Below are 57,265 nucleotides of genomic sequence, written 5' to 3'. Positions count from 1 at the left end.
TCGTTTTCCAGCTCTGGTCATAGCTACATACATTAAGCGTCGCTCTTCTTCCAAGTCTGAGAGTTTTTGCTTAGAACGATAATGTGGAAACACATCATCTTCCAATCCAATCACGAATGTTTCAGGCCATTCTAAACCTTTAGCAGAGTGAACAGATGTTAAAGTAACAAAGTCTTCCTCATCTTCATCTGAATCTCCATCTAAAGTAATTTCAGAAACAAATTGAGCCAAGCTATTTATTTCTTTTTCTTGTGCATCCCAATGACGAGCATAATCACGTAAATGAGTTACGTTTTCGATTCTAGTCTCATCTTCTTCTTTTTCCTTATCAAACTGACCCATAAAATCAGTCTTCTTAATAAGTGTTTGCATAAATTTAGTAGCAGAGAATTCACCAACTAATGCTAATTGACTAAGCTCTTGCATTAACGTCGCAAATTCCTTAATCTTTGCAACTGTCGATTTATTAATCTTTGATAGCGCTGCTACCTCATCAATGTTCTGTAAAGCAACAAAGAATGGGATTCTTCTTTCATGAGCAAATGCATAGATTTTCTCAATCGTTGTTTTACCAATCTTACGACTAGGTACATTGATGACTCTTTCAAGAGCATAATCATCTGTTAAGTTATGACTTGCACGAATATACGAAACAAGATCTTTAATTTCTTTTCTATCATAGAAAGAAGTTGTTCCTACAATCTTGTATGGAATGTTCTCATCACGTAAAGCGAGTTCTAAATGCTTCGATTGGAAGTTCATTCGATAAAGAACAGCAAAGTCTTTCCAATCACATTGAGTCGCCTTTTTCATATTTACAATCATCCGGGCAACAAAATCTGCTTCCCTCGATGCATCATTGAATCGGAACACATGAATGTCATCCCCTACTCCACTTACAGAAAATGCTTCTCTTTCTAATCTCATTTTGTTGTTACCAACAAGAGAGTTAGAAGCGTTAACTATGTTTTGAGTAGAACGGTAATTTTCTTGCAGTAAGATTAATTGAGTTTCCGGATGTATTTTCTGATAGCTTAAGATGTTTTCAATCTTTGCTGAACGGAACGAGTAAATAGATTGATCCGCGTCACCAACTAAGAAAATGTTTCCGTGCTTTTGAGATAGCATTTCAATTAAATCAAACTGAATTTTATTCGTATCCTGAAACTCATCTACAAGTACGTAACGGAATAAATTCTGATACCTACCCAATAATTCAGGATTGTTTTGAAATAGATGAACTGTCTTAAGCAGTAAATCATCATAATCAAAGTAATTATGAATAGCCTTTAAATCTTCATACTTTTGATAGATATGAGAAACCGCAAGCTTTTCTTTATCTCCTGTGCTATTAGACTGAGCTTGACCAGGACTAATCGCTTCATTCTTCCACAATGAAATTTGAGAAAGAAGGTTGTAGACAATATTCTTATCTGCTTCTAATCCTAGTTGGACAGCAGCGGTCTTAACTAATGCTTTTTGATCTGTATCGTCCATCAGTGTAAACATATCCATACCAAGATGATGAATGTTAGTAGATAGGATACGGTTACAGATACTATGGAATGTACCAATCCAGCTCTTAGAAGCCCGACTATCCATACCAGTTACTCGTTCCTTCATTTCTTTAGCAGACTTATTCGTAAATGTAATGGCAAGAATACGCCAAGGATCTACACCCTGCTGCAGTAAATAAGCAATACGAGTAGTTAGTACTTTTGTTTTTCCAGAACCAGCTCCGGCCAACACAAGGACTCGTCCCTCTGTTGTTAAAACTGCTCTTTGTTGGCTACTATTTAATGTACCCATCAAAGGATTCTCTACTGTAGCTAACAAATTACCTCCCCCTTTCGATTAACTATAGGTGTTGAGTTGTTTCGTTCCCTGAACTTCTTATGGAAACGTAAGCAGTTAAATCGGATTCGTCAATAAGTCAGCAAAAAAAATAAGACGAGCTTTTAAACTCGTCTTACAAGGTGGCACTATTACTTGGGTTCTTTCGTCTTAGGTGCTACTTTATTATCTTTTACCAATGTCATTACTGACGCGACAAAAGTAAGAACAGCAGCAATCTCCGTTTCACCTACAACAGGTAACGGTTGTTGACCTTTGGCAACCAAGTATTGGTTCAACCAAGCTAACGCAAAGACAATAATACGAATTAATGCCCCTTTGTTATCCATAATAAATTCTTTGGACATATGCAACACCTCGAAAAAGAAAATATGGTACTTAGCTACCATAACGATTTACGGAAGTAAGAACCATATCATGCTTTTTCTATTCCTAACTTAGACCACATGAAACAAGTATTATTGAGCCTGTGGCATATTGAATAAGGTATTTGATTGTGTTTGCTGCGCTACTTGAGCTTGTTGGACCATACGATTATCATGAATTGCTTTAACCGCTGCCCCAAGTTCATTAATTTTCACATCCGCAATTTCCTTTGTAAGGTTTGAAGTGATTTTAAATTGCCCATAAATATCCTTCAACTTAGCCACCACATTTTCTTGAGTAGCTCCTGCACCTAAAGTTAAGGTTGCGATTTGCATTGCTAAATCACGCATTTGGTGTTTCTGTGGCTCTGTAGCCGCATAAGGATTTTGTTGCTGTGGTGGATTCTGATATTGCTGTTGTTGTTGTTGTTGTTGATAATTCTGTTGCTGATAATTTTGAGGAGCCTGATTAGGCCCCTTATCATCAGAATCAACTGGTAAGTCTTCACCAGCGTATACATATAGTCCAAGTCCATGACCTGCAATAGCTTTCACCTTTGCACGTTGGATGCTGTTATTGATGTCAAATGTTGTAGGTTTAGCGATTGGCTTATTACGGAAGTCTAATACTGGGAAAGGTTCAGAGACAGAAACACCATTTACGATAACTTCTACTTCTACAAAGTATCCAAGAGCGGTTCTTATATATGGTACTAAAAGACCACCTGTTTCAGGCTCAGGGAAACGTTTTACATTAATCTTTGCATCAGGATGTTTTCGTTTAAGTTGTTCAACTGCATGAGCCCAACTCATATAAGAGAATCCATTTTTCTTTTCTAGGTATTTCGTTACATCCATACCTGCCATTTCCGCAAAATAGTTCTTTTCTAATTTAACGGGTTCTTCTACAACGTCTTGCTCTACTGGCGGAGCTTCTGTAGTTACTGCTGTCATTTGTTTTCCTCCTTGATTACTCTGGAACATATAAGTCCCTCCTCACATTAATTGTTGAGGGTATTCACTTTTTAAGAAAGGAAGCCCCTTTTTCAAGGAGCCTTTGCTCTAGTTGGGTAAGTCTTAACAATCATTCATGATGTTCGAAAACTGCTCCGGAGTTGTATGCTTGGAAATAGAACGAATAAGACAAGCTAAACTAGGTTGCTTCTTTGAAGAAGTTTCTACTTGTTTAAGTACTTCTACATATCCTTTTCCTTTACACATACTACAAAAGCCACTCTTCACAATACCGGTGCCATCACACCATGAACATGAACGATTCCTTAACATATTTAACCCTTCCTTTCAAAAGTATATATACTGAACGGATGATCATTATCCTCACTTTCTGCATGTTTTGCATCTAATTTAGACGACCATTCCGAACTGTCTAACATAGGAAAGTATGAATCTGCTTCTGGGAACGAATGATGAATGCGCGTAAGATAGACACGAGAAGCCATCGGTAAGAACAATTCATAAGTTTGCTGACCACCAATAACAACAATCTCTTTATCTTTCGATTGTTCAATCATGAATTGAATGTACTCTAAACTTTCAAAAACAAGATTCTCACCTACTAAATGCAGATGATCCAGTGTTAAAGCCATTGGGCTTCTAGTAAGTACAATATTAAATCGATCCTTTAATGGTTTATGACCAAGTGAAGCAAAGGTTTTATAGCCCATAATAATTGGTTTGCCTTTTGTCTTTTTTATGAAATGTTTCATATCGTCCTTCAATCGGCAAAGTAATTTATTCTCAAATCCAATTGCATTGTTTTCATCTGCAGCTACAATAAGGCTAATCATACTGCAACCTCAATTTTCATTTGTGGGTGTTTATCATAGTTTTCTAAGCGGAAATCATCTGCTGTAAAACTATAAAAATCTGTTTTTTCGGGATTAATCCATAAAGTAGGAGCGGCATAAGGCTCTCTTTTAACAAGCTCTTCTGCCAATTCAAGGTGTTTGTTGTAAATATGACAATCTCCGATAATATGTAACAATTCCCCTACTTCTTGCCCAATATGACGAGCAACCATATGTAGAAGTATTGCGTATTCACATACATTAAAAGCATTTGCTGTAACAAAATCCTGAGATCTTTGTTTTAAAATCAGATTCGTTTTCTTTCCATCTGACCAAAATTGTAAGTGGTGAGCACATGGAGGTAAATTCATTCTTCCTGTATCATCTACGTTCCACATTTCAATTACTGCTCTACGAGTAAATGGATCTCGTTTTAGTTCTCCCAAGACATAATCCATTTGGTTGTCGTAACCGAATATAGGTTTAGCTACTTGATATCCGTATGCCTCACCAATTGAACCCTTTTTCTCTAATCGAACAAAAGGAAATGTTTTTGAGAATCTAAGTCTTGTTTTTTTAAATGCCCATTGGTTCCAAATTTTCGCTCTCATATCATTTACGTTGTTAGAACGTTTACGATAAATCCAATCTACTTCATCAAAGATAGTTTTTAATGGTAGCGGACGAGTTGTTGGTGCTGGGAATTCTTTTGATAAATCATAACGATTAACAACACCGAAAATTCGTTTTGTTGCAATTGGTGATCCATCTTCCCATACTGCACGATTATCTGGAATCCATTCTTGAGCCAAGATAAGTTTTAAAGTATCCTTCTGATAATCATCTATTAAAGCCAATTTCCATCCTCCCTTTTCTTTTCTTGCTATAACGTAAGGATTTAGAAATAGGAAAGTCAACCCGCGAATTAGAGTAATTTCACTCGCTGAACATTCTCTTTTTCTACGTAGGAATCCAATAGAGAAAGTAAATAATCTTGAGAAGATTTATTGATTTTTACTTCGTCATAGAATTTAACTTCTCCACCAACAAAGCTTTTTGATTGAGGAGCACGTAGGTAAAGTTCGCCTGAATTTTCTTTAGAGTTGAACACGACAATACGGGTTTCTCCAATCCCTGCATCAACTAACATCGTTGTAACAATACCTATTCCTTGTTGTTTGGTAGAAGGTTTGAATAGCTTCACTTTGCGAATACCTAGTTCTGCATTTAAATACCCCGACTTGTTTTCTATGGTGAAACGTACTTCTGAATCTTTTGTGATAGTAGCAGTTGTTGACAATGTAATTCCCTCCAAATAAAAAGGCCCTCCACTAGGGAGAGCCATGTTTTGTTTTATTTATAAATTAGCTAGCAAATTTGTAGTTAACACCAGCTTCAGCTGCATGTGTAATGATGACAGACTCCACTTTGATTCCTTTTAATGGCTCATCATCTTCATCTTGGAATTTTGCTTTTACAAATTCTCCATCAACAAGCATTTTATGTGTTTCTTCAACGATATTTGCTGGGTTAAAACTCATAGAGAAGTAATCCCCACCATGCATATAACCACTAAGTTGAATCGTTTCACTGAACAGATTGATACTCTTACTTCTTAATTCGATAGATTTACCGTTATCAAGAATCACTTTAACGTCATATCGTTGTGAATCTGTTGTTAAGATATTTAAATCACCAATAGCAGAACGGAATGTATAACCCTCATTTAATTCAAACGCAATCGCACGTAAGCTGTCGTAATTTAACTTTACACGATTTGCAAATGCTACAACATGCTTGATTTCACCATGATACTGTTCAGCAATTTTGTCTTTTAGGTAGATTTCAATTTCAGTAGCAGTTGGATAATCAAATCGGATATGGTAATGGAATCGACCAGGACGGCTTAACATAAACTCATTTACCTTATTAAGATCGTTTACCGTAATCGCATAGATACGTTTCTTCTGAGAAGTACCATCAAATAACCCCAGTAAGTTTTCCTGTTTTTCTGCTTCTTCATTACGAGGATTGAACATCTTTTCAAACTCATCCAAGATAATTAATGCTTCTTGGTCAATTTGTTCAATGAAATCAGCAATCCCTGGGAATGCCTTTGTAACCATAATAACCGGGATTTCCTTTTTAACAACTGCTTCTGCAATAAGTTGAACAAACATAGATTTACCCATTCCTTTGTTACCACTCAAGATAAGACCTAAGCTACGTTCAAATTTTTCATATGATTTTAATACTTTATTAATTTTTTCTGGGTGACTTCCATAAATCTTTGCTTCCGTTGATTCAAAGTTATCAATCTTCTCTAAAGAGAAACCTGATCTTGGATTGAATTCTACTTTGTATGTAGCAGCTGGTAGTTTGTCATAAGTTTTTAAGTCATCACCGTAAATTTTATAAGTACTTCCGAAGTTAATAATTTTCATTTTATATTGCTCCTTTTTCTCTCGTTGTTTTTTTTGTTTTTTGTCGTTGTTGAAAAAAAGAGTCTCAGGTAACCGAAATCACCCGAGACTTATTTAAAGTTGTTGAGATTATCAATCCCAACGATCAAGCTTGTAAACTGCTGTTCCTGTTTTTGTTGTTACACGAACCATTGCGTTCCAAGTTCCACCATATTGCAATCGAACGCCACAAGCAGAAGCTTCGTCATACTCTTCAATAGCTGCACCCTTAGAATAAGATTCAAGAGTTGAGCGGATTTCACGTAACTCTGATTTAAGGATTTCTGGGAACAATGCATTACCAGCACTATTGAATCGATTATCTTTTGCTCCATCTAAAATAAGGAATACTGCTTTTCCTTGATGAGCATTTTCGTCATACCACATAGACGGCTGGAATGTAATTGCCGTTACTTTTTGATAACCTGTAGATACATTCCACTTGCTAGCATTTGAACCTCCACTGTATACATACCAAGAGAAAGGATTACGTTGCTCTTCTTTATCCCATTGTAAAATAGGTGGCGCATCTTCATATGAAGCTGTAAGAATAGCTGAGAAGTTATCAACACTCTTAACTTGGTATTCAATTTCTTCTGCTAATGGAAGAACTGTTTCCATGAACTTTCTCCATGTCATAGTGACAGGTGGTACATTCATTTTAGGTAATTCCTTCTTATCTTTTGATTGAATATGTGAGAAGATACCTCCACTATTTTTAATAGTTTCTTTTTTACCTTTAGGAGTCCATTCTGTTTTTAGTTCATCTACTCGTGCAAATCGACGAATTAAAGATTTTTGAATTCCTAATTTCTCAACAATCTTTTCCGCTTGAGCAATGTTACCTGCTGATGGAGCTGCTTGTGGACGTTGGTATTGTAATGGGTGCATCTTCTCAGCAAATCGACGACTAACTGAATCAAATGACATACCAGAAGCGATATCATCAAGAAGCGTTCCAATCATTGAGCTTCTAACATGACAGAAACCTGTCGGTGCCGTAGCAACAGCTAACCAAACAATGTTTTCTTTATGGCGAGAGTTTTTAACATTGTCGCGTTTTTCATGTACTTCTCTAAACCATTCAGCAGTACCTAAGCACTTCTCTGAGCGATATAAAGATTCTGTTTTTAAAAGTCCTACCGCTTGATCCACTACATCAACTGAATACTCCATTAATGCTCTGATAAGCATTTTAAAGTCTTCTAATTTTTCAGCCATAACTTGATGTGCAGTACGAATTACAGAACGATTTACTAATGTTTGAGGTAATGCGACAGATAAATGAGTCCATTCACCAGTACGAGGAATACCTAATACTCTTGCATCTGGAATAAATACACCATTTACTCTTGAATTTAACACCGCTTTTTTCATTGCAGAAACGGCTGGTGCGAAGAAACGTGGTGTAATATCTTCATTCCACATTGCAGAATTCATAGTTCCATTTTCATCGATAGTAACAAGACCACCGAAGCGGTTAATGAAAGTACGGCAAGCGTTACAAGTATAATGCTGACGAGCTTCTGCAGGTAGATTATTTAAATAGATTTCATATAATTCATCAACATTTGTAGTGAATAGTTTCTTACCTGAATTAATAGCCATATCAAAGAAATTCTTTACGCTTTGTTCAAATTGAGGGTACTGATCCTGATTGCTGTCCTCTTTGTTATAACCATACCCATTTAAGCTCAATTCTTTATTCATTTTCAACACTCTCCTGTTTTTGTTAGTTTTTTGTTTTATATAATAGTGAATGATTCTATATCACCCAACTGAAATTCCTTCAATAACTTTATGTACTTCACTTGTAACATCATGTCTTGAGTCACATAGGAAGGAACCATCCTGATAAGTGGTGACCACGCAAACCAGTTTCCCATCTACCATAAAATGATTTACTTCTGTAGTAATATTGCTCATAACTTTTCCTCCCATATTAAAAAAGGTAAGGGCGTTAGCCCTCACCTATTAAGCTGCTTGTTGGTCAATTAATTCTTTTACATCCATTAATACGCCGAATAATCCATCTGCAGATGTTGATTTGCATGGAACGAAAAATTCATTACAAATTTTCGCAACGTACTTACTTGCATCATGACTATTTTCTTGAGTACTAATAATTACGTAGTCAGACTTAAGAATCTGAGCGCGAATTTTTTGTTTATGCTCATCTCCTGTAAGATGAGTAAGTTGAATTTCTTCTACTCCATCTAACGAATCTTTAAAGTTATTCATGCGACCTTCTAGCCCTACTAAAAGGATTTTTTTGTTCAGAAAAGGTTTTTTATCAAGTCGATCTATCATGGAGAAGCCCAATTCTGATTCAGTAGCATTATTTTGACGATGTACTAATCGTTTCGATTCGATAGAAGCTGTTTGTTCTATTTCTTCTGTATCATATTTGTATGTCGCACGGAAACTGTTTGTAATGTTATTTGTGTAGAAACGCCCATCAATAACATCACCTTTCGAAATTTTAAAACGGTTTGCATCTTTTTCATTAATATATAAACAAGCTGGTGATTCATTTACAAAAATAGCTCCAGAGTTTGTACTTGTAACAACTAATCGGCTACCTATTTCCTCAACGATACCCATTTTGATTTCTGATAAATAAGGGTTCGGAACATTTTTCCGATCCACGATACTGAATTCATAAATTGGTGAACCATCTTGAAATTGACCTTTGATACCCGTTACTTCAATTTTATTTTCATTTTCCATAGAAAGCTTACGAACTAGCTCTTCTGGAATTGGATATTTTAATTCTTCAATTACACCGCCAAATGCTTTCTTAAGGAAAGTAAATACGTGTCCAACTGGATATGTGTCTACCATTTCTACTGGTTCAACAACAATTGCTTCTGGTGCTAATACTTCTGTTGGTTCTAATACAACATCTAGTCCTACACCGCCGCCTTCATAACTCATTTTGCTTAATTCTACAAGCTGTTCAATTATTCTGTGATGAGGTTTAGCCCATTCTTCATATCTGTTAAAGTTTGATAATGTAACCTGTTGTAATTCATGAACCATCTTTGCTTTTAATTCTTCAAACATTTTATCTATATACATTTTAATTATTCCTCCAATTTGTCTAGCAACTTATGATGCTATTATACTTTCAATTAAAATCGAATTGTCTTGAATGACATAGATGTCATCTAAGATTCATTTAGTTCATTTTTCATGTAATTGTTTTATATTTTCAGACAAAAAGAAGAACCGCCCACTTCCTAGTGAACGGCCTTACCTTTTTGACTATAGAGCAACGGGCTCTGTTTGTTCATACATATTATATGTTGTTACTTCGCTGGACATAGCTTCGCAATAATCATCGAATGCTTTCTTACCCTCTTTATCGCTGCTAAATTTATCAGTGGGTAATGAAACTCCACGATCAATTTTCACACCGCGACGGATAATAAAATCATCTCGCATATCAGCATCTTGAACGATACCAGATCCTGCGAAGTGTCCACCAAAGCTTGAACGTAACATTGTCATATTCGATACCTCTCAAGATGTTACAGAATGTAGCCTAATCGAGTAGGAAATATCATGTAGGGACTAATTCTGTTTTATTTTTTATGCTGCAGCTTGTAATTCAGGTTTCGGTGCTACTTCCATGTCACCATAACCATCTTCATCTACACGTTCACCATCTGGAAGTTCAACTTCTACTCCGCGGATTTTCGCTTCAAGTTCAGCAGCTAGGTCTTTATGTTCATGTAAGAATGCAACAAGTTTTGCTTGTCCATTAAACTTAAGTTCAATGCCTTTATGTTGACGGATTTCACCTGTCTCTTCATCAATGATTCGGCACCATCCACCGTTTTTCTGAACAAATCCCGCAAGAATAGCTACCTGAGCTACTTCATCAATACGGTCTACACCATGTCCATAAATAAGTGGGAACGCTGCTTCTTTAAACGGAATTGCAATTTTGTTTTTCACAACTTTAATTTTTACCCAGTGACCAATAATGTCATTACCGTCTTTAATGTATTCGCCCATTTTTACTTGGATACGTTGAGAAGCATAGAATGGTAATGCACGACCACCAGAAGTTGTTGTTGGTGTACCAGCAGGGCTGAATCCACCGATTTTTTCACGAATCTGGTTAATGAAACCTACTGTACAGTCATGTTCATAAGCAATACCAGTTAGCTTCTGCATTGTTGTACTCATGAAACGAGCTAGTAGACCCATAGTTTGTTGTTCAGCAGATGATTCTACGATTTTAGTAGGAACCATAGCGGATACAGAGTCAACTGCAATTAAACGGACTTCACCTGAGCGAATAAGACTATCAGCAATGTCTACAGCATTTTCTGCAGTTTTTGGATTTACGTAGATTAATTTATCTAAGTCTACGCCATACTGCTGTGCTAACTCTTTATTCATAGCATGTTCCATATCAATGAAAGCAACATAGCCTTCATTTTTACGTTGAACTTCAGCTATATGAAGAAACATCAATGTTGTTTTTCCAGCCATTGAGTTACCAAAGTACTCAATAATACGACCATTTGCTACTCCTCCACCCAAAGCTAAGTCCATTGTTAATGAACCACTTGAGAAAAGTTTAATAGTTGGACCTGTATTTACTGAATACCCGATTGTATCTTCCCCAAGTTGTTTGTTGATTGTAGACATTAATTTTTCAATGCTCATTTATTGTCCTCCGTCGTGTTGTATTTTGTGAGAATCTCCTGTGCACGCACTAGGACTTCCACATCTTCATACAACCCGAACTGCTTTGCAGAGTCCCTTTCACTCCTAGCACGCTTTTCTACCTTATTAATAAGGCTTCCAAGATCAAGAGAATCTTCTTGTTTCATAGCTTGTTTAGTAAAGTATTCAAACTCCTCGGCTAAACAAAGAGAGATTTGTTCTACCGCTTCTTCATGCGGTAGTGTTTGTAAATAAGAGTTATAAAGGCTCATCATGAATTGATGAAGCCCTTGTTTTAACTCTGATCGTAATCGTCGTTGAGTACTCATATAATCACCTCAAGAAACGAATACCCTACCTTAGAATGGTAAAGCATCGTCACTAATGTTCACGCTACCAGGGAACATTTCAGGGTTGTATTGCCCTTGTTGTCCTTGCTGTTGGTATGGAGGTTGTTGAAATTGTTGCTGCCCTTGTTGAGCGTAAGGGTTTTGACCTTGGAACTGTTGTTGTTGACCTTGTTGCTGATATTGAGGTTGTTGGAACTGCTGCTGTCCTTGTTGCTGGAACTGTTGTTGCTGACCATTACCTTGTCCACCATCATTGTTAGAAGAAAGGAATTTGATATTATCTGCACGAAGTTCCCAATAAGTGATATTCTCTTTTTTAGAAGACTTCATCTTACCTTCTACTAAAACAACCGAACCTTTTTTAGTGTACTGTTGTACGTTCGCACCTAATTTACCCCACGCAGATACATTGAAGAAATCAGTAGTTTTTTTGTCACCATAACCATCATCTACAGCTACAGCAAAACGACAAACCGTGTTTTCACCATAAGGAGTGCTTTCTGGATCACGAGTTAAACGACCTACGATTAATTGTTTTTGATACATAATAAATTACCTCCGGTTTTTTAATTTGATATATATGTTTCATTCGCTACATAGTCATGAAGCGGTTTTAACAACGAAAATACAGCGTCTTTGTTAGACATCTTCTTCTCTTTAAAATCTTGGACAAATTCTATTTCCATTAAAGAGACTCCTTCATTGCATGCAGTTGCTGCGCTTAACTCATTTTCAAGTTTTTCTTGAGCGAATTTAATTTGCTCAACTGAAGGATAAGGCATTGCTGAAGTACATCTGCTATAGATATAGTTCCTACATCCAACAGCACAAACACTGTCTTGATCGTAATGATTTGTTTCATATTTAACACCTAACTTTTCAAGCGTAGGTATTAGTGATTTTGGTACATTCGCCCCAGTCGTTCTTTCACGCCGGTTATGAATGTATAAAGCTTTGAACTCAACAACGTACTTATCACGACCATAACGATGATTCGAATAGTCATAACGTGGTTCATGATAAGTAAACAAGATGCTTCCAACGCTCAATTTCTTATGCATTGCCATCGCTATATCACCCCTATTGTTTCTGAGTAGATTTAGATTCTCTTCTTATTTTGTTGTAGCAGCGGCGACAAACACTTGAGTATGACTCATTGCCACCTACCTGTACGACTTCTCCCTCAAAGACAGGAATGTTGTTTATTAGGCGCACATTTCGATTTGCTTTATTCTCACAATGAATGCATTGGTTCTTGATTTCACGAATACTATCTGCTGATTCGACTAATCGCTTACTTCCTTCGAATAGCTGACCTTGGAAATCTGTCATTAGCCCATAAGCAATAACGTTAATCCCAAAATCATCTGCTAAATGTGAAAGTGTATCGATCATATCCTTGTCCATGAATTGAACTTCATCTACAAATAACCAGTCAGGTTTTTTCAGCATTGCTATCTGAATTAATTCCGTGAAATGAGTAATTGGTGTGCAATCCATCTCAATACTTAGGGCACGAGATTTAATCTTTGTATCCCTTGTATCCTGAGAACTCTTGACGATCTCGAAGTTCTTTCCTTGTTGTTCGAAATTAAATGCGGTCATAATCAACTGTGCTGACTTTGAGCTGTTCATGCTTCCATAATAAAAAACTACCTTGGCCATTTAGACCCTCTCCCTCTTACTAAAATCAATGTTGTTTTGTTGATCCAATCTTATTTAGGCGTTGCTCTTCAGCAATCAGAATGTGTGTCCAATTCTTTTCATACGTTTTTAAGAAGTCAAAATACGCTTCCTGTTCATCAGAGGTTGGAGTAAGTTCAAAGATATGAACTAAACCATTAATCACATCAAGAGACTCTTCTTTATTGTCATCATTGAAGACAAATAAAAAGTGCGTTTCTCCCTGCTCTATCTTCATCTGCAATGCTGTTAAAAGCAGACTAGCGACAGTTTTTTCACTAGCATTCGGGAAGAGACGCCTACATGTTTCGATTGAAATATGATTATCGTTAGTAAAGTCATCGTCTTTGAAAATAGAAGTATCTTTTAAGTCTGTTACCGCTAAAATAAAATGATTTCGATGAAATGCTGTTAAGTTGCTTTCATGAATTGTGGATAAATTGATCAATTGAATAACTCCTCTCAGAACGTAAGCACTTAAAAATTAAAAATCAAGACAAAAAGAGCCTTCCCAAGTAGTTTTTTCTACAAGAAAAGGCTCCTTATATAAAACAAAAAAACCGCTACATTTAGCGGTTCTCCGTATCCCTTTTTAAGTGTAGAGATAAACACGTTTCGTAACAAATTTAAATGTGATTTGAGGGAGAGAATTATTATTATTATTATATGGCAGAGAGGACGAGATTCGAACTCGCGCACGTTTTACCGCCTACTCCCTTAGCAGGGGAGCCCCTTAAGCCACTTGGGTACCTCTCTGTATTTTGGGAAGGTGGTGGGGAATTGACCCCACGGCCTCTTCTCTTTACCAGTCAGTCTCCAATTTCCAGTTCACCTTCATATGTAATTTTGGCAGGGGCAGTAGGAATCGAACCCACAACGGAGGTTTTGGAGACCTCTGTTTTACCTTTAAACTATACCCCTATATGGTGGGCCGGGATGGATTCGAACCATCGAACCTTTCGGGGTGGATTTACAGTCCACTGCGTTTAACCACTTTGCTACCGACCCATAAAAGGTGAGGGCGTTAGCCCTCGTTGGTGTCATACATGTGTGTGAAAAATAAATTTAAGTAGGGTGTCGGAACACTTCTACTCTGTTCGCTAAGGAACGGAAACAACCTAACAGCTTTCGCCACATCTCGTAAGATGCTACGGTTTTTGGCATGTCGCCGTACAAGGCTACTGGTTTGTTGTTCTCTACTATCAGCCTTTTGTTCGACATGTGTGTCCTGTTAACTGTACGCCTCCGAAGGGACACTTCTTTTAAGGGGAGACGCACAGCAGATGCCGACAGAGGGACTCGAACCCCCAACCTACTGATTACAAGTCAGTTGCGCTACCAATTGTGCTATGCCGGCATATAAAATGGCGGAGCTGACGGGACTCGAACCCGCGACCTTCTGCGTGACAGGCAGACGAACACTCCAACTGTTCTACAGCTCCATTATAGAGGGGCATAAGCCCCTGTTTGATATTAATGATAATATGATTTGTGTACAGACAAGATATTAATCTTATTTTCTTCTGTGATAAGACCTTTTGCAAATGCATCTTCTACGTGTTGATCTGTAGCATGCCAGTAGAATCGTGCGCTAGCTAAGTAACGTACAAGACTAAACTGAGTTCCAGTTACACCATATAAAGCTGCTTGCGTTTTATCCTTATCATAGTCTTGGCTACGAGTGCCAGTTCCACCAACTAAGTAGTGTCCATCTAGCATCTCTTGAGTGATCAAGTCACCTACTTGAATTGCAGATAAATCTCCTTGGTAAGTACCGCGTTGCAATTTATTCCCTGAAAGATTTGTATAGCTTGCACCTAATCGTACATGAGGTACGAATTGATTAGCATACTCATCATAGGCTGTTTCAGGGTAAGAAGGCATTTGCCAGTCTTGTCGGCCTTGATTGAAATCATAATCATAAATCCAAGGAATCTCAATTCGTTTTGTGATTACTTTCGTTTCTCGATCGTACTCTAGCACTAAATCATAAAGGTTTGTCAATAATATCAAACTCCTTCTAGTTGTATTAGAAACTTATAAAAGTTCTAACGCCCCTACCAGGATTCGAACCTGGACTCTAAGCTTAGAAGGTTCATGTGCTATCCTGTTACACCATAGGGGCAAAGTGAAATACCTAAACATAAACAAAAGTCCGGATGACACGATTCGAACATGCGACCCCTTGCTCCCAAAGCAAGTGCTCTACCAAGCTGAGCTACATCCGGATAATAAAAGCGCGCCCGAGAGGACTCGAACCCCTAATCTTTTGATCCGTAGTCAAACGCTCTATCCAATTGAGCTACGGGCGCATATGGTGCTAAGGACGGGTTTTACTAGGATTCGAACCTAGGAATTCTGTGGCCATTCAGTGCACCAACCTCTTCTTGCTTTAAAACCCATAATATAATTGGCTGGGAATGATAGATTCGAACTACCGCATCAGAGAGTCAAAGTCTCTTGCCTTACCGCTTGGCTAATTCCCAATATAATTAATGGCTCTTGATTGAATCGAACAATCGACCTCTCCCTTATGAGGGGAACGCTCTAACCAACTGAGCTAAAGAGCCAGGTACCGAAGGCAGGAGTCGAACCTACACGCCACCGATTGTTACATCGTTGAGTCTGCCTGTTGAACTTACTTCGGTATGGTGCTAGAAGGGAAAATCAGATTTCTCTGAACCAAGATTCGGCTTGGACCCTCCCAAATCCTAGCATGATAAAAGTGGTAGCGTATGCCGGATTCGAACCGGCGAATATCGGATAGAAAGTCCGATGACTTAGGCCTCTTGTCGAATACGCCACGATATAATTACAATCCGACACCCATATCAGAAACAGTACCGAACGGGCATTCAGTAACATAAAATAAAGGAGTGAGTGAAATGATATGAATCATGGATGCCGGATTCTAATTACGGTTGCTAACGCTCTGGAATCGAACCAGATTTTCAAGGGTTATGAGCCCAAGTGAGATTGCCAACCTCCCGCCAGCTATAATATAAAGGTGGACATGAGAGGAATTGAACCCCTGCACTTTGTCGACTAAGATCTGCTCTACCACTGAGCTACATGTCCATTATAAGCGCCTTACGAGAATCGAACTCGTACCGTCTGATTGGAAGTCAGAAATCATAGCCATTAGACCAAAAGCGCATGTAAAGCAGAAGACAGGATTTGAACCTGCGAGATAATTGGGTTGCAGCCAATCGCGTTAAGCCACTTCGCCACATCTGCATAATAATATGGCGTGCATGGTTGGAATCGAACCACCCTTCTGGACTATGACCTCCTGCTCTGATACAGTGGTTTACCATAGTCAATCTCCTCACCAATCTAACCGTAATAACTTATCACTCATCTATGTTTCAGAATACATAGGGCCCAATAAGCTTTCGAGAAAGATTCGTTTCTACCTGAGCTACACATAATAATGGCGGAGGGTGAGGGACTCGAACCCCCATCGGTTTTACCCTACGTCAGTTTTCAAGACTGATCTCTTACCAATTAGAGTAACCCTCCACATTAGATACGGACGGAGAGACTCGAACTCTCACGCCGAAGCACTAGATCCTAAGTCTAGCGTGTCTGCCAATTCCACCACGTCCGCATAATTTGGCTCTGACGGTAGGATTCGAACCTACGACCTTTCGGTTAACAGCCGAGCGCACTACCACTGTGCTACGCCAGAATAATAATATTTAACAACATAAGTACTTATACTGTAATTTTGTTTTCATAACATAAGCACTTCTTTTTAATTTGTCAACATTAACTTTTTATATTTAAATAATGTTTGATGTAGTTACTAGATTACTAATACAACCCTATAGTCAAAGAAAGTCAATACCTATTTTAAATTTTTAAAAATAAAAAAGCAGACACAAAAATGTGCCTACCTTTTCGGGAATTAGTATCTTGTTAGATTAGCATAAGTTAGAGAAACCCAACCATCATGCACTCTCGCCCATCCACCACTAATATCGTAGATGTTCCATGTGTCTCCACTAGAGATAGTTCGAATAATATCTCCGTCTGTCGAAGGTTTAGTGCGGACGTTTAAGTTTGCAGTAGTTGTGATTTTTCCGATTGGATTACGTTTTCCTGCTAAGTCTTCAGGTGTTCCATTAGAAGAACTTCCTGCAGGTGTAAACTTAACATAAGCAGGACCTGCTGATACCCATTGGTTTCCTCCAACATTGTACAGACCGTTAGATAATCCCCAAGTCTGGTATGTTTCGCCTTTCTTCACAGTTTTAACAACTCTTGAATCAAAGCTAGCAGATTCACGAACGTTTAATTCAGCAACAAGAATCTCAACAACACCAATACCATCTGTAGAAGGTGGTGGAGTTACTGGCGGCGCTACAGTTGAACCATTAAGTTCAGCTTGTACTGCTGCTAAGAAACTATTCCAACGTCCTGCATCTAGGATACGGTGCGGACAATTCTTAACTGCTCTAGAATTACCGTTTTTAACACCAATCTCTGTCCAACTCTTATGAGTACGAACACGATCAATTCCCCATCCGCGCTCTCTTAGTAATTGAGCAACGAATTTAATAGATAAAGCTTCAGCTTTTTCATATCTTGGACCACCAGATAATGAGTAACAGATTTCAACACCGATAGATTTTCGGTTTCCGTTACCACCACCATCACCACAATGCCAAGCATTACGATCAACCGGAATACCTTGAATAACTTCGATATCATCTACTGCGAAGTGGAATGAAACCTCGTTAGTATTTCCGATCATGTAATTTACCTCGTTCTTAGCAGGCGCATCATTATAAGTGTTATGCACTGTAATGTACTCTGCTTTCATAGAATAAGGACACTTGATTGGGTATTTGCTTGTAGCCACAAGATTTTGTTTAACTGAAATGGCCATAGTCGTACACCTCCGTATAGATTGGAATGCACGACTAAATTAACCACTTCCTAAATTTGGCTCAAGGTTAAACTTAAGCTATTTTATTGAACTCTCCTAAACGAAGAGAGATAACATATCCATGTTGCTCTTGTGTTGCTCCTTCAATGCCTAATAGAGTTGCTGAATGTTGGTTGCCGTCCAACAATAGAGCTTCAGTCATAGGCACTTGCCCTTGTGCTACAACTGCTCCGTTTTTACCTACCATTGTTACTAGTTTATTTGTTACAGGGCCGTTTCCTAATTGTAACTCACTCTTTAGGTCAATTCGTTTGCCGACGGATTGTGCCCAAGATTGCGGTGAGTAGCCCGTCGCAAATCGAATAACTGTTTCAGTCTGAGTTAAATTGCCTGCACCGTCTTGTAAATTGCCCATTACTTGAACAGTTTGTTTTTGCTCAGTTTGTGTATGGATTCCTGTTTCTTTCAGTGTTTGATTAATAACACCTGTAACTAATCCATTTGCCGCTTCTGTCAACTCTTGACGAGAAGTTGGTAATACTTGCGTTTGATTACGAATTTCTTGAACCGCTCCACTCATATCTTTCGCTTGAGATTGAACTAGTTCTTGATATCCTTGTGTATAGTTAGTACCTGCAGTAGGATTGATTAATTGTTTCGCTTCTACAGGATTGTATTCTTTATTCATTAACGCTTCCGCAGATACCGTTTCTTTTGGAGCGTTTACTACTGGTGCATTTTCAACTACTGGAGTTGTTTGAGTTTCTACAGGAGTAGCTTCTGTCTTAACAACTGCATGTGCATTGGCTAACTCTTGTTGTCTTTCAGTATATACTTCTTCATTGATTGGTAAGAAACTTGTTACTTCACGAGCTTCCCCTTCTTTTTCATAAGGGAATACTGTTACTTCTTCTAATCGATCAAAGACTAAGAATAGTGATGTGCGTTGTTTTACCTCATCTTTTATTAAGCTAACATCTGTAATACGAGCTAACCATTTAGAATTGCGAATTGTTTCTTTTGTTAATGTATTAGATGCTGTTGCCATTTCAAATACATCGTACATTAATGAAACACGTTTCAGCTGTTCTTCTGGACGAGTGAATAATCCTAAGTGAACAACTTGTCCAACCATTGCTTTAGCAGCTTCTAAGCTAAACATAGATTCTGCCATCGGATGTAATGGTAATGCAATTTCATTAGTTAAAGGGAAATCAGATGGGACTTCTCCTTTAGCTACTACTTCTACTGGTGCTTGTTCAGTTTGTGTTTCTACTGCAGGTGTTTGAGCAACTGGCGCCGGCTGCACAGTCGGTTCAATAACACTAGCATCTAATTTAAATTGAGCAAATGTTTTTCCATCTTGCTCTTTCATTGTGTAATCAAGGATGGTAGCCATATAGTTGTTTGGTTTAAGAGCTGTTTTCTCATCAACACCAACTACAACTGTACCGTTAGCATTCTGCGTAAATAATCTAGCGATTCCATCTGCAGAACTAATTCCATATTTTTGAGCCATAACAGCTTCTTTTTGATTTGCAAACGTTCCTACAAAGCTTGGGTGAAGCATAAAGCTAGCTACGATAAATGGTTTTTCTTCCACTTCTTCTTGTGTTTCTGGAGCTACTACTTGAACAGGTTTTTCTTCAGCTACAACTTCTTTAGCTTCTTCTTTAACGTGTTCTGGAACTTCTCCTTTTTCTAAAAGGTTTGTAACGTTCTTTACAACCCAATGATCCTTCTCTAATAATTGAAGGTTTTTATATGTAACATTTGTGTAACGAGCACGAGAACGCTTAGTTACTTCTCCAAATGAAACTACATCACAAGTAATGAATCCATCGCTCTTAAGATGTTTCTGTACATGCTCTGGGAATTGCTCTAACTTAATTGTCTTAGCAATAGCAACTACTTCATCATCTAAGCAAAGCATTAACATGAATGAACGCTTCTCACGGAAAATAACACCACCACGCTCAATGATTTGACTCATGTGCTCTTCTTCTTTAGCTGTAGAAATAAGACCAAACTCTTCTACATACTCAATTGAATCTACTGGTGTTTCTACTACTTCTTCCGTTACTGGTTCTACTTTTACTATTGGTTCTTCAATTGGTGTGTCGATTGGTAGTTCTACTTGCTCAGCTTCTTCTAATCTTGCTTTAGCTTCGTCTTCCATATCTTCAACAGTTTGAACTTCTTTAGTATTCATAACAGCTGCTTCATATTTTGCATCTGCCTCTTCTTGTTCTTTAGCTTGAAGAAGTTCTTCTGCTAATTTAGCATCTTCTTCTTTGGATCTTTGTTCCATTTGTTGATTGTACAGAATAGCTGCGTTATTTTGATTCATTTCTACTTCTTCGCTTGACCCTAATACTGTTTCCTCTGTTACAGGAAGAACAACATCCTCTGTAACTGTTTCAACTGGTGCTACTGTTTTTTCTACATCTGGCACTACTACAGTGTTAGATGATAATGCACTTAAGTATTGTTCAATAACTGTTAACATGCGTTGCTTAACAGCATTGTCCTCTTCGATGTTTACTCGCTTTAATAAGTGATCAAATTGTTGTACGTTCATTAATATTCTCTCCTTTTCATATGAATCGATTTGTTTTTGAATTGAATTTACTGTTTTCATAATCTACTTACTCCTCTCACGATCTGATTGACTTAGATGAACGTAAGCAGTTGTTTCTAAAAATGCAATAACAGGGCAATAGTTTTTTCGGCAATAAATTAGGCAAAAGAAAAGGCCCTTCGGCAAAAGGACTCTTTCGTTTAACTAATTTTAAAAAAGGAGAGGGCGTTAGCCCCTCCCTCTTAAGGATGTTTTCTTACTTTTCTTTTACAGGTAATACATCAGAACAATAATCTACTTTGTGATTATTTCTAAACTTACAAACAACTGACGTCACCTTTTACACATTTTTAGCATCTCTTTCCGTTTTAGGTCTAACTGGTAATAATGTAGCTCTTGATGAATGAGTAAGAGCGTTAAAGTTTGTATAGTGATGATATAGTCTTCTTTCTGCAAAGATTTGATTTAGGTATCCCATTGTAATCAATGCAGCCATTTCATTTGATTGCATTCTTTGTGGTTGAGAAACAATATTCTGGCCACAACTTTGTGAAGGTAAAAGACTCTCACTGTCTTCTAATATATCCGGATAAACTCCAGCAACCGGTGTAAGCATCGTATCGTTATGATGTAATCCAACTACGCAATGACCTGCGTACCCTGAACGAATTTTTTCTTCATCTGTTCCTTCAAATAATACACCGTCAACTCCACAATCTATGTAGATGATGTTAGGGTCTTTCAGAAAGTATTCGTGCATAATTTTTCTCGAAGCATGGTTATCAACTGCGCCAATTAATACACGGAACAAAACACGAGAAGAATCAAGAACGTATGTCTCCTGATTAGAACGGAAACAATTCGATAATTCTTCGACTGACTCTACATATTCTTCACGATGATAGATAGGAAACTGATACGACATTCCATATCTCTCTGCCAAGACCTTCGCTTTATTCTTATCTAAATCTCTAGGTAAGAATGGTTGTCTTTGCAAGTTCTTTTCTTCAACCCTATCTAAATCAACCAATGTATAATCAAATGTTGTATGACTTGAATTTTTAGTTAAAGAGGATATTAACTTGGCTAATCGCTGCGTTATATATCCCCCATTTCCTCCACAACCAACTTGTACAATATCAAAATGCATTGTTCTACTTGGATAAAATTCTAGCGCTCTCATTCAATCACCCATTCTTTGCGCCTTTTACGATAGGCACAATTAGTTTTTTGTCTGCATCAACATCCATATGACAACGTTCTTTAGACAGTTCAGGGTAATCTAGTTCCAGCCATTCACGAACTTGTTCTAAAGTCATATCGTTTTCTGGTGGATTATATTGCTGTGCAGCATAGGCGATATTCCAAGTTGTATCTACTTTAGTAGTCTTCTTATCTTTTCCCTTTGCCTTACCTGCTGCTGGTTTCTTTTCTTCCTTATTAACCTGAACTACAGGTGGTTTCTCTTCTTCTTTCACTTGAACTACTACAGGTGGTTCAGTCTGTATTACATTATCAAATGGATTGTTACTACTAGGATTATCAAATAAATTTGTGCCTGCTGTTGTTTGAAATAGCCCATCAAACTTTTTTGATTCTGCTGGATCTAAGAAGTCGTTTTGTGATAAATCAATACTACCGAATAAGTCTTTTTTCTCTGTCATATAAATACCCTCTTCCTAATGAATTAATATTGGCGGTCTATTTTACTGGGAAATACACATTAACGAATCTTTGAACTAAGTCCACTGATGTATAATCCTCTTCAATTAATTTGTCATAATTAAAATGAGGTTGTCCCTGCGTCTCACTAAAGATTTGTCGCAAAGGCCAACCCCATTTATTTTTATTCTCTAAGTTATAGTAATGATCTGTAAACGCTGCAGAAAGCCAGTTATGAATAAAGGATGACATCTGAGCTAAATCCTGCATTTCTGTTAAAAAGAAGAAACACATTTCTCCATCTTTCTGTACATGTGAAAAAGGAAAACGATATAGCTTAGTTGTGTCACGAAATACTTTATCTCGGAATGCATAGCATCTCTTATTCTCAAGAATATATTTATCTCCATTCGGTCTAAATACGAAAACAAACAATAAGTTCGGGAATGGAATTTGTTTATATTTTGTTGAATGATATGTTAAGTTGTGTTTGAATTCTTTCTTCTCCATGAATAAAACAATCTTTCCGTCTGGTAAAGCCATGTATTTAACAGTGCCAGGTGGTAATGCAGGTGTTTCAAAAACAGGTATATCCAACTTTTTAGTATTTGTCTTTGTTTCGTAGCAGTTCTTCTGTACAAATTCAAATAGTGTATTGTGGTCTATATGGAATGAGCGTTGTGCCCCATTCTTTTCGTATTCGACAAGTGGTAATTTCTCATTTCCAATTGTAATTTTAATCATTTTATAATTCTCTCCCTTCAACTAATGAATTAATAGAATCGTTAACATCTCTAAGTTCTGTTAAAAATTCAATTGTATCGTTTATATCAAGACCTCCATTGTCTTGCATGCCTATCATGAAAGTACCAGGTTGGTTTGCGAAAGTAGAATGAACAGGGTCATCACTAGATGCAATTTTAGAATCTGGTAAGTAAACAAACTCAATTAAGTTTCCACAACTTGTATTTGTAAGTACTTCAATATTCCTTGTGAATTCAATAAAGGTCGGTTGATCAGCGTAAGGTAATAATGAAGGAACGCTTATAGCCCCAACTATAAAATAATTCCATCCTTCTGCATGGTCTTCAGAAACTTCATGAGGTACATCAATCCAATCAAAATCAAAATCGAATATGTAAGGTAATGCCTCTTGTAACTCATGTATGTATAAATCGCATTCCTCTGAAGTACATTGTTTTAAGAACTGAATTAATCCATCATCTGTAATGTCATATGCTTTAATTAGAGTTTGAACGAACAGGTTTCGTTTAGCTTCTAATACAGGAAACTTTAACATGCGTCCACCTGCTTTCTCCTTTGTATTTCATCTACTAATTCTTTATAGAATTCATAATATTCTTCAGCAAATTTTGAATAAGCACCCATAAATCTAGGTCCGAATTCTTCAGTGGTATGGAATTCAAAATCGCACCAAATTATATAGGTATATTCCATATATTTTTCAAATTGTGTATATCTAGCTGAATATCCTCCGAAAAACTGACTTGCAAAATACGTTTCGTAAAACTCTTTAAAACTCATACATACGTCACCTAAATTATGAAACATATCATCTATTCGAGCCTTTAGTTCAGTTTCCTCAGCTTCTGTAAATAAATGAAGATGATCTAACAATAAACCAAAATGAAAAATACCAGCTACCTCAATTGGACAATGATCTTGAACATTTGATTGAATGTTTCCGATACAACGGCCGAAATCTTCATTAGGATAATCTAAACACGTTGAACTCGTTAGACCTTCTAATACTTCGGGTATATAATTACAAAAAGACATCTGTTCACCCAAACTAATATAAGTGGGCTCTACAATGTCTCTTGGGTATTCAACAAATTTATTTATATGTGTTTGAGTTTTAACATAGGAATAATAACGAAGTGTATCTCTGTAATATCCTGCTTCAAGATGATTAATCATATAAAATCACAATCCTCAGCTAAATGCTCTTTTAATTTCGAAGCTTGCTCCTCCACTCCTAAACTTCTACCAAATTCATAATAATAATCACGACCATTGCTAGTCGTTGGTTCTTCAATGAGTTCTTCAAGGTCATGAGAAATGTGTTCACAAGCCATCTCTAATACTTCATGAGATGTCTTATCTATCATTTCTTGTGGAAGTTCACCTTCTGTGAATAAAATCTTATATATAGAAGCAATTTCATCGTATTGTTGCAGCCATTCCGTAGGAGTAGCTTTATCCTGATTACTTTCAAATGTTTCAATAAGAGCATTTACATTAATTTTATCCGACGGAATCCTAGTTACAATAACATTGCTTAACTGATTTATTCCATGTAAAGTCGGTTTCATAAACAACCCTCCAATAAATAATTATTTCTGTCTACTGGTATCAATCTATTTTTTCTAGATATTCTTTTAGCTCTTCTATTAATTGATTTACTTCCTTGGGATGTACTTTTATTTTTCCATTTGCCAATGAAATATTACGTCTTGATACTTTCCCAGTTATGATACAAGCCTCTCTATGCCGTTGCAAAACAAGCAGTCCATTTTCTACAGTAAAATCTACAGGCACTGCTTGAATTTCCAATATGTTAGCTAATTCTCTAGGGATACCTATACGCCCTTTACTATCCACATATTGAATAATGCCTGTGAATTTCATAGACTCCTCCCATTAACAACCTAATGTTTTTCTTTGTAAATTATTTTTTTTGCAAAGTGAAGCAATTCGATTTCAATATTTTGAGGTCGAACACCCTGATCCCGGAGTTGTTTTATGTGAGTCTCCATTTGTATTTTTAATGACTCCATAATCTCTTCTTCCTTCATGATTATTCCTCCTAATTAGAATTCACATCATATTAAACATTTGAAATCTAATTATTCAATTTTATACTTAGAAAAAAGAAGACTCTAAGAGCCTTCTTAATGTTCAAAATTTACGATACCTACATAAGACCTATTAGCTATAGTTGGCACTACTTTAAGCCCCTGAAAGGTTTCTTCAATACCGTTGTATTGGATATCGCTATATCTTCTTACATAATGATGGTCGTCACGATTAAGAAATATGGCATTTGGTCGCATTCTGTGACTACGAACAAAATCATGGTGCAATTCCGTGAGTCTATTCATAGTATCTCTGCTGCGTTCATTTTCTCTTTCCATAACCATATACTCCATTATGCTGTCTGGTTCTCTCATGTAAGGCGAACGCAAACTATGATTCACACATGTTGTTTCAATCGGTTGATACGGCTCAGCCATATACTCCATCTCAAAATACCTTGGTCCTGTATTTACATAAGGTCTGGGAGGAGTAATTTTTAATTCACTAAGCGAAACCATTTTAAATCACCCTTTATTTAAAATGAGAAGGGGCGTTAGCCCCAACCAATATTTTGAGAAGAACAATATAAATCTAGTTGAAGATAAATCACATATATATGTTCTTCTATACTCTAATCACTCTTTGATGCTTGATTTGATCTTTGTTGTAAAATAAGCAGTTATCTATATAAATTCAAGGGTAATTTCTGGAATTAATAAATATTGTTTCTAAAAGTGAATACAAACAAAAAAGCGACCCAGTTTACGGATCGCTTGATAATTCATTTACTCGTAGACCTATATATGTTAAAGAAATTACTCTTGAAGTGTTTTAAATGGGATTCCCCTAGAATTCACTAAATTCCACTGAAAACCAAACAGAATTACCAAGTGTCTCCCCTGTTCATGTACTGAACATACTCATAAGATTTTTCTTCGGATAAATTACTATTTTCAGTATGAACAAGACTTAATCCAAATGCGAATGTACCGGTTAATGCGATACCTAATACCAATGCTTTTAATTTTTTCATTATTTTAATGCTCCTTTTTCAAAGTATTGTTTTTTAACATTAACACTTCGGTAATAATATTCACTTGCTTTAACCGTATTATTTTCTTCATAATATTTTGAAGCTAGCTTTTCGGTATATTCTTGCATACACTCTAATAAGTTTTCTTTCTCAAAGTAAGAAAGTCCTTCTTTAACAACTACCTCTAGATCAGTAGCTGGTACATTTTCATTTAACTTCTGCAGGATTCTAAATCTATGTAGATATTCTACATTATTAATTTTATGGCTAATATCTAATCCTCTGGTAATCAACTCTTTAGCTTGTTCATTATTCCCTAACTTATAGTTCTCTTCTGCTTCTGAGAATAAAGCTTTGAAATGATTAGGGATATTATGAGTAACCTCAGAAAGATGTCTAATTGCTAAAGTAGATAAATTTTGACTTGCATATAGCCATCCTAAATTACTTCTTACTCGCAGGATTAATTTTTTCTCGTCCATTTTATTTAAAATATTAATAGATGAGTTAAAACTTTCTTCAGCTAGTTCGTATTGTTTTAAATCTACACAAGCTAGACCATACACATTCTCACAGGACGCAACATTTATATCATATCCTTTATGCTTAGCAAAGATTTCTTTAGCTTTATCAGCATATTTAATCGCTACTAAAGGTTGATACGTCTGATAATTAAAAGTTGAGAATCTGTAGTAAAATTCTGCGCGTTCTAATATGTCCGGAATATGATTCAGCATCTCTTCAGCTTTTGTATAATGTTCTTTTGCTTCAGAAAAATTTGTAAGGACAGTAGAATGTATTGCTTTAAAGAAATGATAATAGTAATTCAACATTTGATCACTTGGAGTATTTAATTCTTCGATTCTGTCAAAACTGTCTTTCCCAATTCCAAAGTCATCAGTTAGTAACTTATATCTAAAATCTAATAAAGAGTAATACAACAATAGGTTTTGATCTTGCTCAGCTAAAGCATTAATTTGGGTATCTATCTCTTTTTTTAACTGAGTGGCTTTTAAAATTTGTTGAGCCCTCATCTCTTGATACCACTCATTAAGAAGCTTTGTTACTTTTTCATTACTAACTTTGTAATCTTGCATACGCCACCCTCAACCCCTTTTATTTATTTATAGTAAGAATACCATATTTAGTAAAATCGAGTAGGGTATTTTATATATTTATCAACAATTTTCAGACAATTTATTTTTAACATGATTTTGTAAATTATACTGATATGAACCTTCATACTTATCCCCTGAAAAATCTACAACATTCAATGTATGAACGTGAGGACAATCTTCTTTTAGCAGTTCATAAATTTCCTCAATAGACGAATAAAAAGGCTGATCCTTTCTTGAACGATAACTGTTCAAATGGACTTCGCCTTTTCCTTCACCTATATTTATAAATTCAAAGAAGATACGTTTAATATTTTTTTCAGGATCTTTGTACCTGAAACGATAATCTCCGTCTACAACATATGTTTCGATTCCTTCTTTATCTAATCGACGAATATTCTCTTCCATACTAAGACCCATCCAGCTAGCTATCATTCTTCCGTATATATAAAAATCGGCTTCACAATTTATAGACATTTTTACCGCTTCTAATAAATCGTCAGTCGGTAAATCAGTAGGTTTTGAAGCATATTCCCGCCACATTCTATACATCTAAAAACCCCCACTTAATTATTTTTCTATATTTAATATGACTATTTCTTTTTACGTGGTAATCCATATTTCGTACTTTGGCTTAGGCAACCTTTTGCAATTTTCTTTGCTTCAGCTGAAGATATTTTAACTTTTACGCCCATCGTTACCGCCTCCTTAATTCCTCAGTCTGCCCAACTGCAGAAATTTTATACATGTTGTACTACTCCCCCATCCCCCAACATATGATTTTTATATCTAGCACAAAAAGAATGTGTCCCAAACTTAAAATACGATTTTAGGAGTGAAATAGGATGAGTAAAGTAAAAGAGAGGAAGATTAGGAGTGACAAACGTAAGGACGTTAAGCCAACTGTTGAACTCAGTTTGTATGATTGCGTTGCTCGAATCTCATACATTACTAATACACCAATGAAAGATGTCGGTGAAATATTTTGTACTCACGGTTTATATTCTAAAAAAGTAATTGATTACTTGTCCAAAAAGTTCAGAAGAAGTTACAAATTTAAAGATACTCTACATATGGGTAATAGAGAATTAATGTCTGAACGAGTTAGAAAACATTCGAAATCAACAACAAGAATTACAATGCGTTTTAGACAAGAAACGTATGATCATTTAGCTGATTTAGCATATGCATTAGATACAACTGTTTCGACAGCTACAGCTATTTTACTCGATGCTGCTGTTAGGAATACGGATATCGTAAACGAATACGTAACTAGATTTGTTGAAGAAACCTTAGATGACAATAGAAAAGACCAACTTAAGAAAGTTCTTACCTACATAAGAAAAGAAAATCCTTATGAAACAAACGAAATTACATTAGCTCAGCTAATTAGCTACATCTTAGATGGTTTTAAAGGACATTCAAAACACATCAAGCAGACAATAGAAAGTTGGCTAGATAACGTAACTGAGAGGGACTAAGCTCCCTCTTTTTCTTCGTTTCTTCCCCAGTAGGCATCGGGGCCCTGTAGCAATCTTTCCAATAATTGTTTAAACTCGCCCCGATTAATAAAGCTTCTGAAGGTAATAGATTCGAAACTTTCGATACTACCGTCCTCATGTTTATAGCATGTCCACCATTCATCTCCGCCATTCACTTGATTCACAAATAATAATCGGTCATATGCAAAAGCAGAACGAATAGACCAATTCCCTTGCTTCATCTTCTGCTCTAATTCTTCAAGGCTTTGACAAGTATAAAGACCATAATCATAGTCGAGTTCCATCATGAAATCATCTTCAAAGTCACAACCACCAATCTTTAACCAACTATTCTCCTGGCATTTTGTTTTTACTTCTTCTACTGTAAACATAGCTTCGCTCATATTATTTACCTCCATTTATTCTTCTAAGAGACATATCTAATTGAAATTGAAGACGCTTCTGATCTTCTTCTTTTTTATATTTCATCATACTTTCATGAGCTTTTTTCCAAGAGTATACGTATGTAGGATCTCCACCATATGCACGACCAATACGACCTGTGTTGTCTTTATAAAGGTGCGAGTTGTTAATCCAAGGTAAGAATTCGTAAATAGCAGTTCCTCTTCTGCAAACACGTAATCGTTTAGGTGCAATCGCCCAATATGTTTTATAAATATAAGGACGAAAATATCTTTTTAACAAGTGAAAAACATAATGAGGTTTTGTTAAGTTTTCAAAAATAATAATTCCCTTTTGAACATTATCTTTTTCTTTACCAAGTGTTTTTAAATCCACTAGGAATTTTTCTTGTTTGCTTAACAGTAATCGCCGCCAACCTATGTTTTGTAAGTCATTCATTCTATCATTCTCCCCCTTCTGTAATTATTGATTTTTATCTCAAAAACAAATCCTCATAACTCTTTCTAATTAGTCCTTTTAAGTTATCCTCTGTAATGTCACAAAAATAAAGTTCTACATTACTTTTTTCGTACCAGTCTATTCCTCTAAATCTGTGGTTCTTCATACACGCATGTACTAATTCGTATCTTGAAGTCCAGATTCTAAACGAATCGCCATTGTCTTGTACACAAGCTCCATGGTTAATAAAAAATGAGGATAGTTCAAAATACGTAAATGATTTAAATTGATCTACTGTTGTCTCGATTCGTTTTGGAGGATTAATATAGATATCCAATTGAATTCTCCCTTCTATAAATAAAATAAGAGCAGGCCTTCACCCACTCTATTGCTCTTGATTTTCTTTGATTTTCTTTGTAAAGATGTAGTAACCGTTGATACTATTTTGACTATCTTCATTCGTATTTGTAGAAACACTGATAACTTCTAAGCTAGGATTATCTGTTAGAAGTTTTTCATATCTCGGAGGAAGATCAGCCTTTCCTCTTTCATGCGGAATGTAATAAAGCTTGTCTTTTACTAGCATCTTATAATCGATACTTATAATTTGGTCATCCTGCTTCTGCATATACGGATCATTGTTACATCCTGTTAAAATGGTTGCTGCTAATCCTACAGTTAATACAGTTGCGATTAATTTCTTCATGCTGCAGCACCTCTATTTAAGTAAACGAATTGTTCAACATATTCGCGGTCTTTAGAAATAATAGGAGTTTCATGATCTACTGACCATCGACTTCTTAAAGCACCATTCTTTTCGTAGAACTCTTTAATGATGCATATACCACGTTTTTGCCATACAGGTAAGTCATTCCAGTTGATATTTTTCTCAGTCATTAACTTATCCTGCATATCCTTACCATTAAGGCCTTGCAATTGCTTATGTGGAAAGTTAGCTTGAGCAACCATTGAGATGCTATTCTTTGAAGCATCTTGTTGTCTCCAAATGAAATAGTTTGCAACCTCATCTTGTGGCAATACCTGTGCGCGACCATCAAATGTAGCAAGTGGTTTGTCCGGATATTTCTCTCTCATAACTTCATTAAACTTTGCAGTTGCCATAGAAGCCGAAACAGAAGCTATCTTTTGAAGGTTATTTTCAAACCAAGATTGAGTTGTAAGCTTGTCATAGTTCGTAATAAGAATACTAATCTCATCCGACTGATGGTAAACTAATTTCGCGCCCATAATGTTTTGAGCTAAGTATTTGCATGTTTCCCAAAATGCTTCTGCTAGATCCTGGTCAAAAGGCTTAGCGCAACCTTTTGTATATGTATGAAAGTGTGCTCCATCAATCCTTACAATCACGGGCATTCTTTCAGGTAACTTAATGCGATATGCATTCTCGTATCTCTTCATGCGATCTCCAATGCTGTCCATTAACTATTCCTCCTCGTTGTCTACGTATTTGAACGTATATCCACCAGTAGTTCCTTTACCATTTCTCAATATAAGTGAAATACGAGACTGGTGAAGATTGTACTTTTTAGCACATTCTTGCTGATTTCTAAGCGTCTCCAAAACAGCACCATTTTTAATTACCGCAAATTCCGGACTAGTGTGACTAAATGAGGCAAGTTTTTCAAGTTTTGCTTCAATAGTTTCACCTTCGTCATGTTGAACATTGGTTATTAAAATAAACCCCTTTGTTACAACTTGATTAGGTAAATATAATCCATTACTAATTTGAGAAGCGGTTAATCCTAACTCGTCTCGAATCTCTTTACGGGAAGAAAAACGCTTAATATACTGACCATCTTCAGCGTAAACATCTATCCAATCAATTTGTCTTTGGCGATTATTAGAAGTAATCTCTTTGAGATATTCTTCCGAATAATCTTTTTTATGGATAAATATTTTATTCTGAAACGATAATTTAGTAGCGATAGCTCTAGATATACTAGTTTGATCATACTTTCCTCTGACCTCCACAATACCGGCGGAAATTATATCGTTTGTAGATTCATATTCTCCTAGTAACTCAAGAGTACGATTGTCAAATACTAATATGTTTAGAGAATCTATTGGATACTTGTTACGAAAATATTCAACAACCTCATCGGAAAAATCATCAATTTGATTGTTTAAATATTGCCATGAATTATTACCAACGTTATTAAATGTGCCTAATGTACAGTTTAGATAATTAGCGACTTCTCTATACGGTGCTACGGTCTCCAACTTAATTTTAATTATTCTTTTGGCAGTTAGAGTTGAGATTCGAGAGGAAGGAGATCCTTCTCCAATCCCAAAACCATTACCACCACCTGTCATATTGTAGCCGTTATTGAAAGAATCAAAATGAGAAACCCAATAGATTTCTCTTTCATCCAGCATTTCCTCCGTACATTCCTCAAGAACAGTTATTTCAAAATTATCTATTCCATATTTCTTAATTGCTCGATGAATTTTGTAAATTGGCTCAGGATGTTTTGAATCGGCTTTATGGCGAATCATTCTTCTTTTAAAGTTTGTTGTTTGACCTATGTAATTCTTTTCATTTATTTTGTTTCTTAAACGATATATGCAAATCATCTAGCGTCACCTCTGTTTTATGCAGCAAATTCATACGTGTGAATTGATACATTGAAATGTTTTGTAGCCTTTTCTAGTATACCTTTAACTACATTCCAGTCTCCACCAGCTCTTGCACATCCAATATATTTTGGTACGCCTATTTTTAAATGAGATAGGTTACCTTCTCTATCTAATCGATTAGCCAAATAACTAAATAAAGCAGATTCAAGTGCTTCATAAACCGTATAAAGTTTTCGATCCGCTCCATAGTTTAATTGACCATACAAATTAACTATCTCAATACTTTTCCCATTGTTTTGGACATTAGCGAAAGTAAAAGTTCCCAGCTTTTGTTCAGGTCTTAGAGGTGATGAACGATCGACCTCATATACAACCGGAAATTCTGCTCGGATTTGCTTAGCAATACCGCTCCCCATCGTAGATCTCGCGTTGGCTTGATGCATTACTACGTCACAATCTGAACGCAAGATATCACCTTTATGTTGGATGATTAGTTCTTTCGGATTAATTTGTACCATTTTCTTCTCCTTCTTTATGGCATAATCTACGCAGTTACCAGTACCGCCTTTTGGTTCTCCATTCCATATAGCTATCAGCTCATCGCATTGATTCACCATATACTCATTACGCTTTTGCATAAGATAAGGCTTGTACAGTAGTTTGCTAACATATGTAACAACATCGGCTTGTTCCACAATGCTTTTCCATTGATCTTGCGATGGTTTTGGCCATTGACTAGAATGTGCGGTACATGGAATAGCCGATTCTAAGGTTATGTTATATCCTTGTCTTTTTAATTTAAGGACGACTAACGCATAAATCGTGTCTCCTCCTAATGCCATACCGCTTATTGCGTGTACCTGTTTCCCTTGATCTAAATGGGAAAGAAGATGTTCTCGTAGTTTAGTAGCGATAGCAAGGTTACCTGGTGAAAAATAATCGTACCCATATAATTTATTTGGACGATGTGCAGTTACTGCGATTGTAATTTTTTCTGTCATAGCTAAATCTCTCCTTTAATTAAATTCAAAAAAAGGAGGGGCGTTAGCACCCCTGGGAATCAATTTTGTTTGATTGCTATGTTAATAGCTTTTTTGAAGTTGAATCTGTATTTGCTATTCATAAAACCTATTAAGTAGTCATGATAGTCCGGTTCGATGTTCTTAAGATATGCTAATTCTCCATTAAGTTCTAAAGCATATCCTCTATCTCGTTGTCCTCGATAGAATTGGAATAACATCGTTTTAATTCTTCGCTTACGCTTATGACCAACTGTAAGGTTATGATCTTTGTTGTACATAATGCCAAGGTTCCAATTCTTTCCCGATTTTGAACCATATCTCGTTTTTGAATCCTTAATAGTGAATGGAGTTCCTTCTTGGGTTAATATTCCTTTAACTAATTCAACTATTTCTTTATGCCTAAATGGTTGTTTGCTACTAATTAGCAAGTGAGTAGACCTAGGGAACTTCCCCCTAAGTCTCTCTCAGAACCGTACGTGAACCTCTCAGCTCATACGGCTCCCATTATTCGTTGCCGGTAGTATTCCATATTTCCAATGTGCAAATAATTTACGCTCGCGTTGTGCAATAGTGCCTAACCAATATTCTGCTTTCCTTCGATGTTTTCGCTTCTTATATTTCCGGCGAACCCATTTTATTAGGCTACTATTGATATACCGCAATACACTATACATTTCTGATTTATAGAAATGCCCATAATAGTTGATCCATCCCTGGATTTTCTTATTAAACATATTGGAAATATCCTGTAATGTTTTATCTGCTTTCAGCTGTAGTCGCCAACTTCTCACTTCTTTTCTAATTGCTTTCTTAGCTTTATCGGCAATAGCTGGTGAGAAGTTTGTGAAGAATTTTCCATGTTTGTTCTTTGCGTGCCTTGGTCGAAACGTATACCCAAGAAAATCAAAAGAGGTATTCGGATAGCTCAGTTGTCTATCATCATCTTTACAATAGGCAATTTTCGTTTTCTCTAAGTTTAGCTCTAATCCAAACAATTTAAATCTTTCTTCCAGTCTTCGTTGAAGATATTTTGCTTGTTTCAATGAAGTGCAATGTGCTATTCCATCATCTGCGTATCTTGCCCACGGAATACTTGAAAATTCTTTTACCATAAAATCATCAAATGTGTAGTGGAGAAACAAGTTCGCAAGAACTGGACTGATGACTCCACCTTGCGGTGTGCCGGCCGTTCTTTCTATTAAGGTTCCATCTTCCATTTGGAAAGGTGTTATTAACCATCTTTGTACATAGAGCGTAACCCATTCCTGGTTGGTATGACGCTTTACCATTTCAATTAGATAGTCATGTCGAATGTTATCAAATAATCCTTTAATATCGAACTCTAACACCCAATCCTTCCGCCAACACCTTTTCCGTGTCGCTTCAATTGCTTGAATCGCTGACTTATTTGGTCGGTATCCATAAGAATCTTCATAGAACAATCTCTCCACATTTGGTTCAAAATAGAGTTTCGCTACCATTTGTGCCACTCGGTCTTCAACTGTTGGAATACCTAGTGTTCTGGTTCCTCCATTCTTTTTAGGAATAGCTACTGCTTTCACTGGTTTTGGAAAATAACTACCTGAGGACATACGATTCCATAATTTGTACAAATTATTCTTCAAGTCCATTTCATACATTTCGATGGACTGTTCATCCATTCCATATGTCCCTTTATTGGCTTTTACTCGCTCGAATGCCATCATTACAACATTCTTTGAAATACCAAACGGTTTTGTTTCTTGCATAAGCTCCTCCTCCTTTCAAAGTTGACTTATCCTTGAAACTGAATAACCTGGATTCTTCGCTCCACTTCCATTACAGAGGCTTCTTCACTACTACAATCCAATCTGCCCCTATGACTGCATCGGTACTCTTTTCTTGTGGTTCTTCCACTTGAAATACTCCCTTAACATCAGTCCGTAGGTTCCCACGTTCCGCACAAATGCCTGTGTTATGTTCATGCCACCTTTATGCCGCCCACCACTTAGACAGTAAACAGGTTTCCTCTAAGCTTATCCTAGGTTAACGACTACCCCCTAGTTTTGATGGAATCTCTACGCTTTCGACATTTCCGTAAGTGGTTCACATGTTCGTTCATCTCCATAACACTCACCTGACAATTCTTGATTGCCTTTTCCTTAACGCTCAATACCATAGCTTTTGACTACAGCACCTTAAGGTGGTTTGAAATCTCCACCTGTATGGCGACTTCGACGGGCCCACCGTCATCATTTGTACAGCATAGTTGCTTTGAGTAGCCTAGCTACTCACGCACACTTTCGTGGCGCACAGTCATCAGCATACCTAGTGTAAATAAAGGATTCCCCACTTCTTTTTGCCAATGCGTTGTTGATTTGAGTATCTATACTAATCATCAACCAATTAGTAAGTATCGGAGAAAGCGGAGTTCCTTGCGGTAATTCATTTTCATGACAAGCTAAACCACATAAACTACTAATAAAACTCTTATAATCTGTTTCAGTCATTAAGCTGAATGGATACAGCTTTTTTAATTGGATAGTAATAACTTGTTCAGAACAATTGTTAAAGAATTTCTCTAAATCCATTTTGAGAAACCAATTTGATTTATTCCGTTGGTGACATTGTATTGCTTTTAAACAGTCACGGTTTGGGATGTATGCATAAGCTGAATCATGTGGTACTATACCAATGCTTTCTAAATCAAATTTAATTTCTCTCATAAAAGATTTGAGTTTTTCTTCTGGTGCTTTAATTGTTCTAAATCCACCAGTCATTTTAGGTAGATTAAAAATCGAATACTTAATAGCCGACTGATTATTGGTTAACCAGTCTTTTATTTTCTTTGTTAGTCCGAGTATTTGTTTATTTATTGCTTCGAACTCACGGTACTGCTCAATTGTTATTTCTTCGGATTTTAATTTGGTAGTACTAAAACGCTGATACTTTGAATCATTTTGATTCTTTGTGTTGTGTGTATAGTACATATCAATACCCTTTCTTTTTTTATCTTCTTGTTTAATAGTTCTTCGAAAGCATGTTCGTTTATTTGACGAAGAATGGTGCAGTTCTCTGGATCTAACTCCAGTTCCTGGACCTGAGATGTCGCGCAGCCTCCTCCTGGTTAGCTTCAGGTGCCCCAGAGATGGGTGCAGCACCAGCTGTTACTGGCCGTCTGGGTCCAGATGCACATTTCTCTCTCTAAAAGTGTGTTTCTCTTGCTCATTTGCTAAGAGATTTTAATTTGTCAGATTAAAATTTACAACTATTAAACTTAATCCCAAAACGCTTTAGTTAATACAATCTTTTAAAAGTGTTTTGTCAATTAGTATTTTATGGACAACAAAAAAAGTAGGGGCGTTAGCCCCTACTAAATTAACCTTCGTTAACCATTTTATATAACTGCTCTTCAGTGATAACAGTTACACCTAAACTTTGTGCTTTTGCTAATTTACTTCCTGCAGCTTCACCTGCAACAAGATAATTCGTATTCTTAGAAATTGAACCCGACGCTTTACCACCATGTTCTTTAATAAACGCTTCAATTTCTTTACGAGGACGCGATACCTTACCTGTAATAACAAATGTATTACCTTCTAATTGATTACCAGAAGACACTGCAGCTACATGTGTAAGTGTTAAACCAAGGGCTTTTAACTCCTCAATCATTTGAAGATTACGCTCGTTATGGAAGTAGTCAAAAATACTTTGTGCTACAGCCGAACCAATATCTTCAATTCTCATTAAGTCTTCTACAGATGCATTAGCAATATCGTCAATATTGTTGTAATAACGTAGAAGTCGCTCTGCAGTTCCTTTTCCTGAATGTCTCATACCTAATGCATAGATGAACGCTTCAAGTGTTCTTGATTTAGATTCTTCAATAGCAGCCAATAGTCGGTCTGCTTTTCTTTCTCCAAATCTATCTAATTTCAATAACTCGTTTCTGTCTAATCGGTATAGATCAACGAAGCTATTGCGAATTAAACCTGCTTCAAATAATTGTTCTGCAGTTTTCTCACTGAAAGAGTCGATATTCATCGCTTCACGAGAAGCAAAGTGAGTGAATTTACCAACCGATTGAGCACTACAGCTATCAATATTCATACAACGTAGATGAGCACCGTCTTGAACTAATACAGTTTCACATTCTGGACAGTGAGTAGGTGGCACAATTTCAGTACCTTCACTACCTTCAACGATTCCCATGATTTCAGGAATAACATCATTACTACGACGAACAAATACTTCTGCTCCAACCTTAACGCCTTTACGTAAGATGTCATCATAGTTATTTAAAGTAGCCTTTGTTACAGTAGTTCCACCAATATCAACAGGCTCAAGATGAGCAAGTGGTGTAAGTTTACCAGTGCGACCTACTTCCCATGTAACAGAGTTTAAAGTAGTTGTTTCTTCAACCGCTTCAAACTTGTATGCAATAGCCCATTTAGGGAATTTTGACGTATAACCTAGTTCCTCACGAATATGTAACTCGTTAACCTTAATAACCATTCCATCGATATCCCAGTTTAGTGTAGGGCGAACTTCTTTCATTTCTTCTAGCTTCTCAATAATTACATCAATAGAGTCTGTTACATAGAAGTACGGATTGATTTTAAATCCTTGTTCTTGAAGGAATGTCATCATTTCTGCTTGAGTTTCAAACGTGATCCCTTCGCTATAAGCAATGTCATACCAAAATGCATCTAATGGTCTTGAAGCTGCAATTCGTGGATCTAAGTTTCTTAAAGCACCAGCAGCTCCATTCCTTGGATTCTTTAATGGTGCTTCCCCTTCTGGTAAGGAAGCATTATAAGCTTCGAATCCTGAAATAGGCATAAACACTTCTCCGCGTGGCTCAATTACTCCCTGGAATCGAATATTCAATGGAATAGAACGGATTGTTTTAATTTGTTCAGAAACAATTTCTCCTATTTTACCAGTACCTCTTGTTCTACCTTCACTAAAAGAACCACCGCTATAACGTAAAACGTTAGCTAATCCATCCATCTTTTGTTCTATAGTAAATGTAGCGTTCGGAAACTCACGCTTAACATCTTCCACAAACTTTCGAACTCCATCATAAGTTTGAGATTTCTCTAATGAGTAAAGTGGCATTGTATGTTCTTTCTTCTCAAACTTATCAAGAACTTCCCCACCAACTCTATTAGAAGGAGAATGAGCTACTGTCCATTCTGGATGAAGTTCTTCTATCTTTACTAATTCATCATAAAGTCTGTCGTACTCTGCATCGGATGCAATTGGCTTATCCATTGTGTAGTAGTGGTGGTTAAGCATAGTAAGCTCGCCTACTAAGTGAAGATATCTTGCTCTTAAATCAAACATGTAAAAACCCTCCTAGTATATAAGTACTTTATGTTAACATCATATTTCTCTTTTGTGTGAATTACTTTTTCGGGCAATAAGGTTTACCCTCTGGTGTTAAGATAGGTGTAATAGAAGCAGCGTACCCTTGGTTTGTATTCATAAATTGGCAGCCTGTCGCTGTATCTTCAAAAATAGTGATATCACTTGCTATTTTATCTTCTCCTATTACTTTCAACCTACCTAATGAAGCACCTGCTGAACTTTCACATGCTCCTAGTAGCATAACTCCAAGTAATACAATACCAATTGATTTTTTCATAGATATTCTCCTTATAAAAATAAAAGCGGTTTTTACGCCGCTTTATTCTTTAGATATTTACAGAAAGTGCTTTTACTACGTCACTAACAAATGCCGGATCAAAACCTGGTTTTACTTCAATAGAAGCTTCACCAATTTTAATTCGTAAGAAATCATCTTTATCTGTGTTGACATTATCTTGTTTGTTTGTTGACTTCTTAACAGGTTCTCCTGCTGAATTTAATAACGGTAAAACTAACTGAACAGTTTTAGCTTCTTGTGTATTTGCTACGACTTTACCTTTAATTACTTCAGCAACTGTTTCTTCTATTGTTTTCTCTAAACATCTAGCATTATGTATTTCTCTTAAAACCGCGATGTCTTGAATAAAGTAGATGCGATGCAAGTATTTATTTCTACCAAAATCATATCCATACTTTTCTAAAAGAGCAGAATATCTACATAATGTTCTGTTAGATATATTAAGTAGACTAGTTACTTCCTTTGCGAAATACTTTTTATTCTCTACCTTTGTCATAAAAATTCCCCTCCGTTTCTTAATAAGTACGAGCGGGTTTTACGCCGCTCCTACTTGGACATTATCTTTCTCAATTCGCTTCCAAATATCTTTGTTAATCTTCTTCGGAATCGTAATTGAATTGATAATGAAGTCTTTTTGGTTTCGTTGCCAGTTCATCTGACCCTTTATACCAACCTTCATTATCATTCCTGCGACTAAGCCTTCTTTTACCTGCTCATAATGGGATGGGAACAGTGTTAAACTACGTTCACCCTCTAATGTATCAACTCGTAAGAAAGCCATGTTGTCTCCCTTTTTTGTGCGTATAACGCGTGCTTCTGTAAGAGCTACCATTGTAGTATGAGTAGCATCATCTAGCCCTTCCCAATCTGTAGGTTCAGCTAGTCGATCGAGAACGTGTCCGCTAATATATAGACCAAGTACTTCACGTTCTTTTTCGAACTTAATACGGTCTGTATATTTTGTAATTTGTTCAATTAGTTCTGAATCTGGTGCTTCACCGCGAATATCAAACATATGGGCTAAATACTCAAAGCGGTTATTACATAGCCCTTCAGCTAATGCATCAAACGCACCTGAATAACATAATGATGTGATAGCTTTCTTATTGAAGTTCTTCTTAGGGATACGTTTTATTACATCTTGTGCTGATGTAAATGGTCCACCAACAGCAACAGAACCTACTACAATCCCTAAATCAGGAGTAGCTGCGATTTCATCTGCTTCCTCTTTTGAAATTACAGTTTCTAATCCATCTTCATCACGAACAGCAGGAGCCATTCGTGGTTTTCTTTCTTCAATAATTGCTTCTAGTGTTGCTTCTCCAAGACCTTTGATAGCACCTAATCCAAATCGAATTGCATTCTCTCCTTCAATCGTAAATCCAATTTCTGAACGGTTAATATCCGGAGGTAATACTTCAATTCCCATATCTCGAATTACTTTTACTAATTTAACAACCTTATCTTCCTCTGTATAGAATACTTGAAGTAATGCAGTCATGTATTCTAGAGGGTAATTAGCTTTAAGGTAAGCAGTTTGATAAGCGATATATGCGTAACATGCAGCATGAGATCGGTTAAATGCATAACCAGCGAATGGACGTATATCATCACAAATCTTTGTAGCTACCTGAGTCGGTACGTTATTTTGCGTTAGTCGATTATGAAGTTCTTCTAATGCTGGCTCTAAGATTTCTATCTTTTTTTTGCCGACCGCTTTACGAAGAACGTCCGCTTCCCCTTTTGAATATCCAGCCATTTCAGTAGAAACCTGCATTACTTGCTCTTGGTAAATCATAATAGAGAACGTATTGCGTGTGATTTCATCAAAAGCAGGATGTACTTGAGGTACTTCTTCATGACCATTCGCCAATGCAGTGTATTTCGGAATATAATCCATTGGGCCTGGGCGGTATAATGATACACCTGCAATTAATGTTTCAAAATCTACCTTGTTTAGACCCATAAACATTTTCTTCATTCCGTCAGATTCGATCTGGAATACTCCATCCGTTTCTCCTCTTTGAATCATATCGAATGTTTTTTGATCTTCTGGTATCAGATTATCTACATCAATTAGATACCCGTATCGATCCTCAACCATTCTTCGGCAAAGTTCAACTACTGATAAGTTTTTAAGTCCTAAGAAGTCAAACTTAATATATCCTTTAGCTTCTAAAGTAGGACCATCATATCCCGCTATACTTTCTCCGCCTTTTCCTCTTACAAGCGCTACTTCATTTGTAATTGGTTCAGCAGTTATTAGCATTCCACAAGCGTGAATACCTTGAGTACGTGGCATACTTTCTACTTCTAAAGCTAATTCGAATAGTCTTGGATACCTTTTCGCATAAGCCTTTACTTCTTTAATCTCTTCTAAAGCTTCAGAGATAGGCATTACTTTACCTTGATGAGAAGGAATGTATTTGTTTAGTTCATTAATTTCATTATGATCAATACCAAGTGCTCGACCAATATCTTTTAATGCTGATTTAGTAGATAGAGTACCGAATGTTGCAATCTGTGCTACTTTATCTGCACCATATTTCTTAGTTACATATTCAATTACTTCATGTCGTCTTAAGTAATCGAAATCGGTATCTATGTCCGGGAAACCAGGGCGTTCCGGATTAATGAACAGTTTTGTTATCGACAGGCTCTTTATCCTGCCTTCTGCAAGTTTCCCTGCAGCTCAGACTATATCATTACAAAAGATTGTTTCTTTCTATTTAAGTAGTAGTGTGAATCTGCATATATCCATTCACCAAAAGACTGTATTTCTTTCTGTCTATAAAGTTTCACATAGAATTTACCGCCGCGAACGTCTTCTGTAATCTTTGGATGGTATCCAAAAGATTCTAGTTCTGACTTCAATCCTTCTGCAAAATTAATAGAAGCGGTTGTAAACGAAATGTGCTTGTATGGTCTATGTAGAATAGAACCATCAGCTTTCTTCTGCTTTACAACATTTGTGAAGATACTTCCATCACCATCAAATAATCCTCTAATAAAATGATGTGTATGTTCTTTTGCTATCTTTGGGTATTCAACTGAATAAGTCTTTCCATGCTCTATTCCATAACCTTTTAGAGTTGCAATTGCTTCTTTATTCGTACTAACAATGGCATAAGAAACATTGTGCTCTTCCTTATACGGTTTGTTTGCATACAGTTTTCTGTCTGGTGACATCAAAGGGTGCAATTCTTCAACAATTTGTTTATCCGATAATCGAAGCGTCATTCTCTCCTCTTTATTTTCTTGTTTAGATATGCAACCGTCTGTAAGAATCAACCCTAACAAATAAAAATGAAGTTCATCATTGATACTCATAAAATCAGGATCATGTATTTTTTGTCTAAAAGATATTGAACACCCTTTAGTACAAAAACGAGCTGTTTTTCTTTTAGCTAAGACTTCAAATTCATTTCCGCAGTTTTCACAAGTTAATGTTTTCATAGTTGGCATGATATCGTCTCCATCCTTGGACTTTCTGGATTCACGATAACCACTTAAATATATAAAAATCAATGTTTTGTATTGGGCGCTCGTGTCCGCTTCATCACTGTTCTAGTGGTATACGATTAGTCGTTGCACCTTCTGCATATCCCTATGCAGCTCGGCTCAGGATTACCATATGCTTCATAGCACGTAGGCTTCCCCTGAATTCACCCAATTTAACGAACGCAATCAGTTTACGTTCAAATAACAGATTGTAACGAATCGGGTCTAAGTTAGTAATACCTGTTACGTATGCTACAAGTGAACCTGCAGCTGAACCCCGACCAGGACCTACTAAAATATCATTACGTTTTGCAAAGTTAATATAATCCCAAACTATTAACATATAAGCACTGATGTTTTTGTTTTTAATTACTTCTAGCTCATAATCAAGTCTTCGTTTATATTTTCTATACATTTTGTAGAAGTTTTTCCCTACAAAGTTACCCTCTGCAATTTTCTCCATTAAGCCCTTATTTGAAATATGAGCTAAATAACTATCGAAATCGAAGTCATCTGGTACTTCAAACTCTGGATACTTAATGCTTGATTCATCTAAATCAACATGACAAGAATGAGCTATGTTATAAGCATTAATCAATGCTTCTTCAGGCATTCCCATCGCCAACATTTCTTCGGCAGAATAGAATACACAATGCTCATAGACATCAATATCGGATTCATCTTCATCTTTGCCTTTATTAATAGAAGTAATTGCTTTATGAACTGGACGATCTTCAGGACGTAACATATGTGCATCTGAAGTTGCTACTAGAGGAACGTCTAATTCTTTCGACCACTCTATTAAAATATTATTTACAAGGATTTGTTCCTGCATTGTGCTAGGCTGAATTTCAAGATAGAATTCATCAAAACATTTTTTGTAGAACTTAATATGATTCTTTGCAACACGGAATTTACCTCTACGAATTAATTGTGGAATTGTTCCACCAAGACAAGATGAAGTTGCGATAATTCCCTTACCATACTTCTTAATGTCACCATAATCGAATCGAGGTTTCCCGTAGAATCCTTCTACAGAACCAATCGTTGTTAATTTGATTAGGTTTTTATAACCTTCATTGTTTTTAGCAATCATAAGCAAGTGAGCTATTCTAGGAGACCATTCAAATAAACGCTTTTGTTTGTCATCTTGCTTTCCTGATAAATACCAACGAGTAGATTTTTTTAATGCATCAAACGCTGCTGGATCCTTTTCATTTAACTTCGCCAAGAACTCAACGTGTTCAGGTTTTGTAGTTTTACCTTTAGTGAAAGAATCTCTTTGCTTCTTTTCAAAAGCTATATATCCTTCACTTTCTAATTTCGCTAGTTCTTCTTTTGTACGATACGCAACATCAGTGTAGTTGATTCTATCAAAATCTGCTTTTTTCCACTGTTTTCTAGGGGCGATGTATCCTTCCATTCCTAAAACGGGATGAATACCAGCTGCCTTACATTTTTTATAGAACTGAATATGAGCGAAACATGTACCATGATCACTTACACCAATTGAATCCATACCGAATTCTTGAGCTAATTTTATCATTGGATCAATACGACAGAATCCATCTAACAAACTACCTTCTGGTGTATGTAAATGTAAATGCGCGAAAGGTACTATTTTGTTATTTGTTAGTGTCATCGTCATTCTTCTTCGTCCTCGTCTTCTTCATGCTCATCAATACCCTCAATATCTTCGATTATACTTTCAATATAATCCTTGACGTTTGTATTGCTTTTAAATTTATAGAGACCGCCTGGATTTTCATCCATATTACCCCAAGAGTCATGAAGGTAGTACTCATTTTGTCTTGTCATATTTTCAAATAGATAGATTGCAACTAATGCGCCTAGCTCTATAAGCCCATCATATTCATAGGCATAATCATCTGAAGAGTCAAGATACGCCAACGAATACATATACGCTTGTTCTACTATAAAAAAGTCATGGAACTGCAAAGGTAAAGTAGTTCCTGTGTTACGACGATATTTAAATGATTCGGAGCTATCTATTCTAGATGACCCGATTAACTCTTTCTTCTTTCTTAGAAAAGCTGTCAGTACTTCAGATAACAAAGACATATCGCTAACTACTCTATTGTTGTTTATATTGTAGGTAGCTGAAGCTTCCTTTTGAAAAAGTTTAGGTATAACCATTTCCTTACCAATATCTAAAATCTTCATAGAAGAAATAAGAATGTCTTTACCTGCGTCTATTTGTGTTACTTGTTTTGTTGCTAATTGATTAATCCCATACAAAAGGGTCTGGATAAGAATCTTACCATCCATCTATTTCTCTCCTTCCAGAAAAACAAGGGTAGCCGTAGCTACCCCATATTTTCTTCGTAAGTACGGTATTAAACCAAACCCGCTACCACTTTTCCTTCTACTACATTGAATGCAAGTTCAAATCCTTCTTCTTCAACTAAGTAAGAAGCAAGTGAAGATAAGATATATGCTGTGTATTCGTGAGCATATTCTACAGGCTCTGCGAAACCTAATACATTTGCTTTTGTAAAGAAAACAGTAGAGAATGCAACTTCGTATAATTTAATTGTGTTAGGATCTAAGCTAATTATTTCACTAGCAGCATCCTCATTGATGATTTCCTCAACGATTTCATTAAGAATACCTTTGATTTTTTCTTCGTTTGTTTTAGCAGCTTGTTGCTCTACTACTTGTCCTTTAATAGAAGCAGAAAGGTCAAACGCTGGCTTAGATTCAGCTTGAGCTTTAATACCCTCTACCAGATTTTTGTAAGCAACTTGTTCTTTAATAGAAGCAGAAATATCAACTTGTGGTTCTGGTTTGATATAAGGAATAAATACTGGTTCGATTTTTGCTTTTGGAGCTTGTTGACTAATAAAGTTAGAAAGTTCTTGAGCAGTGAATTGAGAAACTGATGATGCATTAGGTGTAGGCTCTTGTTTCGCTTCTTCACAAACAGCTTCTTCTACATCAGCAAATAATGCTTCAAGTAATGCCTCAACAATAAGACGAGGACCTACTTCGTTAAGTGCTGCAACAAGTTCTTCGCCTTGTGGATGGATTTCCATTAATGCTTTGAAGTCCAATACTTCTTGTGGAGTTGCATGGATTAAAGATTTTGCTACCGATTCGATATATTCTTTAGTTAAAGTTAATGTTTTCATAATTAAAATCCTCCTGAGTTATCTCTTAGTGTGTTTGATTATTTGTTACTGGTTTTACATAGTGTTCGATACCTACAATGTCAAACACATGAAGCTCTACTCTAGTTGAGAAATGCTTAATAACGTTTAGGACGTCTTCTTGTGTTTTTAATGTACTAGGATCTAAGATGTACTTACTTCCTCCAATAAGGAAATCAGATACATCAGGTATAACTACATCAGGTACTACATCCGGAATAATACCTTCTACCGGTTCTAATTCTTCAGTTGTCAACCTGTTCATCTCCCTCATGATTTGGTTTACTGTTTTTTGGTTTTTGTAGTCTTTTAGATTACCGACTGTCTTTCTGTCTTTGATGACTGTCGTTTATGAGATAGTCGATAACCTAAATGGATGACAAAAACTTTATAGGTGACATCTACTCAGGTACTTACACTTTTGGTTAGCTGCCGAGTTGTAGTAGATCATAATATACCTACCCTACTGCCGAAGATAAGACTTCAACATGTAGGATAGGATAAATGTAATGACACTTTACTTTTGTATAAGTACCTGAGAGATTATGAGTCACCGCTGTTTTTACATAAGGTTTCCCTTCATACGAACACAATGTTAATCCTGCCCAACACTGTATTGTCCGTAAGCTACGTTCTCGTAAGAACCAGGACTCCACCCGACCTTTCTTTGCAAGAGGTAGTCGTCACCTCTCTAAGACTCCTCTCCCGGACGTAAACAGCGGAAATTCCTTGACTGATGGAGAGTACGCTGATTTTATGCATTGGCTCAGCTCACCTTACCTTTTATTTCGAGTCGATTTAAGGGCATTCGACCGTTATTCTTTTTTCGCTTGTACAAACACAACCATTTGAAATCGAAAAGTCAATAGGTCGGGAGAAAATAGTATTCTTAAAATTTTTAGTAAATAAAAAGACGCTATTCAGCGCCTTCTTCCGGTAGTATATTAATCTCTCTAACTAACACACGCAGAGGTTCATATCCATGCGGTACAATAATATCTGTACCTGCTTTTGATTTAAATTTACATTCTCTTTTTAGAGCAAACAATTTTCCACTTGCAATAACAATGTCACCTTTCTTGGCGCCGAGATTCCTCCATAAAACACCAGGTACTAGAATTAGTAATTCACCAAGACCATCTTCAATTGTTACATAGGAAAGATCTCCTTCTGTTTGGTCATTGTATTTATACATGTCAAAAACAAGTTTGATTCTTCCACCACAAACTATATCCTGTCCATCTTCACCATTTGCCTGAAGACTGTAGGAGAATCCACTAATATGTGGTTGAATCTGTTTCATTAACTTGGCTGCTTCTTCTTTTGTTAGTTGCATGTATATTCGCCCCTTTCATATTTATCTAAGAGTTGGTTAACAAGCCCGTCTGTGATCTTATTATGCTCTCTTGGTATGTGCTTTAACTCTACATTAGGGATACTATCTAATTTACTAATTAAATCTAAAACATATTCTTTAAATACTCTTTGTTGTGGTAGTTTTTGTTGAATGTGTTGCACCATTGATGCACAATCAGTAAGAAATATTATTCTTTTAGCTGAAGCTCTATACTTCTCTACAAATAGTAACGCTTGAAGTAATCCATGATACTCAGCAAATGTAGAATTAATATCAATCTTTTCACCAGAAGGTAATTGAATTGAGTTACCAATAAAAGAAGACTCGTGTGTTAACATCTTCTGATCACCGTAAATTGCAAAAGCACTTGCAGCGATAGATTCTTGACTAACATCATGATTGTTTCTTACACCACCATCAGTAAAAACAATAATAGTTTCATAGCTTTTTCTAAATGATTTTCTTGTTTTTAACTCTTCTAACAAAGCGCCTACATCATAGCCATTTTCCTTAAGTTCTTTCAATAGCATATCTTGCTTTTTAGAAATTTCTTTTGCTTTGTCTTGCTCCCCGCGTTCCATATGTTCTTCAAAAGAAAAAAACAGATGGCTAAAATCCTGAGCCATCTGCTGATTTGAATTAAGCAATAAATTCATCGATTACACTCTTCTTATTTAGGAACGTGCGAGTAGTACCTTGCTGTGTATCAAAAGTAACTGCAAAGTATTTTAAGCCGGGAAGCTCTTCGTTTTCTGTATTAGCTGTTAATAAGATATTGGCAAACTTAAATAGTTCAGTAGCAGCATTGATGTTTGTCATGATATTTTGTGGATTTGATACAGCTGCTTCATCACAACTTAATTCAGTTGGAAGCTTATCTCCACCTTCAAGAATTTCAGGAAACATTTCTGTAACTGTTGGTGTGCGGAACCAAGAACTGTTATACAGTGAAGATGAACTACTTCCTTTTCCAGGAACAAAACCACAAACAACCTGACCGTTTAAGAATTCATTACCACTACTTAAAGAATATATACCACGAACTTTTTTCTTTAAGTTTTGAACTGCTTCATGAATGAAGACACGAGTTTTGTTATTATCCACGCAATCAACAATAACTGGAATTTGAGTGTTAATGTCAGTACAACTAGCAATTACGATGTCTTCTAACATCTTAGTAGATGTAATGTATTGGTCCAGGAATCGAATATTTGTCTGGAAAGCAACTCCATATCTAGTAGCTAAAACTTCTGCTTTGTTACTATCAAGATCTTTTTCAACAAAGTTTTGACGATTAAGATTAGATAAGCTAACTTCATCTTGGTCTATAATAAGCAGTTTGTGTTCAGGTAATCGCTCAATGCGACGTAGTTTATTAGTAATAGAAATTTGTCGTGCTAAGTTTGGAATAAAATAACCACCTGTACCACCAGCGCCAACAACAACAAAAACTTTTGCCATTTGATAGCTAGTATTTAACGTAAAAGTTGGTTCTAAATTTAATTGAAATGCCATTATTTTTCTCCCTTCCTGTATAGCATAAAGTGTCGGGGCGTTAGCCCCGCACACATTTATTAAATTGCATTTTGTTTCATACCATTAATGGTAGATTCAATTACTTGTGAATAACCATGTCGTTCATATTCTGAACACAAATCATAAATATTGTCTCGAATATCTAACTTGTTTTTCTCATCAGGTAAATTCATGAATTGAATTACTTCAGCGTTTTCGAAACTTGAACCTGTAATTGTATGACCTGACATTAATCTCGAAGAAAGATCCTCTTCAAAAGCTGGGTTAAATGCATTCGGATCGTGTTCAAAATCCCATCCGATTTGGTCAAGCCGTCCATCGAAACGGGAGACATAACTTCTATTGTGGGGAAAGGTTCCTCGTCCGCCTATTGTTGGTAATGCTGGTACAACTCTTTTTGCAGTATGCTGCTCCATCCATTCAGTAGGATACTCAAGTTTCTTGAATGGTCCTTTAAACATATGATGTTCTTGATTGATAGAAGTTAATGGTTCTAAAGTTTCATCTTCAAAAGTAATAACTTCTGTCGTTGTCGTCGTTACCATTGGCCATTCAAATAATACATCAGGACTAATTTCAATTTTTGCTTCTCCACTTACATAACGGAACGCAAATTTTGGTTGCTGACTTGTAATATGTCCCCAAACACCATAAAACTGAGTAGCATTTTCATTTGCATCATCAGTTCCACTGAAATAAGCATTCATAACATGATGACTGTGTGTTTCACAAAGAATGCAAAGATTAGTTCTTAACCAATCCACTACAGGATCTTTATGAAACTCAGAAAGACCACCTTGGTTTTCTTGGCGTGGTACATATACAACTAGTTCTCCTTCTGATATTAAGCCCTTAACTGGTGAGTTATCAGAATAGACTTCCGGTAAACGTTTATTGTCTTTGTTCCAGAAGAATAATAAAGATGCTTCTGTTTTATCTTTTTCATAAACATCTAAATAGAAGCTAAGTGCCATCTGTAAAAACTTAAATGGAATCTTTGGAGCAATAAGTTCTGGACCTTCCTCCATAGTTTTTAAACCTGGAATTGGTTTCTTATATTCCTGAACCTTTACCTTAAAAATAGCAATTGGTGTTTTTTCAACACGGAATAATCCGTTTGCCGCAGTTACGTAATTAATCTTTTTCAAGGTGTCTGTGTTGTAATGGTCATTGTAAGCAAGATACCCTGTTACTTGACTCGCTAGTAGATTTGTAAGATTAAGTGTCATTATCTTTTCTCCCGTTCTTTTCTATTTCTATCAAAGATAGTTTTATACACTAGTATAAATCAGAAAACAACAGATTCCCCTACTAACAATGGTAATACACTATAATCTAGTGGAATCTATTAATTTCTAATAAATTAACATATATTCCATTAGAAACTAACGGAATATCCCCGGTAAATATGTTTTGATTGCAGTGTCTACATCCATTGTTCCAGCTGGTTTTAACGAGTCAAATGGATAAGAGTACGCCTCCCCTGCTTCTTTTGCTGCTTTTAATTTGTCCGCTTCATTCATCATGTGGTAAACAGCGCATTCTGTGTCTTCTGTATTTCCATTCGGATGTGTCCATTCAAATGGTTTTACACGGTTTCCTGATAAATCATAATTAAACGGCTGTGAAAAGAAGCGAGCCGGAATGCTTTGAATTGATTTAGGGATAGGTACCTCAGGTAAAGTCCTGCCCCAACAAATCCCATGACTAATACCAATGTTACAAAACGGTGCGTGGAACACCTTGTCTTTTAACGATAGGAGTTCATGCTTTATAACGTAAGTCATTGAATGAGTCAGTTTCTTTTTACCACTTTGATCTGTCATTACTTCAAAAACCCACAACATAGGTGGAATTGGTAGCGTAACTTCAGTAGGTAATTCGCTACTACGTCCGATATCAAATTTAACTACACGCTCTGTTGGAGGTGTCGTTAGTACATATCCTTCATAATGATTTTTACGATAATACTTAACAACTCCCCATTGAGAAGGAAGTAACGGTGTTTCCATTGCTTGTTCTTTCATGAAGATTTGCTGAATTGTTTCGATGTTTGTATTTTTAATTGCTTTAATACCATCTTTATTAACTGTTTCTACAGTTACTTTTTCTGGTTCTAAGACAATCGTAGTTTTTGATGTAACCATATTTTCTCCTCCAAGTTATCCTGTGTAATGTTGCATTGTAAGAATAGCTCTTTGCCTTGACATGTCTCTGTGTCTGAAAGAATAAATCGTGTAGAGTCCAGCGTTCAATTGAAGGGCTTTAAATATCTTATCAATATCAGTATTGATATAAATTTCACTTATTCCCTCTTCATTTATTCGAATGCCCGCATGATTGCCTGTGTTATCTTTAAGAATAAGATAACCATTTGGATGTCTACCCGTTTTCTTTAGAAGTTCTCTATTGAAAGAAAGGTTGCTTTTCTCAAATTGATACTCAGCAGCATGAATAAACACTGGTCCTGTCTCCTTGTCTTCTTCATTCTCGAAATATGTAGAAGAAGCCATGAAATCGTCGATGATTTTCTTATAATCCAATGTTTGATCTTCCTTGATAGTGTCAATAATAGACTTAAGAGTTTCATTTTCTTCTAATTGAATATCTTCCACTGGGTTCTCCAAAGAATCAACTAGATTCTTACAGATTCCCATATCTTCCACTAATTCCTCAGGGATAAGTGCAAGGAAGTCTTCATAAGAAGCCTTAACAAAGATGTTGTTGTTGATAATGAATGGGTTTGCCCCTTCTAAACTACGCGGTGATTCATCGTCATAACCCGTGTATTGACCAACACCTAGATACTTTAACTCTTCCGTATCAGTTGGAAGTGTTTCAGAAATCATAATTGGCTTAGCTACATAACTAGAATCATCGCTTATATCGTGCGACGAATAGATATGTACGGACGAACCAATATACATTAACTCATCTAGTGTAGGTGTTTTAACAAATACCTGACGGTTATGTTCTTTGCATAGTTCACGTAATTCATCATCCTCAATCAACGCAACTGGGATAACAATTTGGGAAAGAATCTCTTTAAGATGAATAATTCCAAAACGAATATGTTCTTCACGAAGAGATGCTTGAAGTCGCTCATCAAAAGCCTTAACTGCTTTGTTTAATACTTCATAATCTGCACGAAGATCATCGATATATTTCTTTTCTGAGTTCACTCGACTTATTAAACTACTAAAATACTGGAATTCCGTAGTAACTCCTACAGGCTTACCACTTCTGTCTTTTGGTAGGAATAACGGTCCTATAGCTGGAATCTCATTGGTTCTAAAAACAAGACTTTTATCTTCCCCTGCTGTACATACGTCACTAATTCGTGGGTTGTAGTAATTAGCACGAAACCTTCTCCAGAAATCATAATTGTATGACTGAAGAAATGAATCTCTAAAACGAGCCATGTTTTTATATTTAGCAAAGGTCTCAATCATTTCTGATGTGTTTTCGTCCATTTTTAAAGTGAATACGTCATTATGAACCACATCGCCACTAACTTGTTCATGGGAAATGTTGTAGTAATCCGAAAGACCCTGCATTATTTTATTTGTTACCTCAAAGAAAAACTGCTTAGATTGTTCTAAGTCATTAGTAGGAAGCTGTTCCAGTTTTCCCTGAAGTTCTTCAATAATCTCACTAAACTCATTATCTCTGACATGTGTTTTTAAAGTGAATAATATATTGAATATTCCTCTTCGAAATTGGACATCATTATTAATAATCATCCAAACTCTCCTTTCCCATTAAATATAATCAACATCGAAGGAGAAGACATTTGGCGTTTTATCAAGTTCGGATAAGTATCCACGATAATTCTTGTTATGTGCCTGTATGCTCTGATCCATGCTATTGATGGAGTTTGATGTTGTGTTATTTAAGATTGCTCCGAACTCTTCGAATGTTGATGGTGCCATTAAATCACTAACTACTGATGTGACTTCAGATGGCCAGAAGTTAGACTCTTGTACCGCTTCAAAACTTTCCATAACTCGCATTGGTAAAGGAAGTAGGGGAGATACTTTGTCTTCTGAAATGGTTTCAGCTTCAACAACAGATTCAGCTTGAACAGTTAAAACAACTGGTTCTTCCATTCTGCAAACCTCTCAATCTATTAAATTCAAACAAAATATGAGGGAAACCAGTGTATTAAACTAGTTTCCCCTAGAAAATAATTTATTCCATTTGTTTTTAGTGGATATAAGGAAAAAATGTTAGTTTCCCCTTAAATCTACTAAGCTACTTTAGCTAAACCAATAGCAAACTTACGGACAAACGGAACAACATTACCTTTTGTACCTGCTTTTGCAGTGAAAGTAACAACGTTTCCTTCACGAGTAATAGTTGGATTCTTTAGCTCTGGGAAGTTTTCAATCATAGCTGCTTCCAGTGCTTTCATGTCAGTATCTGCTGGTACATCTAGTTTAGTGTCCGCATAGATAACTTCTAACATATCAGAGCCTTTAGTTCCTGCTTTAGCCGTGAATGTGATTGTGTTCCCTTCACGAGTTACTGTAGGGTTCTTTAATTCAGGGAAGTTCTCGATCATTGCAGCTTCTAAAGCCTTCATATCAGTATCCGCTGGTACTTCTAACTTCGTATCTGCGTAGATAACATCTAGCATGTCAGAGCCTTTAGTTCCGGCTTTTGCTGTAAATGTTACTGTGTTCCCCTCACGAGTGATTGTTGGGTTTTTTAGTTCTGGAAAGTTCTCGATCATCGCTGCTTCTAATGCTTTCATGTCTGTGTTGGCTGGAACCTCCAATTTAGTATCTGCGTAAACTACATCTAACATTTCCATATTATCTGCTCCTTTTGTACCTGCTTTAGCTGTAAAAGTGATTGTATTGCCTTCTCGCGTGATTGTTGGATTCTTCAATTCAGGAAAATTCTCAATCATCGCTGCTTCTAACGCCTTCATATCAGTGTTAGCTGGTACCTCTAATTTTGTATCTGCATAAATTACATCTAACATGTTTGTCATTTAATTACTCCTCCATCGAAACCATTAGTTTTGGTTTTTTCAATAGTTTTTTTCGAATTTGATATATTTTTTTTGAGATTTTTTACGATAGACCAGATTCTAATTTTTTATCCCGAAATACACTAGAATCCACTAAAATAGGTCAAAAAAAGAGACCGCTGATGCGGTGAGCTTATTCCCACCCAATCAAAACAGGTCCTTTGAAATCTACCACTCCGCTTAATAACTCTAAGTGTGGTGTTGTACATTGCGGACAAATACTAAAAATACCTTCATAGTCCGTATGCGATTGTGGCATACCCGCTACATTAGTGAATTTATCGATTAAAGCAAGTTCGTAATCGCACATAATACAATTAGAAGTAGCTTTTGACCCTTCACCTTTTAGATGTTTTTTATAGTCCATTGGTACTAACATCAGTTCGTAACTCATTCAACTTATCCTCCCAATGATAAAGACCTGCTACAGAATCCTTATTTGTTACTGGCTTTAGTTCTGCATAGATAGTTATCAATTCTTCCCCTTCTAGAGATACAAGAAAATTTTTATTTTCAACATAGTAACCTCTAACGGAGATATATTCTTCTTTAAGTTTGGATGCAAATCCATTTTTATGACAATACAATGCAAAATAATTCTGTAAACGATTTTTAAACTTTGGTGCATTCTCCAAAAACACTTTGTACTGCTCGTAGTTGCTGAATGCTCCTTTACGAATCTTTATTGCATGTAGTGTTGGATAACTAACAAGGTTGTTGATTATATCTTCAACCATACTAGTCTTAGAAATGGTTTGAAAGATTTCAGTTGAGTCGAGTTTATTAGTAAGTTGTTGCACAGGATCAACTCCCCTTTATGTTCAACTAGCTTCCTGGTACTCGACTTGTGCTTCTGGTTTAGCGTACATCTTTAGTTGCTCTTGTTTTCTTACGTGTCGAGGAAGGAACATCTTTGCGCCGTTTAGACCATACGCAATCCTGTTCCAATCTGTCAAGATGGTTGTTTTTAGCAACTTCGGATTCTGAAGAATAACATTGTATGCTTCACGTAATGTTAAATCATCAAGTTCAATCCCTTGTTCTGTAAGGAAATCAATTGTGCTTCCACGTTGAGTTAATAAATCATCTAACCCATCGTCTGTTAACGCTAACAAAGCTTTGAACTCAGTAAAAGTAAAACGATCTCGTACAATGTGTTTAATTGTTGCTATCAAATCATACTTTGCCAATTTTTCTGCAACCTTTTCTCCTTCTGCGCTGTTAATTGTGTAAATAGTGATATTAAGGTTTTCCAAAAATACTTCCTCCTGATGTTTGCTTAATGTAGGTAACATAAGCACTTGATTTGAAAAATGCTAGTAATTTTATCAAAAGCACCACCACCTTTCATAAGTATTTGCAAACATCAGGGAATGCAAAAAAAGTAGGGGCTAACGCCCCTACCTGATTACGAAGAATCGTATCTCATTAAATTTTCCCACCTTTCAGATAAATGACATTATCGACATATTTCATTCATGTGACATATGAAAACATATCCTAATTTGTCGAATAAATAATACATCAACGATGTTAATATGGTTTTTTTAGCTAAAATGACATTTTTGTCATCAAAAAACCGAGGAAAATAATCACAAAAAAGGTTATTGCAATCGCTTTTTATCCCTTGTATGATGAAGTTAAGGAAAATCAACAGTATTAAATCAAATTTGTCAATACCTATTCGACAAATTTTACATAGATTAACCTTAAAAATACAAAAAAATAGGCCACGATGTTCGCGCATCGCAGCCTAGGACAAAAAACTAAAAAAAACAAGAACACATACAATTTCGTTTCGAGTCAAAATTGTAATGTAAAAAATAAAATTTCGATTTGTACTTATTGTATCATGAAAAACTATCATCTTCAATAGTACAAAATACGGTTCTTAACCTTTTTTAGTCTTTTGTCCCTAGTAAACTATTAAACTACTAATGGATCAGGAGGCTTTTTTCATGTCTAAAAAAAGAATCAACATAAAAGACGTAACAAACGAAGAGTTTTACAAATTACCTAAGGTACTTATCTGGAAGAAACAATACCGCGAGAACTTAAGTAGCGGTGCTAAATTACTATACATGCTAGTAAGAGACCGATTCAATTTATCTATATACACAACACAGATGTCAGTAGCTAATGGAAGTGAAGCTCCTGCTTTTATAGATGAAAAAGGTGACATTTACTGTATTTTAGATAATCAGGAAATCGAATTCTCATTAAACATATCAAACAAAACAGTTACTAAGTTCATGGACGAGCTTATAGCTGAGGAATTAGTATCAACAGAGGCAGTAGATGGTGGCGCTAACAGAATCTACTTGAATGAACCAGATTCTAGTGGAGCGTCGCTAGCGCATTTTCTAGGTGAAAAAGAATACTACAAGCACGTTAAGATGCGTAAGAAAAAGAAGAAAGAACCATTAAAAACACTAGAAGAGTGTATAGCTGCTGCTAAGGATAAGTATGGTGTGAAAAAAGAGGGTAGTAAAAATTCCACCCCTGGGGAGGGAGAAATTCCGGTACCGGGGGTAGGAGAAAATACACCCCCTAGTGACGGAGAAATTCCTCCCCCAGGGGATGAAGATATTCCAGCCCTAGGGGAGGAAAAAGTACACACTAATGATCTTTATTCTAGTTATCCTTATCCTAGTGAGATTTATCCCAACGAGAATGACCCCAACTTAAATAAGTCTTCTAAATCTAAAACAGAGGAAGAACCATTAGAAGACGAACAAGGAGAGACTATCGTTTCTCGACGCAATAATTATGCCTTATTAGATTCTATACTTGAACAAGTTAGAATATGTCCAGATTTAAAAGCACTTAACGTTGTAAAGAAAACACTTGCAGAAGCTGAAATTGCATCATTCCATAAGGTAGATGTACTAAACGCCATAGGTAGACATGCTATGAACGTTAAAAAGTATTTATCTCAAGGTGAAGTAATCGAATATGAACCAGCATTTTTCGCTAATAATCTAGTAGACCGTATTAGAGAAAATGCTATGAAGCGCCAAAATGAATCAGAGAAACAACAAAAGTTAGAAGACCAGAAATCTTTTGAATGCAACGAATCAGCAGTATACAATTGGCGTGAAGCAAAATAAAAAGTGGATTCCCCTAGAATAAATTAAAATGTAATAAAAAATCATAAAATGTCGGGGAAATCTACTATATTTTGTTGGTAATGTGTGCTAAAATGAATCTCGAACACATATAATAATAGTTTTTCGAGAGGAGTTTCGATTTATGACACTAAATTTAATACTTGGAGTAGATGCAGGTCTGAATGCAGTTAAAATTGTTGGACCTAAAGGAGAAGGATCATTCCCTTCAATTACTATCCTTGAGCCACCAAAAATGATGAAATTCGGAAATGCACTAGGGATCCAAAACAGATTTGAATTAGCAGTTAATAATGAAAGATATATTTTAGGAGACCATGCTAAGTTTATTGAAACATTCAATCCACTAGGCGTTGATAGCCATAGTAGCACTGGTTCTAAAAATGATGAAACTGCATTTATTCGCGCATTAGGTGGAATTTGCCTATACTTAGACAAATATGAGAAGTTCGACGATGAAGATATTAACGTTTATTTAGCTTATGGAACACCACTAGTAAGCGCTTCTGAATCTGAAGAACTAGAAGAGATTGAAACTAGATTTAAAAACAATGGTAACCCAATTGAAGTTACATTCAATGACGTTCCTTTAAATATTCGTATTAAAGATATT

General features: G+C 36.2%; 63 protein-coding genes, 18 tRNA genes and 1 pseudogene (1 of these 82 cut by a window edge). 3 read left to right on the top strand and 79 right to left on the bottom strand.

Annotation, left to right across the window (positions count from 1 at the left end):
- The 51 genes from ASE54_RS28620 to ASE54_RS28390 form a co-directional block, all read right to left on the bottom strand.
- A protein-coding gene (locus tag ASE54_RS28620) for an ATP-dependent helicase (RefSeq protein WP_000881565.1) crosses the window boundary here: on the bottom strand, positions 1-1,836 show its 5' portion. Its footprint begins 126 nt before the window's first position; 1,836 of the gene's 1,962 nt are visible here — the first part of the coding sequence; the start codon lies at positions 1,834-1,836; its stop codon lies beyond the left edge, outside the window.
- A 149-nt stretch (positions 1,837-1,985) separates the two neighbouring features.
- Positions 1,986-2,183 carry a phage holin gene (locus ASE54_RS28615; RefSeq protein WP_003254307.1) on the bottom strand — a complete coding sequence of 66 codons (198 nt, stop codon included), beginning with the start codon at positions 2,181-2,183 and terminating at the stop codon, positions 1,986-1,988.
- Between the two features lie 129 nt (positions 2,184-2,312).
- Positions 2,313-3,173 carry a DUF1071 domain-containing protein gene (locus tag ASE54_RS28610; RefSeq protein WP_003254310.1) on the bottom strand — a complete coding sequence of 287 codons (861 nt, stop codon included), beginning with the start codon at positions 3,171-3,173 and terminating at the stop codon, positions 2,313-2,315.
- Between the two features lie 123 nt (positions 3,174-3,296).
- Positions 3,297-3,506 (bottom strand): hypothetical protein, encoded by a 210-nt coding sequence (locus ASE54_RS28605; RefSeq protein WP_000945823.1) that lies wholly within the window; start codon positions 3,504-3,506, stop codon positions 3,297-3,299.
- A 2-nt stretch (positions 3,507-3,508) separates the two neighbouring features.
- Positions 3,509-4,027, bottom strand: coding sequence for a dihydrofolate reductase (locus ASE54_RS28600; protein WP_000624473.1), 519 nt, complete (start codon positions 4,025-4,027; stop codon positions 3,509-3,511).
- A complete protein-coding gene (gene thyA / locus ASE54_RS28595; protein WP_001173852.1) occupies positions 4,024-4,884 on the bottom strand; it encodes a thymidylate synthase in 861 nt (286 codons plus the stop codon). Before thyA ends, ASE54_RS28600 begins: the two co-directional genes overlap by 4 nt.
- A gap of 68 nt (positions 4,885-4,952) precedes the next feature.
- Positions 4,953-5,342 carry a hypothetical protein gene (locus ASE54_RS28590; protein WP_000398537.1) on the bottom strand — a complete coding sequence of 130 codons (390 nt, stop codon included), beginning with the start codon at positions 5,340-5,342 and terminating at the stop codon, positions 4,953-4,955.
- A gap of 49 nt (positions 5,343-5,391) precedes the next feature.
- Positions 5,392-6,471 (bottom strand): ATP-binding protein, encoded by a 1,080-nt coding sequence (locus tag ASE54_RS28585; protein WP_000691718.1) that lies wholly within the window; start codon positions 6,469-6,471, stop codon positions 5,392-5,394.
- Between the two features lie 111 nt (positions 6,472-6,582).
- Entirely contained in the window at positions 6,583-8,199 is a 1,617-nt protein-coding gene (locus ASE54_RS28580) for a hypothetical protein (RefSeq protein WP_001031181.1), read from the bottom strand.
- A gap of 60 nt (positions 8,200-8,259) precedes the next feature.
- A complete protein-coding gene (locus ASE54_RS36015; RefSeq protein WP_153587191.1) occupies positions 8,260-8,415 on the bottom strand; it encodes a hypothetical protein in 156 nt (51 codons plus the stop codon).
- 48 nt (positions 8,416-8,463) lie between these two features.
- Positions 8,464-9,570, bottom strand: a complete 1,107-nt coding sequence (locus tag ASE54_RS28575) for a hypothetical protein (RefSeq protein ID WP_000275048.1) — start codon at positions 9,568-9,570, stop codon at positions 8,464-8,466.
- A gap of 186 nt (positions 9,571-9,756) precedes the next feature.
- The gene (locus ASE54_RS28570; protein WP_000178252.1) at positions 9,757-10,002 is read right to left on the bottom strand and encodes a hypothetical protein; all 246 of its coding nucleotides are present in this window, start codon (positions 10,000-10,002) and stop codon (positions 9,757-9,759) included.
- Between the two features lie 81 nt (positions 10,003-10,083).
- On the bottom strand, positions 10,084-11,172 hold the full coding sequence (locus tag ASE54_RS28565; protein WP_000021196.1) for a recombinase RecA: 1,089 nt from the start codon (positions 11,170-11,172) through the stop codon (positions 10,084-10,086).
- On the bottom strand, positions 11,169-11,501 hold the full coding sequence (locus ASE54_RS28560) for a hypothetical protein (RefSeq protein ID WP_000107273.1): 333 nt from the start codon (positions 11,499-11,501) through the stop codon (positions 11,169-11,171). Before ASE54_RS28560 ends, ASE54_RS28565 begins: the two co-directional genes overlap by 4 nt.
- A gap of 30 nt (positions 11,502-11,531) precedes the next feature.
- A complete protein-coding gene (locus ASE54_RS28555; RefSeq protein WP_000284404.1) occupies positions 11,532-12,068 on the bottom strand; it encodes a single-stranded DNA-binding protein in 537 nt (178 codons plus the stop codon).
- Positions 12,069-12,088: 20 nt separating this feature from the next.
- Positions 12,089-12,589 (bottom strand): hypothetical protein, encoded by a 501-nt coding sequence (locus ASE54_RS28550; protein WP_001240705.1) that lies wholly within the window; start codon positions 12,587-12,589, stop codon positions 12,089-12,091.
- A 13-nt stretch (positions 12,590-12,602) separates the two neighbouring features.
- On the bottom strand, positions 12,603-13,187 hold the full coding sequence (locus tag ASE54_RS28545) for a thymidine kinase (protein ID WP_001151669.1): 585 nt from the start codon (positions 13,185-13,187) through the stop codon (positions 12,603-12,605).
- 25 nt (positions 13,188-13,212) lie between these two features.
- Complete coding sequence (locus ASE54_RS28540; RefSeq protein ID WP_000609242.1) at positions 13,213-13,653, bottom strand: hypothetical protein; 441 nt, start codon at positions 13,651-13,653, stop codon at positions 13,213-13,215.
- A gap of 219 nt (positions 13,654-13,872) precedes the next feature.
- A tRNA-Ser gene (locus ASE54_RS28535) sits at positions 13,873-13,961 on the bottom strand.
- Positions 13,962-14,052: 91 nt separating this feature from the next.
- Positions 14,053-14,126, bottom strand: a tRNA-Trp gene (locus tag ASE54_RS28530).
- A gap of 3 nt (positions 14,127-14,129) precedes the next feature.
- A tRNA-Tyr gene (locus ASE54_RS28525) sits at positions 14,130-14,213 on the bottom strand.
- A 276-nt stretch (positions 14,214-14,489) separates the two neighbouring features.
- Positions 14,490-14,562: transfer RNA gene (locus ASE54_RS28520), tRNA-Thr, on the bottom strand.
- A gap of 8 nt (positions 14,563-14,570) precedes the next feature.
- Positions 14,571-14,647 (bottom strand) — tRNA-Asp (locus ASE54_RS28515).
- Positions 14,648-14,678: 31 nt separating this feature from the next.
- Positions 14,679-15,209: a hypothetical protein gene (locus ASE54_RS28510; RefSeq protein WP_000183534.1), complete on the bottom strand. Its 531-nt coding sequence runs from the start codon at positions 15,207-15,209 to the stop codon at positions 14,679-14,681.
- A 48-nt stretch (positions 15,210-15,257) separates the two neighbouring features.
- A tRNA-Arg gene (locus ASE54_RS28505) sits at positions 15,258-15,330 on the bottom strand.
- A 29-nt stretch (positions 15,331-15,359) separates the two neighbouring features.
- Positions 15,360-15,433 (bottom strand) — tRNA-Pro (locus ASE54_RS28500).
- Between the two features lie 10 nt (positions 15,434-15,443).
- A tRNA-Arg gene (locus tag ASE54_RS28495) sits at positions 15,444-15,517 on the bottom strand.
- Between the two features lie 99 nt (positions 15,518-15,616).
- Positions 15,617-15,691 (bottom strand) — tRNA-Gln (locus ASE54_RS28490).
- 10 nt (positions 15,692-15,701) lie between these two features.
- Positions 15,702-15,775, bottom strand: a tRNA-Met gene (locus tag ASE54_RS28485).
- A 3-nt stretch (positions 15,776-15,778) separates the two neighbouring features.
- A tRNA-Leu gene (locus ASE54_RS36010) sits at positions 15,779-15,853 on the bottom strand.
- Between the two features lie 78 nt (positions 15,854-15,931).
- A tRNA-Glu gene (locus ASE54_RS28480) sits at positions 15,932-16,008 on the bottom strand.
- 205 nt (positions 16,009-16,213) lie between these two features.
- A tRNA-OTHER gene (locus tag ASE54_RS28475) sits at positions 16,214-16,283 on the bottom strand.
- A 6-nt stretch (positions 16,284-16,289) separates the two neighbouring features.
- A tRNA-Gly gene (locus ASE54_RS28470) sits at positions 16,290-16,361 on the bottom strand.
- Positions 16,362-16,367: 6 nt separating this feature from the next.
- Positions 16,368-16,442 (bottom strand) — tRNA-Cys (locus ASE54_RS28465).
- 197 nt (positions 16,443-16,639) lie between these two features.
- Positions 16,640-16,727, bottom strand: a tRNA-Ser gene (locus ASE54_RS28460).
- Positions 16,728-16,735: 8 nt separating this feature from the next.
- Positions 16,736-16,815, bottom strand: a tRNA-Leu gene (locus ASE54_RS28455).
- A 6-nt stretch (positions 16,816-16,821) separates the two neighbouring features.
- Positions 16,822-16,896: transfer RNA gene (locus tag ASE54_RS28450), tRNA-Asn, on the bottom strand.
- Between the two features lie 219 nt (positions 16,897-17,115).
- The gene (locus ASE54_RS28445) at positions 17,116-18,099 is read right to left on the bottom strand and encodes an N-acetylmuramoyl-L-alanine amidase (RefSeq protein WP_001018525.1); all 984 of its coding nucleotides are present in this window, start codon (positions 18,097-18,099) and stop codon (positions 17,116-17,118) included.
- Between the two features lie 73 nt (positions 18,100-18,172).
- Positions 18,173-20,740, bottom strand: a complete 2,568-nt coding sequence (locus tag ASE54_RS28440) for a hypothetical protein (protein WP_000859797.1) — start codon at positions 20,738-20,740, stop codon at positions 18,173-18,175.
- Positions 20,741-21,020: 280 nt separating this feature from the next.
- Positions 21,021-21,863 carry a ThiF family adenylyltransferase gene (locus ASE54_RS28435; protein WP_001201945.1) on the bottom strand — a complete coding sequence of 281 codons (843 nt, stop codon included), beginning with the start codon at positions 21,861-21,863 and terminating at the stop codon, positions 21,021-21,023.
- Positions 21,864-21,867: 4 nt separating this feature from the next.
- Complete coding sequence (locus ASE54_RS28430) at positions 21,868-22,344, bottom strand: hypothetical protein (protein ID WP_000136662.1); 477 nt, start codon at positions 22,342-22,344, stop codon at positions 21,868-21,870.
- 37 nt (positions 22,345-22,381) lie between these two features.
- A complete protein-coding gene (locus ASE54_RS28425) occupies positions 22,382-23,086 on the bottom strand; it encodes a hypothetical protein (protein WP_000591044.1) in 705 nt (234 codons plus the stop codon).
- Position 23,087: 1 nt separating this feature from the next.
- Positions 23,088-23,642 carry a hypothetical protein gene (locus tag ASE54_RS28420; protein ID WP_000911420.1) on the bottom strand — a complete coding sequence of 185 codons (555 nt, stop codon included), beginning with the start codon at positions 23,640-23,642 and terminating at the stop codon, positions 23,088-23,090.
- Positions 23,636-24,283: a hypothetical protein gene (locus tag ASE54_RS28415; RefSeq protein ID WP_000607069.1), complete on the bottom strand. Its 648-nt coding sequence runs from the start codon at positions 24,281-24,283 to the stop codon at positions 23,636-23,638. The genes ASE54_RS28420 and ASE54_RS28415 overlap by 7 nt, the downstream gene beginning before the upstream one ends.
- Positions 24,280-24,678: a hypothetical protein gene (locus ASE54_RS28410; RefSeq protein WP_000805225.1), complete on the bottom strand. Its 399-nt coding sequence runs from the start codon at positions 24,676-24,678 to the stop codon at positions 24,280-24,282. Before ASE54_RS28410 ends, ASE54_RS28415 begins: the two co-directional genes overlap by 4 nt.
- Before the next feature lie 40 nt (positions 24,679-24,718).
- The gene (locus tag ASE54_RS28405) at positions 24,719-24,994 is read right to left on the bottom strand and encodes a hypothetical protein (protein ID WP_000673121.1); all 276 of its coding nucleotides are present in this window, start codon (positions 24,992-24,994) and stop codon (positions 24,719-24,721) included.
- 20 nt (positions 24,995-25,014) lie between these two features.
- Complete coding sequence (locus ASE54_RS36005; RefSeq protein ID WP_003310293.1) at positions 25,015-25,161, bottom strand: hypothetical protein; 147 nt, start codon at positions 25,159-25,161, stop codon at positions 25,015-25,017.
- Between the two features lie 96 nt (positions 25,162-25,257).
- Positions 25,258-25,680, bottom strand: a complete 423-nt coding sequence (locus ASE54_RS28400; protein WP_000254100.1) for a hypothetical protein — start codon at positions 25,678-25,680, stop codon at positions 25,258-25,260.
- 365 nt (positions 25,681-26,045) lie between these two features.
- Positions 26,046-26,195, bottom strand: coding sequence for a Phr family secreted Rap phosphatase inhibitor (locus ASE54_RS35375; RefSeq protein WP_003310292.1), 150 nt, complete (start codon positions 26,193-26,195; stop codon positions 26,046-26,048).
- Entirely contained in the window at positions 26,195-27,292 is a 1,098-nt protein-coding gene (locus ASE54_RS28395; RefSeq protein ID WP_001154442.1) for a hypothetical protein, read from the bottom strand. The genes ASE54_RS35375 and ASE54_RS28395 overlap by 1 nt, the downstream gene beginning before the upstream one ends.
- 81 nt (positions 27,293-27,373) lie before the next feature.
- Positions 27,374-27,862, bottom strand: a complete 489-nt coding sequence (locus ASE54_RS28390) for a hypothetical protein (RefSeq protein WP_000286104.1) — start codon at positions 27,860-27,862, stop codon at positions 27,374-27,376.
- 293 nt (positions 27,863-28,155) lie between these two features.
- On the opposite strand from ASE54_RS28390, the gene ASE54_RS28385 reads away from it, so the two are divergent.
- A complete protein-coding gene (locus ASE54_RS28385; RefSeq protein ID WP_000048806.1) occupies positions 28,156-28,791 on the top strand; it encodes a hypothetical protein in 636 nt (211 codons plus the stop codon).
- Here the strand turns inward: ASE54_RS28385 and ASE54_RS28380 are convergent.
- The 28 genes from ASE54_RS28380 to ASE54_RS28235 all read right to left on the bottom strand — a co-directional run bounded on the left by ASE54_RS28380 (position 28,788) and on the right by ASE54_RS28235 (position 54,780).
- On the bottom strand, positions 28,788-29,195 hold the full coding sequence (locus tag ASE54_RS28380) for a hypothetical protein (protein ID WP_001287479.1): 408 nt from the start codon (positions 29,193-29,195) through the stop codon (positions 28,788-28,790). The genes ASE54_RS28385 and ASE54_RS28380 overlap by 4 nt on opposite strands.
- A gap of 1 nt (position 29,196) precedes the next feature.
- Positions 29,197-29,652, bottom strand: a complete 456-nt coding sequence (locus tag ASE54_RS28375; protein ID WP_000999050.1) for a hypothetical protein — start codon at positions 29,650-29,652, stop codon at positions 29,197-29,199.
- Between the two features lie 385 nt (positions 29,653-30,037).
- Positions 30,038-30,358: a hypothetical protein gene (locus ASE54_RS28365; RefSeq protein WP_000733200.1), complete on the bottom strand. Its 321-nt coding sequence runs from the start codon at positions 30,356-30,358 to the stop codon at positions 30,038-30,040.
- Positions 30,355-31,092 (bottom strand): tRNA(His) guanylyltransferase Thg1 family protein, encoded by a 738-nt coding sequence (locus ASE54_RS28360; RefSeq protein WP_000377210.1) that lies wholly within the window; start codon positions 31,090-31,092, stop codon positions 30,355-30,357. Before ASE54_RS28360 ends, ASE54_RS28365 begins: the two co-directional genes overlap by 4 nt.
- Positions 31,093-31,095: 3 nt before the next feature.
- The gene (locus tag ASE54_RS28355; protein ID WP_000562884.1) at positions 31,096-32,247 is read right to left on the bottom strand and encodes a GIY-YIG nuclease family protein; all 1,152 of its coding nucleotides are present in this window, start codon (positions 32,245-32,247) and stop codon (positions 31,096-31,098) included.
- A 17-nt stretch (positions 32,248-32,264) separates the two neighbouring features.
- Positions 32,265-33,251, bottom strand: coding sequence for an SLOG family protein (locus ASE54_RS28350; protein ID WP_000136658.1), 987 nt, complete (start codon positions 33,249-33,251; stop codon positions 32,265-32,267).
- Between the two features lie 506 nt (positions 33,252-33,757).
- Entirely contained in the window at positions 33,758-35,020 is a 1,263-nt protein-coding gene (ltrA, locus tag ASE54_RS28340; protein WP_001158424.1) for a group II intron reverse transcriptase/maturase, read from the bottom strand.
- 522 nt (positions 35,021-35,542) lie between these two features.
- Positions 35,543-36,241, bottom strand: coding sequence for a reverse transcriptase domain-containing protein (locus tag ASE54_RS28335; protein ID WP_014895377.1), 699 nt, complete (start codon positions 36,239-36,241; stop codon positions 35,543-35,545).
- A gap of 388 nt (positions 36,242-36,629) precedes the next feature.
- Entirely contained in the window at positions 36,630-38,600 is a 1,971-nt protein-coding gene (gene ligA, locus ASE54_RS28330; RefSeq protein WP_000459967.1) for an NAD-dependent DNA ligase LigA, read from the bottom strand.
- Between the two features lie 61 nt (positions 38,601-38,661).
- Complete coding sequence (locus ASE54_RS28325; protein ID WP_000748200.1) at positions 38,662-38,901, bottom strand: DUF6440 family protein; 240 nt, start codon at positions 38,899-38,901, stop codon at positions 38,662-38,664.
- Between the two features lie 49 nt (positions 38,902-38,950).
- Positions 38,951-39,418, bottom strand: coding sequence for a hypothetical protein (locus ASE54_RS28320; protein ID WP_000169680.1), 468 nt, complete (start codon positions 39,416-39,418; stop codon positions 38,951-38,953).
- Positions 39,419-39,457: 39 nt separating this feature from the next.
- Positions 39,458-41,557: a DNA polymerase III subunit alpha gene (gene dnaE, locus ASE54_RS28315; RefSeq protein ID WP_080548771.1), complete on the bottom strand. Its 2,100-nt coding sequence runs from the start codon at positions 41,555-41,557 to the stop codon at positions 39,458-39,460.
- A gap of 62 nt (positions 41,558-41,619) precedes the next feature.
- Positions 41,620-42,387, bottom strand: coding sequence for an LAGLIDADG family homing endonuclease (locus tag ASE54_RS28310; protein WP_001142742.1), 768 nt, complete (start codon positions 42,385-42,387; stop codon positions 41,620-41,622).
- Between the two features lie 142 nt (positions 42,388-42,529).
- Positions 42,530-44,071, bottom strand: a complete 1,542-nt coding sequence (locus ASE54_RS28305; protein WP_000178916.1) for a PHP domain-containing protein — start codon at positions 44,069-44,071, stop codon at positions 42,530-42,532.
- Positions 44,068-44,712: a hypothetical protein gene (locus ASE54_RS28300; RefSeq protein ID WP_000348751.1), complete on the bottom strand. Its 645-nt coding sequence runs from the start codon at positions 44,710-44,712 to the stop codon at positions 44,068-44,070. Before ASE54_RS28300 ends, ASE54_RS28305 begins: the two co-directional genes overlap by 4 nt.
- Before the next feature lie 68 nt (positions 44,713-44,780).
- Positions 44,781-45,575 (bottom strand): hypothetical protein, encoded by a 795-nt coding sequence (locus tag ASE54_RS28295; protein ID WP_000855128.1) that lies wholly within the window; start codon positions 45,573-45,575, stop codon positions 44,781-44,783.
- A gap of 25 nt (positions 45,576-45,600) precedes the next feature.
- Positions 45,601-45,858 (bottom strand): hypothetical protein, encoded by a 258-nt coding sequence (locus ASE54_RS28290; RefSeq protein WP_226790174.1) that lies wholly within the window; start codon positions 45,856-45,858, stop codon positions 45,601-45,603.
- 651 nt (positions 45,859-46,509) lie between these two features.
- Positions 46,510-46,929, bottom strand: a complete 420-nt coding sequence (locus tag ASE54_RS28285) for a hypothetical protein (RefSeq protein WP_001177565.1) — start codon at positions 46,927-46,929, stop codon at positions 46,510-46,512.
- Positions 46,920-47,606, bottom strand: coding sequence for a reverse transcriptase-like protein (locus tag ASE54_RS28280; protein WP_001050741.1), 687 nt, complete (start codon positions 47,604-47,606; stop codon positions 46,920-46,922). Before ASE54_RS28280 ends, ASE54_RS28285 begins: the two co-directional genes overlap by 10 nt.
- Positions 47,590-48,465 (bottom strand): ThiF family adenylyltransferase, encoded by an 876-nt coding sequence (locus tag ASE54_RS28275; RefSeq protein WP_000885434.1) that lies wholly within the window; start codon positions 48,463-48,465, stop codon positions 47,590-47,592. The genes ASE54_RS28280 and ASE54_RS28275 overlap by 17 nt, the downstream gene beginning before the upstream one ends.
- 59 nt (positions 48,466-48,524) lie before the next feature.
- Positions 48,525-49,715, bottom strand: a complete 1,191-nt coding sequence (locus tag ASE54_RS28270) for a hypothetical protein (RefSeq protein ID WP_000174336.1) — start codon at positions 49,713-49,715, stop codon at positions 48,525-48,527.
- A gap of 156 nt (positions 49,716-49,871) precedes the next feature.
- On the bottom strand, positions 49,872-50,633 hold the full coding sequence (locus ASE54_RS28265) for a hypothetical protein (RefSeq protein ID WP_000258786.1): 762 nt from the start codon (positions 50,631-50,633) through the stop codon (positions 49,872-49,874).
- Positions 50,634-50,648: 15 nt separating this feature from the next.
- The gene (locus tag ASE54_RS28260; RefSeq protein WP_000586245.1) at positions 50,649-52,229 is read right to left on the bottom strand and encodes a hypothetical protein; all 1,581 of its coding nucleotides are present in this window, start codon (positions 52,227-52,229) and stop codon (positions 50,649-50,651) included.
- Positions 52,230-52,247: 18 nt separating this feature from the next.
- Positions 52,248-52,595, bottom strand: coding sequence for a hypothetical protein (locus ASE54_RS28255; RefSeq protein ID WP_000392413.1), 348 nt, complete (start codon positions 52,593-52,595; stop codon positions 52,248-52,250).
- 140 nt (positions 52,596-52,735) lie between these two features.
- The gene (locus tag ASE54_RS28250; RefSeq protein WP_000183580.1) at positions 52,736-53,485 is read right to left on the bottom strand and encodes a hypothetical protein; all 750 of its coding nucleotides are present in this window, start codon (positions 53,483-53,485) and stop codon (positions 52,736-52,738) included.
- Positions 53,486-53,657: 172 nt separating this feature from the next.
- Complete coding sequence (locus tag ASE54_RS28245) at positions 53,658-53,918, bottom strand: hypothetical protein (protein WP_014895376.1); 261 nt, start codon at positions 53,916-53,918, stop codon at positions 53,658-53,660.
- Positions 53,881-54,324 (bottom strand): hypothetical protein, encoded by a 444-nt coding sequence (locus tag ASE54_RS28240; RefSeq protein WP_001186810.1) that lies wholly within the window; start codon positions 54,322-54,324, stop codon positions 53,881-53,883. The genes ASE54_RS28245 and ASE54_RS28240 overlap by 38 nt, the downstream gene beginning before the upstream one ends.
- Before the next feature lie 21 nt (positions 54,325-54,345).
- Positions 54,346-54,780 (bottom strand): ArsC/Spx/MgsR family protein, encoded by a 435-nt coding sequence (locus tag ASE54_RS28235; protein WP_000429378.1) that lies wholly within the window; start codon positions 54,778-54,780, stop codon positions 54,346-54,348.
- A gap of 702 nt (positions 54,781-55,482) precedes the next feature.
- Here ASE54_RS28235 and ASE54_RS28230 point away from each other — a divergent pair.
- Together ASE54_RS28230 and ASE54_RS28225 are read left to right on the top strand one after the other, a co-directional pair.
- Positions 55,483-56,634 (top strand): replication initiator protein A, encoded by a 1,152-nt coding sequence (locus ASE54_RS28230; RefSeq protein ID WP_000039126.1) that lies wholly within the window; start codon positions 55,483-55,485, stop codon positions 56,632-56,634.
- Between the two features lie 142 nt (positions 56,635-56,776).
- Positions 56,777-57,265, top strand: a pseudogene (locus ASE54_RS28225) (hypothetical protein); the annotation flags it as partial.

This window comes from Bacillus sp. Root131 (assembly GCF_001429475.1).
GTDB lineage: Bacteria > Bacillota > Bacilli > Bacillales > Bacillaceae_G > Bacillus_A > Bacillus_A thuringiensis_S.
The sequence above is the reverse complement of the archived record's forward strand: the minus strand, read 5'-3'. Positions and strand labels throughout refer to the sequence as shown.

Excerpts from the sequence above, each read along its gene's own strand:
- ASE54_RS28285 (WP_001177565.1), bottom strand. The coding sequence starts at position 46,929 with ATGCAACTAACAAAAGAAGAAGCAGCCAAGTTAATGAAACAGATTCAA.
- ASE54_RS28255 (WP_000392413.1), bottom strand. The coding sequence starts at position 52,595 with ATGGAAGAACCAGTTGTTTTAACTGTTCAAGCTGAATCTGTTGTTGAA.
- ASE54_RS28390 (WP_000286104.1), bottom strand. The coding sequence starts at position 27,862 with ATGTATAGAATGTGGCGGGAATATGCTTCAAAACCTACTGATTTACCG.
- ASE54_RS28440 (WP_000859797.1), bottom strand. The coding sequence starts at position 20,740 with ATGAAAACAGTAAATTCAATTCAAAAACAAATCGATTCATATGAAAAG.
- ASE54_RS28355 (WP_000562884.1), bottom strand. The coding sequence starts at position 32,247 with ATGATTTGCATATATCGTTTAAGAAACAAAATAAATGAAAAGAATTAC.
- ASE54_RS28365 (WP_000733200.1), bottom strand. The coding sequence starts at position 30,358 with ATGAAGAAATTAATCGCAACTGTATTAACTGTAGGATTAGCAGCAACC.
- ASE54_RS28290 (WP_226790174.1), bottom strand. The coding sequence starts at position 45,858 with ATGAACAGGTTGACAACTGAAGAATTAGAACCGGTAGAAGGTATTATT.
- ligA (WP_000459967.1), bottom strand. The coding sequence starts at position 38,600 with ATGTTTGATTTAAGAGCAAGATATCTTCACTTAGTAGGCGAGCTTACT.
- ASE54_RS28555 (WP_000284404.1), bottom strand. The coding sequence starts at position 12,068 with ATGTATCAAAAACAATTAATCGTAGGTCGTTTAACTCGTGATCCAGAA.
- ASE54_RS35375 (WP_003310292.1), bottom strand. The coding sequence starts at position 26,195 with ATGAAAAAATTAAAAGCATTGGTATTAGGTATCGCATTAACCGGTACA.
- ASE54_RS28380 (WP_001287479.1), bottom strand. The coding sequence starts at position 29,195 with ATGAGCGAAGCTATGTTTACAGTAGAAGAAGTAAAAACAAAATGCCAG.
- ASE54_RS28565 (WP_000021196.1), bottom strand. The coding sequence starts at position 11,172 with ATGAGCATTGAAAAATTAATGTCTACAATCAACAAACAACTTGGGGAA.
- ASE54_RS28570 (WP_000178252.1), bottom strand. The coding sequence starts at position 10,002 with ATGACAATGTTACGTTCAAGCTTTGGTGGACACTTCGCAGGATCTGGT.
- ASE54_RS28550 (WP_001240705.1), bottom strand. The coding sequence starts at position 12,589 with ATGGCAATGCATAAGAAATTGAGCGTTGGAAGCATCTTGTTTACTTAT.
- ASE54_RS28245 (WP_014895376.1), bottom strand. The coding sequence starts at position 53,918 with ATGAGTTACGAACTGATGTTAGTACCAATGGACTATAAAAAACATCTA.
- ASE54_RS28325 (WP_000748200.1), bottom strand. The coding sequence starts at position 38,901 with ATGAAAAAATCAATTGGTATTGTATTACTTGGAGTTATGCTACTAGGA.
- ASE54_RS28600 (WP_000624473.1), bottom strand. The coding sequence starts at position 4,027 with ATGATTAGCCTTATTGTAGCTGCAGATGAAAACAATGCAATTGGATTT.
- ASE54_RS28585 (WP_000691718.1), bottom strand. The coding sequence starts at position 6,471 with ATGAAAATTATTAACTTCGGAAGTACTTATAAAATTTACGGTGATGAC.
- ASE54_RS28260 (WP_000586245.1), bottom strand. The coding sequence starts at position 52,229 with ATGATTATTAATAATGATGTCCAATTTCGAAGAGGAATATTCAATATA.
- ASE54_RS28405 (WP_000673121.1), bottom strand. The coding sequence starts at position 24,994 with ATGAAATTCACAGGCATTATTCAATATGTGGATAGTAAAGGGCGTATA.
- ASE54_RS28425 (WP_000591044.1), bottom strand. The coding sequence starts at position 23,086 with ATGATTAAAATTACAATTGGAAATGAGAAATTACCACTTGTCGAATAC.
- ASE54_RS28350 (WP_000136658.1), bottom strand. The coding sequence starts at position 33,251 with ATGACAGAAAAAATTACAATCGCAGTAACTGCACATCGTCCAAATAAA.
- ASE54_RS28310 (WP_001142742.1), bottom strand. The coding sequence starts at position 42,387 with ATGCCAACTATGAAAACATTAACTTGTGAAAACTGCGGAAATGAATTT.
- ASE54_RS28280 (WP_001050741.1), bottom strand. The coding sequence starts at position 47,606 with ATGAATTTATTGCTTAATTCAAATCAGCAGATGGCTCAGGATTTTAGC.
- ASE54_RS36015 (WP_153587191.1), bottom strand. The coding sequence starts at position 8,415 with ATGAGCAATATTACTACAGAAGTAAATCATTTTATGGTAGATGGGAAA.
- ASE54_RS28300 (WP_000348751.1), bottom strand. The coding sequence starts at position 44,712 with ATGGATGGTAAGATTCTTATCCAGACCCTTTTGTATGGGATTAATCAA.
- ASE54_RS28320 (WP_000169680.1), bottom strand. The coding sequence starts at position 39,418 with ATGACAAAGGTAGAGAATAAAAAGTATTTCGCAAAGGAAGTAACTAGT.
- ASE54_RS28400 (WP_000254100.1), bottom strand. The coding sequence starts at position 25,680 with ATGGTTTCGCTTAGTGAATTAAAAATTACTCCTCCCAGACCTTATGTA.
- ASE54_RS28545 (WP_001151669.1), bottom strand. The coding sequence starts at position 13,187 with ATGGCCAAGGTAGTTTTTTATTATGGAAGCATGAACAGCTCAAAGTCA.
- ltrA (WP_001158424.1), bottom strand. The coding sequence starts at position 35,020 with ATGCAAGAAACAAAACCGTTTGGTATTTCAAAGAATGTTGTAATGATG.
- ASE54_RS28420 (WP_000911420.1), bottom strand. The coding sequence starts at position 23,642 with ATGTTAAAGTTTCCTGTATTAGAAGCTAAACGAAACCTGTTCGTTCAA.
- ASE54_RS28375 (WP_000999050.1), bottom strand. The coding sequence starts at position 29,652 with ATGAATGACTTACAAAACATAGGTTGGCGGCGATTACTGTTAAGCAAA.
- ASE54_RS28275 (WP_000885434.1), bottom strand. The coding sequence starts at position 48,465 with ATGGCATTTCAATTAAATTTAGAACCAACTTTTACGTTAAATACTAGC.
- ASE54_RS28230 (WP_000039126.1), top strand. The coding sequence starts at position 55,483 with ATGTCTAAAAAAAGAATCAACATAAAAGACGTAACAAACGAAGAGTTT.
- ASE54_RS28265 (WP_000258786.1), bottom strand. The coding sequence starts at position 50,633 with ATGGTTACATCAAAAACTACGATTGTCTTAGAACCAGAAAAAGTAACT.
- ASE54_RS28435 (WP_001201945.1), bottom strand. The coding sequence starts at position 21,863 with ATGAGAGCGCTAGAATTTTATCCAAGTAGAACAATGCATTTTGATATT.
- ASE54_RS28610 (WP_003254310.1), bottom strand. The coding sequence starts at position 3,173 with ATGACAGCAGTAACTACAGAAGCTCCGCCAGTAGAGCAAGACGTTGTA.
- ASE54_RS28445 (WP_001018525.1), bottom strand. The coding sequence starts at position 18,099 with ATGGCCATTTCAGTTAAACAAAATCTTGTGGCTACAAGCAAATACCCA.
- ASE54_RS28360 (WP_000377210.1), bottom strand. The coding sequence starts at position 31,092 with ATGGACAGCATTGGAGATCGCATGAAGAGATACGAGAATGCATATCGC.
- ASE54_RS28575 (WP_000275048.1), bottom strand. The coding sequence starts at position 9,570 with ATGTATATAGATAAAATGTTTGAAGAATTAAAAGCAAAGATGGTTCAT.
- ASE54_RS28295 (WP_000855128.1), bottom strand. The coding sequence starts at position 45,575 with ATGAAAACATTAACTTTAACTAAAGAATATATCGAATCGGTAGCAAAA.
- ASE54_RS28250 (WP_000183580.1), bottom strand. The coding sequence starts at position 53,485 with ATGACAAACATGTTAGATGTAATTTATGCAGATACAAAATTAGAGGTA.
- ASE54_RS28415 (WP_000607069.1), bottom strand. The coding sequence starts at position 24,283 with ATGATTAATCATCTTGAAGCAGGATATTACAGAGATACACTTCGTTAT.
- ASE54_RS28305 (WP_000178916.1), bottom strand. The coding sequence starts at position 44,071 with ATGACGATGACACTAACAAATAACAAAATAGTACCTTTCGCGCATTTA.
- ASE54_RS36005 (WP_003310293.1), bottom strand. The coding sequence starts at position 25,161 with ATGAAGGAAGAAGAGATTATGGAGTCATTAAAAATACAAATGGAGACT.
- ASE54_RS28580 (WP_001031181.1), bottom strand. The coding sequence starts at position 8,199 with ATGAATAAAGAATTGAGCTTAAATGGGTATGGTTATAACAAAGAGGAC.
- ASE54_RS28560 (WP_000107273.1), bottom strand. The coding sequence starts at position 11,501 with ATGAGTACTCAACGACGATTACGATCAGAGTTAAAACAAGGGCTTCAT.
- ASE54_RS28385 (WP_000048806.1), top strand. The coding sequence starts at position 28,156 with ATGAGTAAAGTAAAAGAGAGGAAGATTAGGAGTGACAAACGTAAGGAC.
- ASE54_RS28395 (WP_001154442.1), bottom strand. The coding sequence starts at position 27,292 with ATGCAAGATTACAAAGTTAGTAATGAAAAAGTAACAAAGCTTCTTAAT.
- ASE54_RS28605 (WP_000945823.1), bottom strand. The coding sequence starts at position 3,506 with ATGTTAAGGAATCGTTCATGTTCATGGTGTGATGGCACCGGTATTGTG.
- ASE54_RS28430 (WP_000136662.1), bottom strand. The coding sequence starts at position 22,344 with ATGACAGAGAAAAAAGACTTATTCGGTAGTATTGATTTATCACAAAAC.
- ASE54_RS28410 (WP_000805225.1), bottom strand. The coding sequence starts at position 24,678 with ATGAAACCGACTTTACATGGAATAAATCAGTTAAGCAATGTTATTGTA.
- ASE54_RS28270 (WP_000174336.1), bottom strand. The coding sequence starts at position 49,715 with ATGACACTTAATCTTACAAATCTACTAGCGAGTCAAGTAACAGGGTAT.
- ASE54_RS28335 (WP_014895377.1), bottom strand. The coding sequence starts at position 36,241 with ATGTACTATACACACAACACAAAGAATCAAAATGATTCAAAGTATCAG.
- ASE54_RS28615 (WP_003254307.1), bottom strand. The coding sequence starts at position 2,183 with ATGGATAACAAAGGGGCATTAATTCGTATTATTGTCTTTGCGTTAGCT.